At 69.2% G+C, this 57,352-nt stretch carries 49 protein-coding genes and 1 tRNA gene (1 of these 50 cut by a window edge); 35 read left to right on the forward strand and 15 right to left on the reverse strand.

The features are described from left to right. From J5V96_RS01530 to hisS, 4 genes are all read left to right on the forward strand, one after another. Window positions 1-26, forward strand: the end of a protein-coding gene (locus J5V96_RS01530; protein ID WP_208499864.1) for an Ig-like domain-containing protein. Its footprint begins 6,136 nt before the window's first position; only the last 26 of its 6,162 coding nucleotides appear in the window; its start codon lies off the left edge, out of view; its stop codon occupies window positions 24-26. 128 nt (window positions 27-154) lie between these two features. After that, window positions 155-1,315 (forward strand): Na+/H+ antiporter NhaA, encoded by a 1,161-nt coding sequence (gene nhaA / locus J5V96_RS01535; protein WP_208499866.1) that lies wholly within the window; start codon window positions 155-157, stop codon window positions 1,313-1,315. A 14-nt stretch (window positions 1,316-1,329) separates the two neighbouring features. Then, a complete protein-coding gene (locus J5V96_RS01540; RefSeq protein WP_208499868.1) occupies window positions 1,330-1,986 on the forward strand; it encodes a nucleoside triphosphate pyrophosphohydrolase in 657 nt (218 codons plus the stop codon). A 42-nt stretch (window positions 1,987-2,028) separates the two neighbouring features. Beyond that, window positions 2,029-3,309 (forward strand): histidine--tRNA ligase, encoded by a 1,281-nt coding sequence (hisS, locus tag J5V96_RS01545; RefSeq protein WP_208499870.1) that lies wholly within the window; start codon window positions 2,029-2,031, stop codon window positions 3,307-3,309. 12 nt (window positions 3,310-3,321) lie between these two features. On the opposite strand, the gene J5V96_RS01550 is transcribed toward hisS, so the two are convergent. Then, window positions 3,322-4,590, reverse strand: a complete 1,269-nt coding sequence (locus J5V96_RS01550) for an APC family permease (protein WP_208499873.1) — start codon at window positions 4,588-4,590, stop codon at window positions 3,322-3,324. Between the two features lie 143 nt (window positions 4,591-4,733). Between J5V96_RS01550 and J5V96_RS01555 the strand changes: the two genes are divergently transcribed. The 7 genes from J5V96_RS01555 (at window position 4,734) to J5V96_RS01585 (ending at window position 11,020) form a co-directional block, all read left to right on the forward strand. Then, window positions 4,734-5,705, forward strand: a complete 972-nt coding sequence (locus J5V96_RS01555; RefSeq protein WP_208499876.1) for a CPBP family intramembrane glutamic endopeptidase — start codon at window positions 4,734-4,736, stop codon at window positions 5,703-5,705. 55 nt (window positions 5,706-5,760) lie between these two features. Continuing rightward, a complete protein-coding gene (eno, locus tag J5V96_RS01560) occupies window positions 5,761-7,041 on the forward strand; it encodes a phosphopyruvate hydratase (RefSeq protein ID WP_208499878.1) in 1,281 nt (426 codons plus the stop codon). A gap of 29 nt (window positions 7,042-7,070) precedes the next feature. Next, window positions 7,071-7,631, forward strand: coding sequence for an FtsB family cell division protein (locus J5V96_RS01565; protein WP_307793176.1), 561 nt, complete (start codon window positions 7,071-7,073; stop codon window positions 7,629-7,631). A gap of 34 nt (window positions 7,632-7,665) precedes the next feature. Beyond that, entirely contained in the window at window positions 7,666-8,184 is a 519-nt protein-coding gene (locus J5V96_RS01570) for a DUF501 domain-containing protein (RefSeq protein WP_208499879.1), read from the forward strand. Continuing rightward, a complete protein-coding gene (locus J5V96_RS01575) occupies window positions 8,181-9,437 on the forward strand; it encodes a S8 family serine peptidase (protein WP_208499881.1) in 1,257 nt (418 codons plus the stop codon). The genes J5V96_RS01570 and J5V96_RS01575 overlap by 4 nt, the downstream gene beginning before the upstream one ends. Window positions 9,438-9,470: 33 nt before the next feature. Continuing rightward, window positions 9,471-10,868, forward strand: a complete 1,398-nt coding sequence (locus J5V96_RS01580) for an NAD(P)/FAD-dependent oxidoreductase (protein WP_208499883.1) — start codon at window positions 9,471-9,473, stop codon at window positions 10,866-10,868. Between the two features lie 78 nt (window positions 10,869-10,946). Further along, a tRNA-Leu gene (locus J5V96_RS01585) sits at window positions 10,947-11,020 on the forward strand. 173 nt (window positions 11,021-11,193) lie between these two features. Here J5V96_RS01585 and J5V96_RS01590 read toward each other — a convergent pair. The 4 genes from J5V96_RS01590 to J5V96_RS01605 all read right to left on the reverse strand — a co-directional run bounded on the left by J5V96_RS01590 (window position 11,194) and on the right by J5V96_RS01605 (window position 21,111). Further along, on the reverse strand, window positions 11,194-11,883 hold the full coding sequence (locus J5V96_RS01590) for a hypothetical protein (protein WP_208499885.1): 690 nt from the start codon (window positions 11,881-11,883) through the stop codon (window positions 11,194-11,196). Window positions 11,884-12,336: 453 nt separating this feature from the next. Beyond that, window positions 12,337-12,576, reverse strand: coding sequence for a hypothetical protein (locus J5V96_RS01595; RefSeq protein ID WP_208499887.1), 240 nt, complete (start codon window positions 12,574-12,576; stop codon window positions 12,337-12,339). Between the two features lie 75 nt (window positions 12,577-12,651). Next, complete coding sequence (locus tag J5V96_RS01600; protein WP_208499889.1) at window positions 12,652-12,840, reverse strand: hypothetical protein; 189 nt, start codon at window positions 12,838-12,840, stop codon at window positions 12,652-12,654. Window positions 12,841-13,695: 855 nt separating this feature from the next. Beyond that, window positions 13,696-21,111, reverse strand: a complete 7,416-nt coding sequence (locus tag J5V96_RS01605) for a hypothetical protein (protein WP_208499890.1) — start codon at window positions 21,109-21,111, stop codon at window positions 13,696-13,698. Window positions 21,112-21,127: 16 nt separating this feature from the next. Here J5V96_RS01605 and J5V96_RS01610 point away from each other — a divergent pair, with 16 nt between their 5' ends. From J5V96_RS01610 to J5V96_RS01645, 8 genes are read left to right on the forward strand one after another with little or no spacing between them, the layout of a single operon-like run. After that, the gene (locus tag J5V96_RS01610; RefSeq protein WP_208499892.1) at window positions 21,128-21,298 is read left to right on the forward strand and encodes a hypothetical protein; all 171 of its coding nucleotides are present in this window, start codon (window positions 21,128-21,130) and stop codon (window positions 21,296-21,298) included. Window positions 21,299-21,331: 33 nt separating this feature from the next. After that, on the forward strand, window positions 21,332-22,600 hold the full coding sequence (locus J5V96_RS01615) for a hypothetical protein (RefSeq protein WP_208499894.1): 1,269 nt from the start codon (window positions 21,332-21,334) through the stop codon (window positions 22,598-22,600). Then, the gene (gene asp1, locus J5V96_RS01620; RefSeq protein ID WP_208499896.1) at window positions 22,597-24,162 is read left to right on the forward strand and encodes an accessory Sec system protein Asp1; all 1,566 of its coding nucleotides are present in this window, start codon (window positions 22,597-22,599) and stop codon (window positions 24,160-24,162) included. The genes J5V96_RS01615 and asp1 overlap by 4 nt, the downstream gene beginning before the upstream one ends. Next, on the forward strand, window positions 24,137-25,663 hold the full coding sequence (gene asp2 / locus J5V96_RS01625) for an accessory Sec system protein Asp2 (protein WP_208499898.1): 1,527 nt from the start codon (window positions 24,137-24,139) through the stop codon (window positions 25,661-25,663). The genes asp1 and asp2 overlap by 26 nt, the downstream gene beginning before the upstream one ends. Beyond that, complete coding sequence (gene asp3 / locus J5V96_RS01630) at window positions 25,653-26,102, forward strand: accessory Sec system protein Asp3 (protein WP_208499901.1); 450 nt, start codon at window positions 25,653-25,655, stop codon at window positions 26,100-26,102. The genes asp2 and asp3 overlap by 11 nt, the downstream gene beginning before the upstream one ends. After that, window positions 26,092-28,419 (forward strand): accessory Sec system translocase SecA2, encoded by a 2,328-nt coding sequence (gene secA2, locus J5V96_RS01635; RefSeq protein WP_208499903.1) that lies wholly within the window; start codon window positions 26,092-26,094, stop codon window positions 28,417-28,419. Before asp3 ends, secA2 begins: the two co-directional genes overlap by 11 nt. A 14-nt stretch (window positions 28,420-28,433) precedes the next feature. Beyond that, entirely contained in the window at window positions 28,434-29,981 is a 1,548-nt protein-coding gene (locus tag J5V96_RS01640; RefSeq protein ID WP_208499905.1) for a glycosyltransferase, read from the forward strand. Further along, window positions 29,975-31,282 (forward strand): glycosyltransferase family protein, encoded by a 1,308-nt coding sequence (locus tag J5V96_RS01645; RefSeq protein ID WP_208499907.1) that lies wholly within the window; start codon window positions 29,975-29,977, stop codon window positions 31,280-31,282. The genes J5V96_RS01640 and J5V96_RS01645 overlap by 7 nt, the downstream gene beginning before the upstream one ends. On the opposite strand, the gene J5V96_RS01650 is transcribed toward J5V96_RS01645, so the two are convergent. After that, complete coding sequence (locus tag J5V96_RS01650; RefSeq protein ID WP_208499909.1) at window positions 31,255-31,881, reverse strand: hypothetical protein; 627 nt, start codon at window positions 31,879-31,881, stop codon at window positions 31,255-31,257. The two genes, J5V96_RS01645 and J5V96_RS01650, sit on opposite strands and share 28 nt — an antisense overlap. 71 nt (window positions 31,882-31,952) lie before the next feature. Then, the gene (locus J5V96_RS01655) at window positions 31,953-32,417 is read right to left on the reverse strand and encodes a MarR family winged helix-turn-helix transcriptional regulator (protein WP_208499912.1); all 465 of its coding nucleotides are present in this window, start codon (window positions 32,415-32,417) and stop codon (window positions 31,953-31,955) included. A 115-nt stretch (window positions 32,418-32,532) separates the two neighbouring features. Here J5V96_RS01655 and J5V96_RS01660 point away from each other — a divergent pair, with 115 nt between their 5' ends. Both J5V96_RS01660 and J5V96_RS01665 read left to right on the forward strand, forming a co-directional pair. Then, entirely contained in the window at window positions 32,533-33,099 is a 567-nt protein-coding gene (locus tag J5V96_RS01660; RefSeq protein WP_208499914.1) for a LemA family protein, read from the forward strand. Window positions 33,100-33,241: 142 nt separating this feature from the next. Then, complete coding sequence (locus tag J5V96_RS01665) at window positions 33,242-33,952, forward strand: AAA family ATPase (RefSeq protein ID WP_208499915.1); 711 nt, start codon at window positions 33,242-33,244, stop codon at window positions 33,950-33,952. 1 nt (window position 33,953) lies between these two features. Here the strand turns inward: J5V96_RS01665 and J5V96_RS01670 are convergent, their stop codons facing one another. Beyond that, the gene (locus tag J5V96_RS01670; RefSeq protein WP_208499916.1) at window positions 33,954-34,928 is read right to left on the reverse strand and encodes an NAD-dependent epimerase/dehydratase family protein; all 975 of its coding nucleotides are present in this window, start codon (window positions 34,926-34,928) and stop codon (window positions 33,954-33,956) included. Window positions 34,929-35,031: 103 nt separating this feature from the next. Here J5V96_RS01670 and J5V96_RS01675 point away from each other — a divergent pair, with 103 nt between their 5' ends. Next, entirely contained in the window at window positions 35,032-36,270 is a 1,239-nt protein-coding gene (locus J5V96_RS01675) for an FAD-dependent oxidoreductase (RefSeq protein ID WP_208499917.1), read from the forward strand. Here the strand turns inward: J5V96_RS01675 and J5V96_RS01680 are convergent. Continuing rightward, on the reverse strand, window positions 36,267-37,544 hold the full coding sequence (locus J5V96_RS01680; protein WP_307793189.1) for a winged helix-turn-helix domain-containing protein: 1,278 nt from the start codon (window positions 37,542-37,544) through the stop codon (window positions 36,267-36,269). The genes J5V96_RS01675 and J5V96_RS01680 overlap by 4 nt on opposite strands. Before the next feature lie 98 nt (window positions 37,545-37,642). Between J5V96_RS01680 and J5V96_RS01685 the strand changes: the two genes are divergently transcribed. Both J5V96_RS01685 and ilvA read left to right on the forward strand, forming a co-directional pair. Continuing rightward, window positions 37,643-38,947 carry an AI-2E family transporter gene (locus J5V96_RS01685; RefSeq protein ID WP_372439921.1) on the forward strand — a complete coding sequence of 435 codons (1,305 nt, stop codon included), beginning with the start codon at window positions 37,643-37,645 and terminating at the stop codon, window positions 38,945-38,947. Beyond that, on the forward strand, window positions 38,944-40,221 hold the full coding sequence (gene ilvA, locus J5V96_RS01690; RefSeq protein WP_208499919.1) for a threonine ammonia-lyase: 1,278 nt from the start codon (window positions 38,944-38,946) through the stop codon (window positions 40,219-40,221). Before J5V96_RS01685 ends, ilvA begins: the two co-directional genes overlap by 4 nt. Window positions 40,222-40,283: 62 nt before the next feature. Here ilvA and greA read toward each other — a convergent pair whose 3' ends face one another. Next, window positions 40,284-40,772, reverse strand: coding sequence for a transcription elongation factor GreA (gene greA / locus J5V96_RS01695; protein WP_208499920.1), 489 nt, complete (start codon window positions 40,770-40,772; stop codon window positions 40,284-40,286). Between the two features lie 81 nt (window positions 40,773-40,853). Further along, the gene (locus J5V96_RS01700; protein ID WP_208499921.1) at window positions 40,854-41,249 is read right to left on the reverse strand and encodes a DUF4307 domain-containing protein; all 396 of its coding nucleotides are present in this window, start codon (window positions 41,247-41,249) and stop codon (window positions 40,854-40,856) included. 70 nt (window positions 41,250-41,319) lie between these two features. Between J5V96_RS01700 and J5V96_RS01705 the strand changes: the two genes are divergently transcribed. Genes J5V96_RS01705 through J5V96_RS01715 form a run of 3 tightly spaced genes read left to right on the forward strand, consistent with a single transcriptional unit; the run spans window position 41,320 to window position 43,319 of the window. Then, window positions 41,320-41,619 carry a hypothetical protein gene (locus J5V96_RS01705; RefSeq protein ID WP_208499922.1) on the forward strand — a complete coding sequence of 100 codons (300 nt, stop codon included), beginning with the start codon at window positions 41,320-41,322 and terminating at the stop codon, window positions 41,617-41,619. 54 nt (window positions 41,620-41,673) lie between these two features. Then, window positions 41,674-43,119 carry a glycosyltransferase family 2 protein gene (locus J5V96_RS01710; RefSeq protein ID WP_208499923.1) on the forward strand — a complete coding sequence of 482 codons (1,446 nt, stop codon included), beginning with the start codon at window positions 41,674-41,676 and terminating at the stop codon, window positions 43,117-43,119. Beyond that, window positions 43,116-43,319: a hypothetical protein gene (locus J5V96_RS01715; RefSeq protein ID WP_236014357.1), complete on the forward strand. Its 204-nt coding sequence runs from the start codon at window positions 43,116-43,118 to the stop codon at window positions 43,317-43,319. Before J5V96_RS01710 ends, J5V96_RS01715 begins: the two co-directional genes overlap by 4 nt. A gap of 19 nt (window positions 43,320-43,338) precedes the next feature. On the opposite strand, the gene J5V96_RS01720 is transcribed toward J5V96_RS01715, so the two are convergent. Continuing rightward, window positions 43,339-44,013: an EAL domain-containing protein gene (locus J5V96_RS01720; protein ID WP_208499924.1), complete on the reverse strand. Its 675-nt coding sequence runs from the start codon at window positions 44,011-44,013 to the stop codon at window positions 43,339-43,341. Between the two features lie 160 nt (window positions 44,014-44,173). Between J5V96_RS01720 and J5V96_RS01725 the strand changes: the two genes are divergently transcribed. Next, window positions 44,174-46,180: a GGDEF domain-containing protein gene (locus J5V96_RS01725; RefSeq protein WP_208499925.1), complete on the forward strand. Its 2,007-nt coding sequence runs from the start codon at window positions 44,174-44,176 to the stop codon at window positions 46,178-46,180. A 10-nt stretch (window positions 46,181-46,190) separates the two neighbouring features. On the opposite strand, the gene trhA is transcribed toward J5V96_RS01725, so the two are convergent. Next, a complete protein-coding gene (trhA, locus tag J5V96_RS01730) occupies window positions 46,191-46,934 on the reverse strand; it encodes a PAQR family membrane homeostasis protein TrhA (RefSeq protein ID WP_208499926.1) in 744 nt (247 codons plus the stop codon). Window positions 46,935-47,010: 76 nt separating this feature from the next. Between trhA and J5V96_RS01735 the strand changes: the two genes are divergently transcribed. The 5 genes from J5V96_RS01735 to J5V96_RS01755 all read left to right on the forward strand — a co-directional run bounded on the left by J5V96_RS01735 (window position 47,011) and on the right by J5V96_RS01755 (window position 53,148). Then, the gene (locus tag J5V96_RS01735; RefSeq protein WP_208500537.1) at window positions 47,011-47,787 is read left to right on the forward strand and encodes an isoprenyl transferase; all 777 of its coding nucleotides are present in this window, start codon (window positions 47,011-47,013) and stop codon (window positions 47,785-47,787) included. A 48-nt stretch (window positions 47,788-47,835) separates the two neighbouring features. Continuing rightward, window positions 47,836-48,951: an aminotransferase class V-fold PLP-dependent enzyme gene (locus J5V96_RS01740; protein ID WP_307793199.1), complete on the forward strand. Its 1,116-nt coding sequence runs from the start codon at window positions 47,836-47,838 to the stop codon at window positions 48,949-48,951. A 191-nt stretch (window positions 48,952-49,142) separates the two neighbouring features. Next, on the forward strand, window positions 49,143-50,519 hold the full coding sequence (phoH2, locus tag J5V96_RS01745; protein ID WP_236014358.1) for an RNA 5'-3' helicase PhoH2: 1,377 nt from the start codon (window positions 49,143-49,145) through the stop codon (window positions 50,517-50,519). Between the two features lie 162 nt (window positions 50,520-50,681). Beyond that, window positions 50,682-52,928: a carbon starvation CstA family protein gene (locus J5V96_RS01750; RefSeq protein WP_208499927.1), complete on the forward strand. Its 2,247-nt coding sequence runs from the start codon at window positions 50,682-50,684 to the stop codon at window positions 52,926-52,928. Then, window positions 52,918-53,148 (forward strand): YbdD/YjiX family protein, encoded by a 231-nt coding sequence (locus J5V96_RS01755; RefSeq protein ID WP_208499928.1) that lies wholly within the window; start codon window positions 52,918-52,920, stop codon window positions 53,146-53,148. The genes J5V96_RS01750 and J5V96_RS01755 overlap by 11 nt, the downstream gene beginning before the upstream one ends. Before the next feature lie 52 nt (window positions 53,149-53,200). On the opposite strand, the gene J5V96_RS01760 is transcribed toward J5V96_RS01755, so the two are convergent. Then, window positions 53,201-53,995 carry an NAD-dependent epimerase/dehydratase family protein gene (locus J5V96_RS01760; protein ID WP_208499929.1) on the reverse strand — a complete coding sequence of 265 codons (795 nt, stop codon included), beginning with the start codon at window positions 53,993-53,995 and terminating at the stop codon, window positions 53,201-53,203. 68 nt (window positions 53,996-54,063) lie between these two features. Here J5V96_RS01760 and J5V96_RS01765 point away from each other — a divergent pair, with 68 nt between their 5' ends. Both J5V96_RS01765 and J5V96_RS01770 read left to right on the forward strand, forming a co-directional pair. Beyond that, window positions 54,064-55,290, forward strand: a complete 1,227-nt coding sequence (locus tag J5V96_RS01765; protein WP_208499930.1) for an enolase C-terminal domain-like protein — start codon at window positions 54,064-54,066, stop codon at window positions 55,288-55,290. After that, window positions 55,290-56,309 carry a hypothetical protein gene (locus tag J5V96_RS01770; protein WP_208499931.1) on the forward strand — a complete coding sequence of 340 codons (1,020 nt, stop codon included), beginning with the start codon at window positions 55,290-55,292 and terminating at the stop codon, window positions 56,307-56,309. Before J5V96_RS01765 ends, J5V96_RS01770 begins: the two co-directional genes overlap by 1 nt. Before the next feature lie 2 nt (window positions 56,310-56,311). Here J5V96_RS01770 and J5V96_RS01775 read toward each other — a convergent pair whose 3' ends face one another. Then, complete coding sequence (locus tag J5V96_RS01775) at window positions 56,312-57,334, reverse strand: LacI family DNA-binding transcriptional regulator (protein WP_208499932.1); 1,023 nt, start codon at window positions 57,332-57,334, stop codon at window positions 56,312-56,314. Between the last annotated feature and the right edge of the window lie 18 nt (window positions 57,335-57,352).

Raw genomic sequence — 57,352 nt, forward strand, 5'->3', positions numbered from 1 at the left:
CGTACCCCTGCGGCTGCTCGTTCTGACCACCGGGGTGCGACGCCCGTCTGCGTCGCACCCGGTGCGCACCGTAGGCTGGACTCAGGTGTGCCGGGAAGTCTGGTCGGCCGCGGGTGTCGCCCGCGTCGTGTCCCGGCGATCTCGAAAGGCCTCCATGCCGATCCTCCGTTCCGACCGCTTCCCCGCGGTTCTCCTGCTGGCCGCTGCCGCCGCGGGACTCCTCGTCGCGAACCTGCCCATCGGGGCGGGCGTGATCGAGGCGAGCCACCTCCATCTCGCGATCCCCGGCACGCCGATCGACCTCTCGATCGCGCACTGGATCTCCGACGGCCTGCTCGCGATCTTCTTCTTCGGCGTCGCGGTCGAGCTGCAGTACGAGCTGACCACCGGTGAGCTCTCGAGCGTGCGCAAGGCCATCCAGCCCGCGATCGCCGCCGCCGGGGGCGTCATCGTGCCGGTCCTGATCTTCCTCGCGATCGCCGGCGGCGATCCGGCGACCCGTGACGGCTGGCCCATCCCCACCGCGACCGACATCGCGTTCGCGCTCGGCGTGCTCGCCGTGTTCGGACGCGGACTGCCCTCGACGGTGCGCGTCTTCCTCCTGGCCCTCGCGATCATCGACGACATCGTGGGCATCGTCTTCATCGCGGTCCTGTTCGCGAACGACATCGACCTCGGGCTGTTCGCCATCGCGCTGGTGCTGGTGGTCGTGTTCGGCGCCCTGAGCAGGATCGACACCGAGGCCCGCGCGGCCCGGGTGGCGGTGGTCGTGCTCATGACGATCGTCGCGGTCGTCGCCTGGGCGCTCGTGCTCGAATCGGGGGTGCACGCGACGATCGCCGGTGTGCTGCTCGGTCTGGCGGTGCGACAGAACGCCGGAATGCGCACGCGCCACGTGCTCGAGCCCTGGATCAACGGCGCCATCCTGCCGCTGTTCGCGTTCGCGGCGGCCCTCGTCGCGATCCCGCAGGTGTCTCTGGCCGAGCTGTCGCCGGCGCTGTGGGCGATCGTGATTGCACTGCCGGTCGGAAAGGTGATCGGCATCGCCCTGTTCGGGTGGCTGGGTATGCGCATCCGGCCCCGCGGCAGTGCCCCGCACGTCCACTTCCTCGACCTGCTGGCGGCCGGCACGCTCGGCGGCGTGGGCTTCACGGTCTCGCTGCTGCTGGCGAACCTCGCCTACGCGAGCGATGCGGCCATCCGTGACGAGGCGATCCTCGGAGTGCTCGGCGGCTCGCTGATCGCGCTCGTGCTGTCGGCGCTGTTCGTCTCGCTGCGGGCGCGTCACTACCGGGTCGTCGCCGCCGCGTCATAGGGCATGCTCGATTCATGACCTCGGATGCTCTCGCCCGCGCCGTCGACACCATGCGGCAGGTCCGCGACCGGTGCGTCTGGACGCAGGCCATCGATCACCGTGCCCTCGTGCCGTACCTCATCGAGGAGAGCCACGAGCTGGTCGACGCCATCGAGGGCGGATCGCGTGCCGACCTGCGGGAGGAGCTCGGCGACCTGCTCTGGCAGGTGCTGTTCCACACGGAGATCGCCTCGCGCGACGGCGAGGATCCGTTCACGATCGACGACGTCGCCCGCGCGCTCGTCGAGAAGATGGAGCGCCGTCACCCGCACGTGTTCGCGGGCGAGACCGCCGAGACGCCCGAGCGTGTGCTCGAGCTGTGGAACGCGGCGAAGGCGGCCGAGAAGCGTCAGCGTGCGTCGGTGCTCGACGGTGTGGCCCGCTCGATGCCGTCGCTCGCGCTGGCGCAGAAGCTGCTCGGCAAGGCCGGTCAGGTGGGGGTCGGCGCCGAGATCGCCCTCGCGGTGCACGATGCGGAGGAGGTCGGCGCCGTGCCGGAGTCGGAGGAGGAGCTGGGCGACCTGCTGCTCACCCTCACCGCGGCCGCGCGGGAGAAGGGCTGGGACGCCGAGCGCGCGCTGCGCGAGCGGCTCCGCGAGCTCGAATCGGACATCCGCGACGCCGAGTCCTGAGCCTCAGGGGAGGGCCTGCGGATCTGGGAGAATGGATCCGCTATGGCTTCCGTGAACGCTCCGCGCGGCATGCGCGACTTCCTCCCCGCTGACAAGGCTCGTCGCGAGCGTGTGCTCGCCGTCATCCGCGAGCGCTACCGCGCTCATGGCTTCGACGAGATCGAGACTCCCGTCGTCGAGGAGTACGCGCGCCTTCACGCCGGCATCGGAGGCGACAACGAGAAGCTCGCGTTCAACATCCTGCGCCGCGGCCTCGACGCCGAAGCGGTGCGCGCGGCGGCGGACGACCAGTCGGCCCTCACCGACCTCGGGCTGCGCTACGACCTGACCGTTCCTCTGGCGCGCTTCTACGCGACCAACCGCGGGGAGCTGCCCGGCGTCTTCCGCTCGATCCAGATCGCGCCCGTGTGGCGCGCGGAGCGTCCTCAGAAGGGCCGCTACCGCCAGTTCATGCAGTGCGACATCGACATCATCGGCGACGCCTCGGCGCGCGCCGAGGCCGAGCTGATCACCGCATCGCTCGACACGCTCGCGGCGCTCTCGCTCGAGGGCGCGACCGTGCGCATCAACGACCGTCGCGCGCTCGACGGCATGCTCGACGTCTTCGGCTTCGCCCCGCAGGAGCGCCCGGGCGTGCTCATCACGATCGACAAGCTCGACAAGATCGGCCCTTCGGGCGTCACGGCGGAGCTGCGCGAGCGCGGGGCGACGCCGGACGCCGTCGACGCGTTCGAGCAGTTCCTGAATCGTCCGCAGACGCTCGAGGCCCTGCCGTACGGGGAGGCGCAGATCCGCAAGGCCCTGCCCGAGGGCGTGTCCCACGAGGTCGTCACGCACCTCGTCGGCATCGGCGATTCGGTCGCAGCCGCGCGCGGGGGAGAGGTGCCGCTGCTGTTCGATCCCTTCCTCGTGCGCGGGATGGGCTACTACACGGGCACGATCTTCGAGCTCGCGCACCCCTCCGTCTCGTACTCGCTCGGCGGCGGCGGCCGCTACGACGGCATGATCGGCCGCTTCCTCGGCCAGGAGGTGCCTGCGGTCGGCTTCTCGATCGGGTTCGAGCGCATCGTCGACCTCGTCGCGCTCGACGACGCGGGTGCCGCGCCGTCGGTCGTGCTGGTGCACGACAAGGACGTGCCGGTCGCCGAGCTGCTCTCGCTCAAGGCGCAGCTCATCGCCGAGGGCTCGCGCGTGCGTCTCGAGCAGCGTCCGAAGAACATGAAGGCGCTGCTCGAACGGGCAGAGGCCGACGGGTACACGGCGTTCGCGTCGGTGCGTGCCGGCACCACGCGGGACGCCCTGGAGCTCAAGCCGCTCGGCTGATCCCGGCCGCTCTCACTCCCCGGATCGCGCCCGTTCCCGGCGCAGACGCAGGACGCGACCCGCCATGCCGACCGCGAGCACGGCAGCGCCCGCGACGACGCTCTGCCACGGAAGCGTGAACGCGAGCAGCAGGCAGCCGGCCACGCCGAGGGCCTGCATCCCGCGCGGATAGCGACGCACCTCACGGCGCTGGCGCCAGGCCGAGAGGTTCGCGATCAGGTAGTACAGCAGCACGCCGAACGAGGAGAAGCCGATCGCGCCGCGCAGATCGGCGACCGCGACAACCCCGATCACGACGACCCCGACGGCGAGCTCCATGCGGTGCGGCACGCGGAAGCGCGGGTGCACGGCCGACAGGAACGGCGGCAGGTCGTGCTCGCGCGCCATGGCGAGCCCGGTGCGGCCGATTCCCGCGATGAGCGCGAGCAGGGCGCCGAGCGAGGCGGCGGCGGCGCCGATCCGCACGACGGGCGCGGCCCATCCCCATCCGGCTGCGCTGACCGCGTCGGCGAGCGGGGCGTTCGACGAGGCGACCCCGGATGCGCCCAGCGCCCACAGCAGCGATGAGCCGACGGCGGCGTAGACCACGAGTGCGATGACGAACGCGATGGTGATCGCATGCGGGATGGTGCGCGCCGGATCCTTCACCTCCTCGCCCATCGTCGCGATGCGGGCGTACCCGGCGAAGGCGAAGAAGAGCAGGCCCGCCGCCTGCAGGAGGCCGAGCGATCCGAGGGGGAGCTCACCCGCGAACGCAGCGCCCCCGGCGGCCGGTGCGGTGAAGCCCCCGGCCACGGCGATGGCGAGCGCGAGCAGCGCGACCGAGACGATGATCTTCGTCGCCAGCGCCGTGCGCGTGACACCCAGGAGATTCACGCCGACGAGGGCCGCCACGGCGAGGAGGGCGACCGGCCGCTCCCAGCCCGCGGGCGCGGCGTATGCGGCGAAGGTCATGGCCATCGCCGCGCAGCTGGCCAGCTTGCCGATCAGGAAGCACCATCCCGCGGCAAAGCCCCACCAGGCACCGAGCTCCGCCCGGCCGTAGGCGTAGGTGCCGCCGGCGGCGGTGTGCACGGCGGCCAGCTGTGCGGACGAGGTGGCGTTGCAGTATGCGACGACGGCGGCGATCGCGAGGCTCGCGAGCAGCCAGGGTCCCGCGGCCTGCGCCGCCGGGCCGAACGCCGCGAAGACCCCGGCGCCGATCATGGCTCCGAGCCCGATGGCGACCGCGTCGACCAGGCCGAGGCGGCGGGCGAGGGCGGGAGTGGGGCTCGTGGGCATGCGCGGGAGTATATGCGGCACGGGTGTCCTCGCCGCGGCATCGCGGTGGCCGGTCGAGGGAGTCCGCTCGTCGCCGCGGGCATCGGGCATGCTGGGCGGGAGGGATCCCGCGCTGCGGCGCGGCCTGATCGAAGGGACCGCGCATGAGCGCCGCCACTGATACGGCACGGGAGACCGTGCGCTGGAAGGCCGTCGGAGTGTTCGTCGCGACGGCGATCGGCCTCGCCTGGATCGTCGCGTCGCCGCTCTGGCTCGGCGATGGCGTCGCGTCGCCCCTGCTCACGCCGATCGCCTCCGCGATGATGTTCACGCCGGCGCTGGCGGTGCTCGTGGTGGTGCTGCTGATGCGCGTGCCGCGTGCCGATCGCCTGCGGCACCTGGGGATCTGGCCGCTGCGTCCGGCGAAGCGCACCGTCGGAGTCGTGGTGGCGCTCCTGTTCGGCGCACCAGTGGTGGTCTTCGCCGTCGTGCTGGTCAGTGCGGCCCTGGGATTCGTCCGGCTCGACCTCGTCGGCTTCTCCGGGCTCGCCGAGGCGCTCGCGCCCGCCCTGGAAGCCGCGGGCGTCGATCCGGGGACGGTGCCGATCCAGGCGATCGCGATCAGCCAGATCGCCGCGATCCCGCTCGGCGCGCTCATCAACTCGCTCTTCGCGTTCGGCGAGGAGATCGGGTGGCGGGGATGGCTGCTGCCTGCCCTGCGCCCGCTCGGCGTGTGGCCGGCCCTGCTCCTCTCGGGAGTGATCTGGGGGCTGTGGCACGCCCCGGTGATCCTGCTCGGGTACAACTTCGGTCGGACGGATGCGGTCGGCCTCCTCCTGATGGTCGGCGGATGCGTCGCGTGGGGAGTGCTGTTCGGATGGTCCCGGCTGCGCACCGGATCGGTGTGGCCCGCGGTGGTCGGGCACGGCGCCCTGAACGCCGCGGGAGGTCTGGTGGCGGTGCTGGCAGCCGCAGGCGAAACCCCGGACATGGCGCTGGTCGGACCGCTCGGGGTGGTGTCCTGGGTGGTGCTCGCGGCCGTCGTCGCCATCCTGGCGGCCTGCGGACAGTTCCGTCGTGACGTGCTCGGATCCGCGCTGACGCCGCGTCCTGAGAGGACCCTGAGCACGCCCTAGACTGGCCTGCGGGGCTGAGCAGGCCTCACATCGTCCACTGAGAGGAAGTCGTCCCGTGGCACTGATTGAAGCTGTAGGAGCTCGCGAGATCCTGGACTCGCGCGGAAACCCGACCGTCGAGGTGGAGGTGCTCCTCGAAGACGGCACCGTCCAGCGCGCCGCCGTTCCGTCGGGTGCGTCCACCGGCGCCTTCGAGGCGTACGAGCTGCGTGACGGCGACAAGGCCCGTTACGGCGGCAAGGGCGTGCAGAAGGCCGTCGACGCCGTCATCGACGAGCTCGGCCCGGCCATCGAGGGCCTCGAGGCCTCCGAGCAGCGCCTCGTCGACGCCGCCCTCATCGAGGCCGACGGCACCGCCAACAAGTCGCGCACCGGCGCCAACGCCATCCTGGGCGTCTCGCTCGCCGTGGCCAAGGCCGCGGCCGACTCGGCCGACCTGCCTCTGTTCCGCTACCTCGGCGGCCCGAACGCGCACGTCCTGCCCGTCCCGGCGCTCAACGTCATCAACGGCGGCGCGCACGCCGACACCGGCGTCGACATGCAGGAGTTCTTCCTCGTGCCGCACGGCGCCGAGACCTTCGCCGAGGCGCTCCGCTGGGGCACCGAGACGTACCACGTGCTCAAGGCCGAGCTGAAGGCCGGCGGCTACGCCACGGGTCTCGGCGACGAGGGCGGCTTCGCCCCCGACCTGCCCAGCAACCGCGAGGCGCTCGACTTCCTGCTCAAGGCCATCGAGAAGGCCGGCTACACGCCCGGCACCGACATCGCCGTGGGGCTCGATGTCGCCGCCACCGAGTTCTTCTCGGATGGCAAGTACCGCTTCGAGGGCAAGGACTGGTCGGCCGACGAGCTCACCTCGTACTACGAGGAGCTTCTCGCCAACTTCCCGCTCGTCACCATCGAGGACGCCCTCGCCGAGGACGACTGGGACGGCTGGAAGAACCTGACCGACCGCATCGGCTCGAAGGTGCAGCTGGTCGGCGACGACCTGTTCGTCACCAACCCGCAGCGCCTGGCCGACGGCATCCAGCGCGGTGTCGCCAACTCGCTCCTGTGCAAGGTGAACCAGATCGGCTCGCTCACCGAGACGCTCGACGCCGTGTCGCTGGCCCACAACTCGGGCTACACGGTCATGATGTCGCACCGCTCCGGTGAGACCGAGGACACCACGATCGCCGACCTCGCCGTCGCGCTCAACGTGGGTCAGATCAAGTCGGGCGCGCCCGCTCGTTCCGACCGCGTCGCGAAGTACAATCAGCTTCTGCGCATCGAGGAGGAGCTGGGCTCCGCCGCGAAGTTCGCCGGACGCAGCGCCTACCCGCGCTTCCAGGCGTAATCCGCAAGAGTGACGTGAAAGGGGGAGTCGTGACCAGAAGGCCGGCTCCCTCTTCCGCATCCGGGCGTGGGCCCGCCCGTCAGAGCCGCTCCGCGACCGGATCCGTCGCCACCGTGGCGGACGCACGCGAGTGGCTCGGAGGGATCCGGTTCTCCGCCTTCACGGCGATCATGCTGGGGCTCGTCGTGCTGGCGGTGCTGGTGCTCACCCCCACTGTTGCGACGTATGTGGAGCAACGGCAGAAGATCGCCGCGCTCACCGAGTCCGTGCAGGTCACGGAGGGGGAGATCGCCGACCTCGAGCGCGAGCGTGAGCGCTGGAAGGATCCGGCCTACATCACGACGCAGGCGCGGGAGCGGCTCTACTACGTCAAGCCCGGCGAGGTGCGGTTCCTGGTGATCGACGACCTCGACGATGCGACGGTTCCGAACGATCCCGAGCCGGTCAGTGCGGAGGTCGAGGAGCGCGAATCCGACTGGATCGGCGGCCTGATGCGCTCGCTCGCCGGTGCCGCGACCGCGCAGAACGCGGTCGAGATCACGATCGGGCAGCCCGACGAGCCGCAGCCGGCGCAGACACCGGCGCCCTGACGGTCTCTCAGGGGCGCTTCGGTAGCCTGGAGGAGTGACGACGCCTCCCTTCGCCCCTGTCCGCGACATCGACATCGAGGTCGTCTCGGCCCAGCTCGGACGCGAGGCACGAGGCGTCGTCGGCATCGCCGCCCGGTGCGTGTGCGGCAACCCGACGGTCGTGGCCACGTCGCCGCGCCTTCCCGACGGCACGCCGTTTCCCACGTTCTACTACCTGACGCATCCTGCCGCGACGGCGGAGATGTCGCGTCTCGAGGTCGGCCAGGTCATGGTCGAGCTCAACCGCCGCCTCGCCGATGAGCCCGAGTTCGCGGCGCAGTATCGCCGAGCCCACGAGGCCTTCGTTGCCGACCGTGCGCAGTTCGGTGACGTGCCCGAGATCGCCGGCGTCTCGGCGGGAGGGATGCCCACGCGCGTCAAGTGCCTGCATGCCCTCGCCGGCCACGCTCTCGCGGCCGGCCCGGGCGTCAACCCGGCGGGCGATGTCGCCCTGGCGCTGTCGGCATGGTCGCCGGAGCGCTGCGAGTGCGCCGACCCGGGCAAGGCGGGATGAGGCGGCTCGCTCGCCTCGCGGCGCTCGCTCTCGCGCTCGTTGTGCTCACGGGCGCGACGCCCACTCCCACGCCGACGGAGACTCCGACGGTGCGCGAGCGCGAGTACTGGATCGCCGATCTCGGCATCGACAAGGCGTGGGCCGCCACCAAGGGCAAGGGTGTCACGATCGCCGTGCTCGACAAGGGGATCGTCGAGGGGCCGCCCGCCTTCGCCGGAGTGGTCGGCGGAGCCGACATGTCCGGCGTCGGCGCCCCGAACGGGCGCAAGCCGGTCGATGTGAAGGAGCGGGATCACGGCAGCTGGGTCGCCTCGATGGCCGCCGCCCGCGATACGGGCGACCAGGGGGAGATGATCGGCGTCGCACCTGAGGCCTCGCTGCTGTCCGTGTCGCTCGGCTTCGGCGATCTGGCCGCGGTGCCGTTCGACGAGCAGGTCGCGAAGGGCATCGTGTGGGCGGTCGACCACGGCGCCGACATCATCAACCTGTCGTTCACGACCGGGCGGCAGAGCTGGCCGGAGTCGTGGGACGACGCCTTTCTCTATGCGATGACGCACGACGTGCTCATCGTGGTCGCGGCCGGCAACCGCGGCAGCGGCACCACCTCGGTCGGTGCTCCGGCCACGATCCCGGGTGTGCTCACGGTCGGCGGCGTCGACCCGAAGGGCAAGGCCAGTGTGGAGGCCTCCACGCAGGGCATCACGATCGGCGTGGCCGCTCCGAGCGAAGAGCTGCTCGGCATCGGCGCCGACGGCACCCTCAGTGTCTGGCCCGGCACGAGCGGTGCGGCCCCCATCGTCGCCGGTGTCGCCGCCCTCGTCGAAGCAGCCCATCCGGGCATCTCCGCGATCGATGTGATGAACCGGATCATCAAGACGGCTAAGAAGCCGGCGGACGTCTCGAAGGTGCCGGATCCGCTCTACGGCTACGGCGTGATCGATGCTCACGCAGCGGTCACCGCCGACGTTCCCTCGGTCACGAAGAACCCCATGGGCGATCTGGCGGCTTGGGTCAAGGTCAACCGCCGTCAGGAGGCCGGTCCGCTGCCCACGCAGACCGCGGCACCGGTCGAGGTGCCGCCGCTTCCGCCCGTGGAGACGCAGCCCGAGGCCGGATCATCCTTCCTTCCTTCGGCCGAGGAGTTGCGCACGGGCACCCTGCCGCTCTTCGCCCTCTGCGGCGCTGGTATTCTCGTGGTGCTGGGTGTCATCGCGGCTGTGCGACGAGCCCGTTCGGCCCGTGTGCGGCGGTAGCCGGCAATCCCCGATTCAAGGAGTTCTCCCCTCGTGCCCAAGATCCTCATCGTCGGCGGCGGCTACGCGGGCTTCTACACCGCGTGGAAGCTCGAGAAGCACCTGCGTCGCGGGGAGGCGGAGGTCGTCATGGTCGACCCGCTTCCGTACATGACGTACCTGCCCTTCCTGCCCGAGGTCGCGGCCGGATCGATCGAGCCGCGTCACACGGTGGTCTCGCACCGCCGTCACCTGAAGCGCACTCAGCTCATCACCGCGAAGGTGACCGGCATCGACCACGCCAACAAGACGGCCACGATCACGCCCGAGGGCGGCGCGCCGTACGAGCTCGCATACGACCACGTCGTCGTGACCGCCGGATCGGTCTCGCGCACCTTCCCGATCCCGGGCATCGCGGAGAACGCGGTCGGCCTCAAGTCGGTCGAAGAGGCCATCTACGTCCGTGACACGCTGATCTCGAACTTCGAGAAGGCTGCCGCACTGCCCCAGGGCGACCCGCTGCGTCAGCGCCTGCTGACGACGATCGTCGTCGGCGGCGGCTTCGCCGGCATCGAGACCTTCGCCGAGCTGCGCTCGCTGGTGTCGTCGCTGCTGAAGGACTACCCGGGCGTCACCTTCGACGAGACCCAGTTCCACCTCATCGAGGCGATGGGCCGCATCATGCCCGAGGTGTCGCTGCCGACCAGCGAGTGGGTGCTCAAGTCCCTCGCGGAGCGTGGTGCGAACGTGCACCTCGATACTCAGGTCACCTCGGCTGTCGACGGCATCGTCGAGACCTCGACGGGCGAGTCGTACCCCGCCGGCCTCATCGTCTGGACGGCCGGCGTGATGGCCAACCCCCAGGTCACGCGCGGCGGCGACCTGCCGCTCGAGCCCCGTGGTCGCATCACGACGCAGGCCGACCTCCGCGTGATCGACGCCGACAAGAACATCGTCGAGGGCGCGTGGGCCGCCGGTGACGTGGCGGCCGTGCCGGACAAGACCGGCGGACTGCCCGACGGCACCTGCGTCCCCAACGCCCAGCACGCCGTCCGCCAGGCCAAGCGCCTCGCGAAGAACCTCGTCGCGGTCATCCGCGGCGAGGAGCCGGTCGACTACTTCCACAAGAACCTCGGCGCGGTTGCGGGCCTGGGTCTCTACAACGGCGTCTTCCAGTCCGGCAAGACCGCCATCAAGGGCTTCTTCGCCTGGGTCGCCCACCGTGGCTACCACGGTCTCGCGATGCCGACGTGGGAGCGCAAGTGGCGCGTGATCTGGGGCTGGGTGCACAACTTCTTCCTCGGCCGCGACAACGTGCAGCTCGCCGCCGCGCAGCAGCCGCGTGCGTTCTTCGAGGCCTTCGCCTCGCGTCCCAAGCCCCCGATCGAGCAGCCGGTCGAGCCGGTTGCCGCGCCGGCTGAGGCGGTTGCCGCGCCGGCTGAGGTCAAGTAACAGCGCGACAGCGACCGAGAGCCGTCGCCCCTTTGGGGGTGGCGGCTCTCGCCGTATCCCACCGGTAGCGTGGAGAAGCCCCCCGTAGCCCAACCGGCAGAGGCAGGCGACTTAAAATCGCCGCAGTCTGGGTTCGAATCCCAGCGGGGGGACGGCATCCGTCCCTTCCGAGACTCAGTCCCGCTGATCGGAGACGGTGGATCCCCGCGGCCGGTATCTCGATAGGATCGGCGGACCGTGGATCGCATCCGCGCCGTCGCCGCCGTCGTGCGGCCCGAACCGTCGGCAGACGACCATGAGACGAAGGGGGGCGCGTCGCATGGTTTCATCCAGGTTCGACGATGCCGTCGAAGCCGGCCTCGGCGCGGAAGCGGGGCCGATCGCCGATGACTGATGGCACACCGGTCTCCTTCGACATCACCGCCGCCAATCTGAAGGCGCTCGCGACCGAGGGCAGTGCTGTGCTCACGCCTGGCAGCGGATCCAGCACCAGCGAGTCGGTCTCGGACTCGTCGGCCGCCGTGAGCCAGTCGGCGACGGCGACGGTGACGGCGACCAGCCAGACGCCCGCACCGGCGCCCGCGCCCGTGAGTGCGCCGGCGAGCGAGTCTGCCGCGCCGGCGAGCCAGTCTGCCGCGCCTGCGAGCCAGTCTGCCGCGCCTGCGGTGGCGCCCGTGAGCCAGTCGACGTCCGCGACTCCCGTCTCGGGCAGCCTGTCGGCATCGAGCAGCCTGTCGACCTCGTCCTCCGCGTCGCAGAGCGGATCCGCGTCGGGATCCGCGTCCGTGTCCACGTCGGTCTCCGGCTCCGCGTCTTCCTCTGCGTCCGCCAGCGACTCGAGCAGCGTGTCTGCTTCCGCCTCGGACTCCACCGCGCGTGCTGCCTCGACAAGCGCGTCGTCTTCGCTCGCGGTCTCGCAGAGCACTTCCGCCAGCGTGTCGACGTCGGGCTCTGCGGCCGCGTCGCAGAGTGCCTCGGTGAGCGCCTCGTCCTCCGGCTCGACGTCGCAGAGCACCTCGGCCAGTCAGTCCGAGTCGGCGACGAGAGCGGCGTTGCTGGTCAAGACCGCTGCTGCGGCGGCGCCCGCGATACCGAGCTACTCGGACCAGGGGCTGACGAACGCGGGAATCTCCTTCGGAGCGGGTGCCGATCCGCGACTCTCCAGCACCTCTGCCGGCCGGGCCTGGTACTCGTTCACCGGTGTCGGCAGGTACAACGCGAGCACCGTCTCTTACCGCACGGCCATCACGACGTCCGACGGCAACATCACCTCGGCTAACTACGCCTCGGTGATCTCCGCCACGGACATCTCCATCAACGGCGTCCAGGCGCGCTTCGTCACGAACCCGATGTACATCGGCGACACGCTGTTCGCGGGCTACCTGACGACCGGCAGCGGTCTGCTGATCGCCGTCGAGGCGCTGCCCACGGGGGGTATGTCGGTCTACGACATCAGCTCACTGTTCTACTACTTCAGCGGCACGAGCACGCCTGGGAACACACCCAGCCTGATCGTCTCCAACAGCCAGTCCGCAAGCCTCTCGACGATCCAGTCGGCGACCACGAGCGCGAGCGGATCGACGTCTGCGAGCAAGTCGGCGGTGGCCGCGGTCAGCCAGTCCGCCTCGGCGAGCGGATCGTCCTCCGCAAGCGCGTCGGCGCTCGCCTCGGCCAGCCAGTCGGCATCGGCCAGCACCTCAGGCTCCACGTCGGCAAGCGCCTCCGGGTCAGCGTCCGCCAGCCAATCGACATCGGCCAGCGCCTCCGGGTTCGTCTCGGCGAGTCAGTCCGCCTCGGCCAGCAAATCGGCGTCCCTGTCCGTCAGCCAGTCGACGTCGGCGAGTGCGTCGGGGTCCGCGTCGACCAGCGGGTCGCTCTCCTCGAGCCAGTCGGTGTCGGCGAGCAAGTCGAGCTCGGCCTCGGCAAGCGGATCCCTCTCTTCGAGCCAGTCGGGCTCGGTGTCTGCAAGCAAGTCGGGCTCGGTGTCGGCGAGTCAGTCCGGATCTGTGTCGAGTAGCCAGTCGGTGTCTGCGAGCGGGTCGCTTTCTTCGAGTCAGTCGGTGTCTGCAAGCAAGTCGGGCTCGGTGTCGGCGAGTCAGTCCGGATCTGTGTCGAGTAGCCAGTCGGTGTCTGCGAGCGGGTCGCTTTCTTCGAGTCAGTCGGTGTCTGCGAGCAAGTCGGGCTCGCTCTCTTCGAGTCAGTCCGGATCTGTCTCGGCTAGCCAGTCGGTGTCTGCGAGCGGGTCGCTTTCCGCGAGTGGCAGTGCGTCTGCTTCGGCGAGTGGGTCGCTGTCTTCGAGTCAGTCGGGCTCGGTGTCGGCGAGTCAGTCCGGATCTGTCTCGGCTAGCCAGTCGGTGTCTGCGAGCGGGTCGCTTTCCGCGAGTGGCAGTGCGTCTGCTTCGACGAGTGGGTCGCTGTCTTCGAGTCAGTCGGGCTCGGTGTCGGCGAGTCAGTCCGGATCTGTGTCGAGTAGCCAGTCGGTGTCTGCGAGCGGGTCTCTTTCCGCGAGTGGCAGTGCGTCTGCTTCGACGAGTGGGTCGCTGTCTTCGAGTCAGTCGGGCTCGGTGTCGGCGAGTCAGGCCGGATCTGTCTCGGCTAGCCAGTCGGTGTCTGCGAGCGGGTCTCTTTCCGCGAGTGGCAGTGCGTCTGCTTCGACGAGTGGGTCGCTGTCTTCGAGTCAGTCGGGCTCGGTGTCGGCGAGTCAGGCCGGATCTGTCTCGGCTAGCCAGTCGGTGTCTGCGAGCGGGTCTCTTTCCGCGAGTGGCAGTGCGTCTGCTTCGACGAGTGGGTCGCTGTCTTCGAGTCAGTCGGGCTCGGTGTCGGCGAGTCAGGCCGGATCTGTGTCGAGTAGCCAGTCGGTGTCTGCGAGCGGGTCGCTTTCGAGCAGTGAGTCGGGATCTGCGTCGGCCTCAGCCAGCGCTTCGGCCTCAGCGAGCGGCTCGGACTCCGCCAGTGCGTCGACAAGTGGTTCCCTGTCAACAAGTGGTTCCGCCTCAGCGAGCGGTTCGGCGTCGGTCTCGACGAGCGGCTCGCTGTCGGTGAGTGGGTCGGCGTCGGCGTCGACGAGTGGGTCGCTGTCGGTGAGTGGTTCGGAGTCTGTCTCAACGAGTGGCTCGCTCTCGACGAGTGGTTCGGAGTCGGCTTCCACAAGCGACTCGCTCTCGGTCAGCGTTTCGGAGTCGACCTCGACGAGTGGCTCGCTCTCGACGAGTGGTTCGGAGTCGGTTTCGACGAGTGGCTCGCTCTCGACGAGTGGTTCGGAGTCGGCCTCGACGAGCGGGTCGCTGTCGACGAGTGGGTCGCTGTCGGTCTCGACGAGTGGGTCGTTGTCGACGAGTGGTTCGGAGTCGGTCTCGACGAGCGACTCGCGCTCGGTCAGCGGTTCTGAGTCGGCTTCCACGAGCGACTCGCTCTCGGCCAGCAGCTCGGATTCGACCTCGACGAGTGGGTCGCTGTCGACGAGTGGGTCGCTGTCGACGAGCGGGTCGCTGTCGACGAGCGGTTCAGAGTCGGCTTCCACGAGCGACTCGCTCTCGGCCAGCAGCTCGGAGTCGGTCTCGACGAGTGGCTCGGTCTCGACGAGTGGTTCGGAGTCGGTCTCGACGAGTAGTTCGCTCTCGACGAGTGGTTCGGAGTCGGTCTCGACGAGTGGCTCCCTCTCCACGAGCGGTTCGGAGTCGGTCTCGACGAGTGGTTCGCTCTCGACGAGTGGTTCGGAGTCGGTCTCGACGAGTGGCTCGCTCTCGGTCAGCGGTTCGGAGTCCGTCTCGACGAGTGGCTCCCTCTCCACGAGTGGTTCGGAGTCGACCTCGACGAGTGCTTCGCTCTCGATGAGCGGCTCGGAGTCGGCCTCGACGAGCGGGTCGCTGTCGGCAAGCAGCTCGGAGTCGGTCTCGACGAGTGGGTCGCTGTCGACGAGTGGTTCGTTGTCGACGAGCGGTTCGGAGTCGGCTTCCACGAGCGGCTCGCTTTCGGCCAGCAGCTCGGAGTCGACCTCCACGAGTGGCTCGCTCTCCACGAGTGGTTCGGAGTCGGCTTCGACGAGTGCCTCGCTCTCCACGAGTGGTTCGGAGTCGGCTTCGACGAGTGCCTCGCTGTCGGCCAGCAGCTCGGAGTCGGCCTCGATGAGTGGCTCGCTGTCGACGAGTGGGTCGCTGTCGACGAGCGGTTCGGAGTCGGCTTCCACGAGCGACTCGCTCTCGACGAGTGGTTCGGAGTCGGTTTCGACGAGTGGTTCGTTGTCGACGAGTGGTTCGGAGTCGGTTTCGACGAGTGGTTCGTTGTCGACGAGTGGTTCGGAGTCGACCTCGACGAGTGGCTCGCTTTCCACGAGTGGTTCGGAGTCGACCTCGACGAGTGCTTCGCTTTCCACGAGTGGTTCGGAGTCGACCTCGACGAGCGGGTCGCTGTCGGCCAGCAGCTCGGAGTCAGTCTCGACGAGTGGTTCGTTGTCGACGAGTGGCTCCCTCTCGACGAGCGGTTCGGAGTCGGTCTCGACGAGTGGCTCGCTTTCCACGAGTGGTTCGGAGTCGGTCTCGACGAGCGACTCGCTCTCGGTCAGCGGTTCGGAGTCCGTCTCGACGAGTGGCTCTCTCTCCACGAGTGGTTCGGAGTCGGTCTCGACGAGTGGTTCGCTGTCGACGAGCGGTTCGGAGTCGGTCTCGACGAGTGGCTCGCTGTCGACGAGTGGTTCGGAGTCGGTCTCGACGAGAGACTCGCTCTCGGCCAGCAGCTCGGAGTCGACCTCGACGAGCGGGTCGCTGTCGACGAGCGGGTCGCTGTCGACCTCGACGAGTGGCTCGCTTTCCACGAGTGGTTCGGAGTCGGTCTCGACGAGTGGTTCGTTGTCGACGAGCGGTTCGGAGTCGGCTTCCACGAGCGGCTCGCTTTCGGCCAGCAGCTCGGAGTCGATCTCCACGAGTGGCTCGCTCTCCACGAGTGGTTCGGAGTCGGCTTCGACGAGTGCCTCGCTGTCGGCCAGCAGCTCGGAGTCGACCTCGACGAGCGGGTCGCTGTCGACCTCGACGAGTGGCTCGCTGTCGACCTCGACGAGTGGCTCGCTTTCCGCGAGCGGTTCGGAGTCGGCCTCCACGAGTGGGTCGCTGTCGACGAGCGGTTCGGAGTCGGCTTCCACAAGTGACTCGCTCTCGGCCAGCAGCTCGGAGTCCGTCTCGACGAGTGGCTCGCTGTCGACGAGTGGTTCGGAGTCAGCTTCCACGAGCGACTCGCTCTCGGCCAGCAGCTCGGAGTCGGCCTCGACGAGCGGCTCGCTCTCGGTGAGTAGCTCGGAGTCGACCTCGACGAGCGGTTCCGAGTCGGTGTCGACGAGTGGTTCATTGTCGACGAGTGGTTCGGAGTCGGCTTCCACGAGCGACTCGCTCTCGGCCAGCAGCTCGGAGTCCGTCTCGACGAGTGGCTCGCTGTCGACGAGCGGGTCGCAGTCGGCCTCGACGAGCGGTTCGGAGTCGGTCTCACTGTCCACGAGCGGTTCGGAGTCGGTCTCGACGAGTGATTCGTTGTCGACGAGCGGCTCGGAGTCGGCTTCCACGAGCGAGTCGCTGTCGGCCAGCAGCTCGGAGTCGGCTTCCACGAGCGACTCGCTCTCGGTCAGTGGTTCTGACTCGACATCGACGAGTGGCTCGCTTTCCATGAGCGTTTCGGAGTCGGCTTCCACAAGCGACTCGCTCTCGACGAGTGGTTCGGAGTCGGTCTCGACGAGTGGGTCGTTGTCGGCCAGTGGTTCGGAATCGACCTCGACGAGTGCCTCGCTTTCCACCAGTGATTCGGAGTCGGTCTCGACGAGTGGTTCGCTCTCGACGAGCGTTTCGGAGTCGACTTCCACGAGCGACTCGCTCTCGACGAGCGGTTCTGAGTCGGTCTCGACGAGTGAGTCGCTGTCGACGAGTGGTTCGGAGTCGGTCTCGACGAGTGGCTCGCTGTCGACGAGTAGCTCGCTGTCCATGAGTGGGTCGGAATCGGAGTCGGTGTCGACGCGCGGTTCGTTGTCGGCCAGCGGCTCGGAGTCGACCTCGACGAGTAGCTCGCTGTCGGTTAGCGGTTCGGAGTCGACCTCGACGAGTGGCTCGCTCTCGGTGAGTAGCTCGGAGTCGACCTCGACGAGCGGGTCGCTCTCGGTGAGTAGCTCGGAGTCGACCTCGACGAGCGGGTCGCTATCGACGAGTGGGTCGCTGTCGGTGAGCGGTTCCGAGTCGGTCTCGACCAGTAGCTCGTTGTCGGTGAGCGGTTCGGAGTCGGTCTCGACGAGTGGTTCGCTGTCGACCAGCGGGTCGCAGTCGGTGTCGACGAGTGGTTTGCTGTCGGCCAGCAGCTCGGAGTCGGTCTCGACGAGTGCTTCGCACTCCGCGAGCGGTTCCGAATCGGTCTCGACGAGTGCTTCGCTCTCCACGAGCGGTTCCGAATCGATCTCGACGAGTGGTTCGCTGTCGACCAGCGGTTCCGAGTCAGCGTCGACGAGCGGTTCGCTCTCCACGAGCGGCTCGGTGTCGGCCAGCAGCTCGGAGTCGGCGTCGACCAGCAGCTCGCTCTCCACGAGTGGTTCCGAGTCAGTCTCGACGAGCGGTTCGCTGTCGGTGAGCGGTTCGGAGTCGACGAGCGGTTCGGAGTCGGTTTCGACCAGCGGCTCACTGTCGACAAGCAGCTCGGAGTCGGTCTCGACCAGCGGCTCGCTGTCGACAAGCAGCTCGGAATCGACCTCGACGAGTGGCTCGCTTTCGGCGAGTGGTTCGGAGTCGGCCTCGACGAGCGGGTCGCTGTCGGCCAGCAGTTCGGAGTCGGCCTCGATGAGTGGATCGCTGTCGACGAGCGGTTCGGAGTCCGTGTCGACGAGTGGTTCGGAGTCGGTGTCCACGAGTGGGTCGCTGTCGACGAGTGGTTCGGAGTCGGTTTCGACGAGTGGCTCGTTGTCGACGAGTGGCTCGTTGTCGACGAGTGGGTCGTTGTCGACGAGTGGTTCGGAGTCGGCTTCCACGAGCGACTCCCTCTGGGTCAGCGGCTCGGAGTCTGTTTCGACGAGTGGCTCGCTTTCCACGAGTGGTTCGGAGTCGGTCTCGACGAGTGGCTCGCTCTCGGTGAGCGGCTCGGAGTCGACCTCGACGAGTGGTTCGCTTTCGATGAGCGGCTCGGAGTCGACCTCGACGAGTGGTTCGCTTTCGGCCAGCGGTTCGGAGTCGGTGTCGACGAGTGATTCGTTGTCGACGAGCGGTTCGGAAGCGGCTTCCACGAGCGACTCGCTCTCGGCCAGCAGTTCGGAGTCGACCTCGACGAGTGGTTCGGAGTCGGCTTCCACGAGCGGTTCACTCTCGGCCAGCAGTTCGGAGTCGGTCTCGATGAGTGGTTCGGAGTCGACCTCGATGAGTGCCTCGCTTTCCACGAGTGGTTCGGAGTCGGTTTCGACGAGTGGTTCGCTTTCGGCCAGCGGTTCCGAGTCGGTCTCGACCAGCGGCTCGCTCTCCACGAGTGATTCGGAGTCGGTTTCGACGAGCGGTTCGGAATCGGCTTCCGCGAGCGACTCGCTCTCGGTCAGCGGTTCTGTGTCGACCTCGACGAGTGGGTCGCTGTCGACGAGTGGTTCGGAGTCGGTTTCGACGAGCGGTTCGTTGTCTGTGAGTGGTTCGGAGTCGGCCTCGACGAGTGGTTCGCTTTCGACCAGCGGTTCGGAGTCGGTGTCGACGAGTGGTTCGCTGTCGACCAGCGGGTCGGGGTCGACCTCGGCCAGCGGTTCGCTGTCGGCCAGCAGCTCGGAGTCGGCCTCGGCGAGTGCTTCGCTCTCCACGAGCGGTTCCGAATCGGTCTCGACGAGTGCTTCGATCTCGACGAGCGGCTCGCTCTCCACGAGCGATTCCGAATCAGTCTCGTCGAGTGGTTCGCTGTCGATCAGCGGTTCCGAGTCAGCGTCGACGAGTGGCTCGCTCTCGACGAGCGGTTCGGCGTCGGTGAGTGGCTCCGAGTCGGTTTCGACGAGCGGTTCGTTGTCTGTGAGTGGTTCGGAGTCGGTCTCGACCAGCGGTTCGCTCTCGGCCAGCAGCTCGGAGTCGGTGTCGACGAGTGATTCGTTGTCGACGAGCGGTTCGGAGTCGGCTTCGACGAGTGGGTCGCTGTCGGCCAGCAGCTCGGAGTCGGCTTCCTCGAGCGACTCGCTCTCGGTCAGCGGTTCGGAGTCGACCTCTACGAGTGGCTCGCTTTCCACGAGCGGTTCGGAGTCGGTTTCGACGAGTGGTTCGCTTTCGATGAGCGGTTCGGAGTCGACCTCGACGAGTGGTTCACTTTCGGCCAGCGGCTCGGAGTCGGTCTCGACGAGGGGTTCCTTGTCGACGAGTGGTTCGCAGTCGGCCTCGAGAAGCGGCTCGCTATCGACGAGTGGTTCGCTGTCGGCGAGTGGTTCGGAGTCGATCTCCACGAGTGGTTCGCTTTCGGCGAGCAGTTCTGAGTCCGCCTCGACGAGCGGTTCGCTGTCGGTGAGCGGTTCGGAGTCGGTCTCGACGAGTGCTTCGCTTTCCACGAGCGGTTTGGACTCGGCGTCGACAAGCGGTTCGCTGTCGGTGAGCGCTTCGGAATCGATGTCCACGAGTGGATCGCTATCGGTGAGCAGTTCGGAGTCCGCCTCGACGAGTGGTGCGCTGTCGGTGAGCGGTTCGGAGTCGGCCTCGACGAGTGGTTCGCTGTCGACCAGCGCTTCGCTGTCGACCAGCAGCTCGGAGTCGGTTTCGACGAGTGGTTCGCTGTCGGTGAGCGGTTCGGAGTCGGCGTTGACCAGCGCCTCGGTGTCGGCGAGTGGTTCGCTCTCGGCTAGCGGTTCCGAGTCGATCTCGACGAGCGCTTCGCTCTCCACGAGTGGCTCTGAGTCGGCTTCGGCGAGTGGTTCGGACTCGGTGTCGGCGAGTGGTTCTCTCTCGACGGGTGGTTCTGAGTCGACATGGACGAGTGGTTCGGTGTCGGCCAGTGGGTCGGCGTCGGTGTCCACGAGTGGTTCTCTGTCGACGAGTGGTTCTGAGTCGACGTCGACAAGTGGTTCGGCGTCGGCCAGCGGTTCCGAGTCGGTTTCGACGAGCGCTTCGCTTTCCACGAGTGGTTCCGAGTCGGTTTCGACGGGCGGTTCGCTGTCGGCCAGCGATTCGGAATCGGCCTCGACGAGCGGCTCGCTGTCGGTGAGCGGTTCGGAGTCGGCCTCGGTGAGTGGTTCGCTGTCGACCAGCGGTTCGGAGTCGATCTCGACGAGCGAGTCCCTGTCGACCAGCGGCTCGCTGTCGGTGAGCGGTTCGGAGTCCGTCTCGACCAGCGGGTCTCTGTCGGCCGGCGGTTCTGAGCCGGCCTCGATGAGCGGTTCGCTGTCGACGAGCGGCTCGCTCTCCGCGAGCACCTCCGAGTCGGTCTCCGCGAGCGCTTCGGAGTCGGTCTCGACGAGTGGTTCTCCTTCGCAGAGCGGTTCGGCTTCGCTGTCGGCCAGCAGCTCGGGTTCGGTCTCGGCGAGCGGTTCGCAGTCGGCCAGTGCTTCCGAGTCCACGTCGACGAGCGATTCGCTCTCGGCGAGCGGATCATTGTCAGCCAGCGCGTCGCAATCCGCCTCGGCGAGCGATTCGCTGCCCAGCAGCGATTCCGGCTCGCTCTCGACGAGCGGCTCGGATTCGCTCTCGACGAGTGGTTCGCAGTCGGCCAGTGCTTCCGAGTCCCCTTCGACGAGCGGCTCGCTCTCCACGAGCGGCTCGCTCTCCACGAGCGGCTCGCTCTCCACGAGCACCTCCGAGTCGGTCTCCGCGAGCGCTTCGGAGTCGGTCTCGACGAGCGATTCGCCGCCGAGCAGCGACTCCGGCTCGGTCAGCGACTCCGTCTCGACGAGCGACTCGCTTCCGGCCAGCGACTCGGCCTCGACGAGCGGCTCGCTCTCGACGAGCGGCTCGCTCTCGACGAGCGATTCCGTCTCAACGAGCGACTCGCTTCCGGCCAGCGACTCCGCGTCGACGAGCGACTCGCTCCCCGCGAGCGAATCCGCCTCGGCAAGCGGCTCACAGCCCGCGAGCGATTTGGGCTCGGCGGCACCGGGCACAGCTCCGTTCGCCAGTGAGTCGGCATCGGGAGCGACCCCGCTGGCGGACGGTTCGACGTCCGTCAGCGCGGCTCCTGCGGAAGCGGCTCCCTCCGCGAGCGCGGATTCGACGTCAGCATCCAGCTCGGAGGACTCGGGGATCGCCGCCAGCTCGTCGGCCTCTGCCAGCGAGTCGCAGCGCAACGAGATCTACGAGTCGGTGAGCGGCACGCTCTCGGCGAGCGACTCGGAGTCGTCTGTCGCCGATTCGGTGATCCAGAGCATGTCGCAGGTCGAGCGACAGCTGACCAGCGAATCCGCGGCTCCGAGCCCGACATCGCGGATCGGATCCCTGCTCGCATCCCTGAACATCTTCGGAAACCGGAAGTAGTGGCGCGGCGAGTGAAGCGGGGGAGGATCGACGGTGTCGCACATTCCTGAGGGCAGATTCGCGAGCCTGAAGACGAAGCTGCTGTGGACGGCGCTGTTCTTCGTGTGCTTCATGATCGGGCGGTACATCCCGATCCCGCTGATGCACGGCACGGCGACGGGAACGGGCGTCGAGCTCCTCAGCGCCGCGAACATCGCCACGGGCGGAGACTTCTTCTTCCCCTCCCTGTTCTCACTCGGATTGGGCCCGTGGATGGGGGCGGCGATCCTCTGGCGGTTCCTGTTCATCGGCCGGATCGCCCGCAACCGGAACATCCCGGAGGCCAGCGTCGACCGCGCCCGCAACACGCTCGTGGTGATCCTCGCCGTCATCCAGGCCATCAGCCTCATGGCGACCTACGACGTGGAGGAACTGCCCGTGGGGCCCTTCGCGCCCGTGGTCAACGCGCAGATCCTCATCGTCGTCGCTCTCACGGGCGGTGCCCTGATCGTCGCCTGGCTGGCGAAGCGGAACGAGGAGTTCGGCCTCGGCGGCATCACGATGTTCATCCTGTATCAGCTGATCATCACGGCGCTGCGAAACCTCGAGGTGCTGCCGGCGTCCACGCGCGAGGCGCGCGACGCGGGGGTGCTCTGGGTCGTCGTCGTCGCCTGCGTTGCGGTGGTGGTGATCGGCATCATCGCCGGAAACGCCGAGCTTCGGCTGCACGTGAACAAGGTCGCGATCGACAACGGCTACATCGGGGTCTCGTATCTGCCGATCAAGCTGAACCCGGCCGGCGTCTCGCCCATCATGTACGGGCTGGCGCTGATGACGATCCCGCAGAGCATCGCGGGCGCGGCCGGCGCGGTGATTCCCGGCGCGGATGCCGGAGCGGAGCGCTTCCTGTCCGTCTGGACGCTGAGCAGCCCGGTCGGGTTCACCGCGTACCTCCTCCTCCTGTTCGCGCTCGCCATCTTCTTCGGGCTGTTCACCGTCGATCCGCGGGCGACGGCGAAGCGGATGAGGGACGGCGGCGAGTACTTCGATCACGTCGCTCCCGGACCGCCCACCCGCGCATACCTGCGCCGCCGGGTGATCGCGCTCTCCGCCGCCAGCGGGGTCTTCCTGGTGGTCTTCACCGGCCTGCCGCTCGCGTTTATGGGCGAGTTCCCGAACCTGCAGTTCCTGCTGATGGCGCCGGGCACGCTCATGATCCTGCTCGGCCTGCTCTGGATGCTTCAGGAGGAGATCGCGGACACCAGGATCGGGACGAGGTACGGCTTCGCGTTCCGGGCTCGCGACCGGAGGGTGACCGCATGATCCATTTCATCCCTTCCTGGTACAACCCGGCGCGCCGCTGGTATGCCACCGACAACGCGTGGTTCCACGGCGGCGTCGACGGCGAGGCCGATGACACCGCGACCCGGGTGCGGATCTTCCGACAGGGCGCCGAGGAGACGCGGCTCGTTGTGCTCAACTACGCCCCGAGCCTGCGGCGGTTCCTCCACAGCCACAACATCTTCGACGTGCCCTATTGGTCCTTCTTCGATGAGCTCCAGGGGCTCGAGGACGACTACACGCGGCCCATCGACTTCCTCCAACTCGAGTGGCCCGACGACGTCAGCTTCTTCTACAACCCGTTCATCGTGACGGTCATGCGAGGCGCCGAGGTCTATGCGCGTGTGCACCTGGCGCGTGCCGGGACGCTGCAGTCGATCCGCTACTACGGCGACGACATGCCGACGGTCGAGCGCATCTACGACGACCGGGGATTCCTCTCCAGCGTGCTGATGCACGACGAAGCCGGCCGTCCGATGACTCAGTACTACTTGTCGCGCGGCGGCGACGTGATCCTGAGCGAGGATGTGCCCTCGGGGCGGATCGACATCGTCCAGGCAGAGGATGAGCGGCTCCGTCAGCAGTCGTACGACAGCTGGGAAGCGCTGATGTCGGAGTTCCTCGGCGGGTACATGCAGCAGCACAGCGGAGTCGGCGACACCGTGGTGCTCGCCGTCTCCGAGCAGCACAACGACCTCGTCGCATCCTGCCTCGGCGACCAGATGCTCGTGCTCTCACGGTCTGCCGCGCGCGCCGCGCCGGCATCGAGCGACGTCCTCGTGCGGGCGGCGGCAGTGTTCTCCGACTTCGACGAGCCGCAGGGCGGCGGACGCCGCGCCGCGGCGTGGGAGCGGCTGCCTACGTTGTCGATCTACCCGCTGGAGAGGCGGGCGACCTTCGGCGCGAGCACCAACGAATCGACCGTCTGCATCTCGCTGTTCGCCGACGACATCACCCCCGAGCAGCTCGACTTCGCCATCGCGATGATGGCCCCTCAGCTCGTCGAGGGCGACACGCGCCTGCTCGTGTGCACGTTCCGCCGCCATGACGTCGAGCACCTGCGAGCCGTCCGCAGCGTCATCGCGGGCTACCAGCACCTGGATCTGTCGTTCCTGGAGAGCGACGAGACCACTCGTCTGAGCGTGGACGTCGGCATCGCCGAAGGCCCGGAGGAGAAGATCCAGCTGACGTTTGTCGACGGGGATGCCGATCTGATCCGCACGATGGCGCGCACCCGGGTGCTCGTCGACCTCGGTGCGCGACCCGACATCCGGCTTGCCGCAGCGGCGGTCGACGCCGGCGTTCCGCAGATCAACCGCACCGCTCAGGCGCTGGTCACACATGAGATCAACGGCTACGTGATCGGCGACGACGCGGAGCTCGGTGCAGCGCTCGCGTACTTCCTCTCCGGGCTCGAGCACTGGAACCGATCGCTTGTGCAGTGCCGCGTGCTCGAAGACCTGTTCAGCGCCCCCGAGGTGCTCACCCGGTGGGAGCTCATCAAGGAGGTGGCGACGTATGCGCGTCCTGCAGATCGGCCGTGACGACTGGTCCGCGGCGGCACGGATTCCGTCGGGCGTCTCGTGGGAGTTCGTCGACGCCGGCAGCGAGGCGGGCTTCGATCCGGCGCTCATCGGCCGCGTCGACGTGACGATCCTGGATGCGCCGTGCGAGCCGCGCCACCTGCAGGCGGTCGCCAAGGTCATCACGCCCCACACGCTGCTCGTCGAGCGCAACGTGGCGTCGGGGTCGGATGAGGTCTTGGCGCGTCTCCTCTCGCAGAAGGCGGCCGTCGTACAGGACATGGATGATCGTCAGGCGCTCATCGACCTGCTGCCGAATCGCTACTTCGCGAAGCCCTTCGGGCAGAAGCTCGAGATCCGCCGCACCAAGGTGTCGCCGCTGCACCCCTCGCCCGCCTGGTACGAAGGCAACGCCTACCTGGTGACGGACGTCGATCACGAGGGTGACTTCCGGCAGCTGATGATGTGGAAGGAGAACATCCTCTACGAGAACCATCGGGCCCTCGAGCTCTGGCCCGAGTACGTGAAGGACGGGGAGTGCGAGGTGCAGCTGGTGGTGCAGCTGATCCAGAGCGGGACGTCGGACGTCATCGCGTTCCACCGCACATACTCCGAGGAGGAGCTCGCGGAGCCGATCATCATCTCCGATCCGTCCAGCGGCTATCTGTCCTGCTCGATCTTCGCGAAGGGCCGTGGCCGGGTGAAGGTGGGACCGATCCACTACCGTCACTCGCGAGACGGAGCGGGGCACTTCCTCCCGGGGGGACGGCGGATCGTCGACAGTCGTCGCGAGGAGCTGTTCACCTACTTCCATCCCGGCGACCTCACTCCGCCGCTGAACATCTACTTCTCCGGATATCGCCCCGCGGAGGGCTTCGAGGGGTATTTCATGATGGCCGGCCTCGGCCACCCCTTCCTGCTCATCACGGACCCTCGGCTCGAGGGCGGTCGGTTCTATCTCGCCAGCGACGAGCTCGAGGGGCGCCTGCATGACGTCATCCGCGAGCACATCGACGCCCTGGGCTTCGAGGAGGAGGACGTGATCTTCTCGGGCCTGTCGATGGGATCCTTCGGGGCGCTCTACTACGGATCGCAGTTCCGGGCGCACGCGATCATCGCGGGCAAACCCATCATCGACCTCGGGTACCTCGCCGAGCGCGGCCGCCTCGTGCGCCCCCAGGAGTTCCTCACGATCCTCGACATCGTGAACTTCTGGAACAAGACGAATGCTCAGGGAGAGCCATCGACCGCTGACGAGTTCACGGGTGCGCTCCTGGACCGCTGGCGCGGGGATCCCGGGTTCGGCGAGACGAAGATCCTGATGTCCTATATGAAACAGGACGACTACGACGACGCCGCCTACTTCACGCTTCTGGATTCGCAGTCGGGCAAGGCGACCGAGGTCATCGCGCGCGGATACCAGGGGCGCCACAACGATGACAGCCCCTCGATCGTCTCCTGGTTCGCGGGCCAGTTCCGGCGTGTCATCGATGAGTACACGGAGGCGCGCAATGGCGGATGAGCTGATCGCGACCGTGCGCTGGGGCAGTCTGAACAGCCGGGCGGCACTGTACGGATCGGTGCTGAGCGTCGATCCCTCGGGCGAGGTGCACCTGGCGAACCGCCTGATGCCCAGTGGCACCACCCTGCAGGAGTGGTATTCGTTCACGGACTACCAGGCGGTGCGCGAGGCTCCGACCCTGCCGCTGCTGCGAGGCGGGGCGAGCTACCGGCTGGAGCCCGAGCTGCGTACGGCGCCGGCCGACAGCGTGGTGTTCGACGTCCGCTACTTCGACCGCTTCGATGAGCTGCTGCGCGTGGATGTGCTTCACGCGCCGCGGTACGAGTTCTCCAGCCCTCCGGAGTGCCATCACTACACGATCCGGCTCGCGAACGCCGGATGTGACGAGCTGTGGTTCACCTCCTTCGCGCTCCGAGAGGGGGACGCGGATGCGGAATGACGACGCACGCAATCGGCGGCTCCTTCAGCGCGTGAACGCCCACCAGGACACGATGCGCGCGCTCTCGGATGCCGCTCTGCAGGACAAGACCCGCGAGTTCCGAGCGCGTATCGATGAGGGCGCGACGCTCGACCAGCTGCTGCCCGAGGTGTTCGCCGCGATCCGCGAGGCCGACCTGCGCGTCGTCGGGAAGTTCCCCTACGACAACCAGGTGCTCGCTGCCATCGTGATGCATCAGGGCAACATCGCCGCGATGAAGACGGGGGAGGGGAAGAGCCTCACGGCCACGCTTCCGCTGTATCTGAACGCGCTGGGCGGGGCCGGCGCGATCCTCGCGACGGTCAACGGCTACCTCGCGCGACGCGACGCCGAGGAGTTCGGCGCGGTGTTCGAGTTCATGGGGCTGAGCCTCGCGATCGGCGTGCCGGAGTCGGCTGCGGAGGACTTCACGCCGCAGCAGAAGAAGGAGATCTACGGCGCGGACATCGTCTACACAACGAGCGACAAGCTGGGCTTCGACTACCTTCTCGAGAACCTCGCCGGCACGAGCGAGGAGAAGTACCTGCGCCCGTTCAACTACGTGCTGATCGACGAGGCGGACGCCGTTCTGCTCGACCTCGCGCAGATGCCCCTGGTGATCTCGGGATCGCCCCGCGTGCAGTCGAACCTCTATCCGCTGGCAGACGAGTTCGTCGCGACGCTGCGCGAGGACATCGAGTACGAACACGACGAAGGCACCGGCGTCACGCGTCTCACCGAGCAGGGGATCGCGGCCGGCAACCGGTTCTTCCACGTCGAGAACCTCTACGCCCCCGAGCTGTTCCGGCTCAACCGCCACGTCAACCTCGCGCTGCGCGCGCGAACGCGATTCGAACCGCTCCGCGACTACATGGTGCTCAACGGACGCCTTGTGCTGCTGAGCGCCGTGACGGGCCGGCTTCTCGACGGAAACAAGCTCCAGGGAGGCCTGCACCAGGCGATCGAGGCGCGCGAGGGACTGGAGATCACCACCGAGAACCGCGCAATGGCCTCCGTGACCTACCAGAACCTGTTTCTGATGTTCGAGAAGATGGGCGGCATGACCGGCACCGCGAGGGGATCCGAGAAGGAGCTCCTCAAGATGTACCGCACCGAGGTCGTGGAGATCCCCACCTATCGGCCGATCATCCGGGTGGACGAGCCCGATGTCGTGGTGCGCACGCTCGCCGAGAAGGACCGCCTGGTGATGGATCACCTCGAGGAGATGCGGAAGACGGGCAGGCCGATCCTGGTCACGACCGGATCCGTCCGCAGCTCCATCGCCTTCTCCCAACGGCTCCTCGAGCGCGGCATCGAGCACAATCTGCTCAACGCGCTGAGCGAGGCGAAAGAGGCGGAGATGGTGCGCGAGGCCGGGCGCGCGGGCGCGCTCACGGTCGCCACGCTGATCGCGGGGCGCGGCACGGATATCAAGCTGACGCCCGAGGCGCGCGAGCTCGGCGGGCTGGTGATCATCGGCACCGAGAAGATGCCCAACCGGCGCGTGGACGGTCAGGTGCGTGGGCGCAGCGGACGCCAGGGGGAACCAGGCAGCAGCCGCTTCTACTCGTCGATGGAGGACGAGGTCTTCGTTCGCTTCGGATCGGTGAGCCAGGAGAAGGTGCGGAGGAAGCGGTGGAGCCCGCGGTCCATGCGGCGCCTGCTGGATCGCGCGCAGAGCGCAAGCGAGGAGCGCGCCGCGGGGGCGCGCAAGCTCTCGAAGGACTTCGACATCGCCATGGCTCGGCAGCGCGACCTGGTGTACGACATGCGTGCGCAGATCGTCGCAGGCGGGGGGATGGAGGCGGGGGACCTCGAGCAGATCGCGGCCCGTGTCTTCGCGGAAGCGGCGCGCGCCGGCACGTGGAAGGACGTCGGCAGCCTGAAGCGGTACATCTTCGACAACGTCGGCTACCGGATCCCGGCGGACTTCGCAGAGGTCGAGGTCGACGATCCCACGGCGGTGCAGCGCTTCCTCGTCGGCACGTTCGCGCGCGCGATCGGGGACAAGCTCGACGTGCTCGCGGATGCGGAGGTCTTCGAGAAGTTCCGGGACATCGTCCTGCTCAAGGCGATCGATGTCGCCTGGATCGAGCAGGTGGACTTCCTCGAGCAGCTGAAGACCGTTGTGCAGGACCGGGATCTCGCTCAGCACAAGGTGGAGTACGAGTACCGGCGGGAGGCCTACTTCGCGTTCGAGGAGATGAAGAAGCGCATCGACCGCGACGTCGTGCGACTGCTGTGTCTGAGCCGGATCGAGCGGGGCGCCGACGGCGGCCTCATCATCCAGTTCGCCTGAGGGGTCGGCAGCACATGCGCGTCTTCAACGTCAACAAGGCCGTCGGCCTCGCATCGAGCGGGGTCGAGTATGCCCAGCTGTATCGACGGGAGCTCTTCGCCGAGATCCCGTGGGTGGAGGACTATTACGTCTTCACCGACTACATGGGCACTCACATCAGCTACTTCTCCGACCGGATCGGCATCCCGCGTCACCAGGTGCTCTGGATCTACAACCTGGTGAGCGGGCGCCCCACGCTGCCCTCCACGGTGCTCCTGGCCGACTACATCGCCACGATCGCTCAGCCGCTCATCGATCGTCAGACGTTCCGCCATCACACCGACATCGTGCTCGCGGATCCGGCCGTGCGCCTGCGGATCCGAACCCTGAGCGGCGGGATCGTCGATCGCGTCGAGACGCTCGTGGGGGAGCAGCTGGTGCGTATGGAGCATTACGACGAGACGCTCCACAACGTGGAGCACTTCGAGGGCGGAGCCCTGGCCCGTCGGGTCTTCTACACTCCGGACGGTCGGATCGCGGCGGAGCAGTTCTACCGGGACGGCGAGATCTCCCGTACGGTGATCACTCCGGCTTCGCCCCTGTACCGCACCCCGACCCGTCCGGGGCGGTCCCGCCCGAGCTCGTTCACCGGTGACGTGATCCTCGAGGGGCGCTCAGCGTTCTTCCGCTTCGTCTTCGAGGGCCTGTTCGATCGCGAGGACGACATCGTCATCGTCGATCGCGCGCTGGACGTCATCGACAGCATCTATCCGATGATCGGCCCGCGGCGGCTGTTCTCGATCGTGCATGCGGAGCACTTCGACCTCAAGCAGATCGAGGACGGCGTGCTGCTGTGGAACAACCACTACGAGAACGTCTTCAGCCACCCTGACCTCGTCGATGTCTTCGTGGTCTCGACACACCGCCAGGAGGAGGTCCTTCGGCAGCAGCTCGCCTCACGACTGCCCGCCGACGGGTTCCGCGTCGCGCGCATCCCGGTCGGATTCGTGGATGTCCGGGAGACGCCGCCGACGTACGATCCGGTCGCCCTTGTCACGGCCAGCCGCCTGGCCGACGAGAAGCACCTCGATCTGCTCATCCGCGCGGTGGCAGAAGCTCGCAGTCGCGTGCCCGGCCTGCGGCTCGACATCTACGGCGAGGGTGATCGCGAACCGCTGCTGGCCGCGATCGAGGAGACGGGGACGCGGGACTGCGTGCGTCTGATGGGGCATCAGAAGCTCGAGGGAGTGCTGGGCACGTACGCCCTGTACCTGTCGGCCTCCACCTCCGAGGGGTTCGGCCTCTCCCTCCTCGAGGCGATCGCCGAGTGCCTTCCGATCGTCGGCTTCGACGTCGACTACGGCAATCGCGAGATGGTCGAGCCGGGGGTGAACGGCCTGCTCGTTCCTCACACCTCCGAGGAGGCCGACGTGCGCGCGCTTGCCGATGCGGTGGTCGAGGTGCTGACATCCGGCTCCCTCGACGCCCTGCGGGAGCGGAGCCTGCGCAGAGCGCAGGCGTACACGTCGGCGCACGTCAGAGAGCTGTGGGAGCAGCTGCTCGGAGAGGATGAGCGGTGCTAGCGCTGTTCGATGCGTTCGACGACGCCACGCGAGAACTGATGCGGTCGCTCGAGGCGGCGGAGATCGCGTTCACGCCGGTCATCATCCACTACGACGGCGAGCTGCCGGATGGAGCGCTGAGTCCCTTCACCGCATACACGGGCATCGAGCGCGAGGGCGACCCGCTGTTCTTCAACGAGGTGCCGGTGCCGGCGTGGTGCGAGATCCGGCAGGGGCCGGAGGTCTACGCAGAGGTCCTCCGTGAAGGGATCACGATCGGACGGATCCACTACGAGCCGAACTCGTTCCGTCAGGTCGAGCGGGTCGACTGGCTTTCGCCGGATGGGCAGGCCACCCACACCCACCACTACGACCGCTACGGCAACCGATACGCGACGACCTACCACAGCGGCGGGATGGCCTATCAGACCGTCTACCGGGGGCCGGGGGAGTGGCAGATCGAGGTGCACCACTCGTCGAAGGCGGTGACGATGCAGTCCGCCCGGGAACGTCGCGTCTTCGGCTCGCTCACCGACTTCGTCTCGTTCTTCCTCGATGACCACGGCCTCGCCGACGATTCCGTGCTCATCAATTCGCTCTCGTACCCCCTGTTCGTCATGCGCCAGCGCGCGCACGCCCCGAACACGACCCTGTTCTGGCAGGAGCCGGTCGCGGGCGCGCTGCCCGGCAACATGCTGCTCGAACTCGACGAACCGCGTGCCCTGCGGCGCATCGTCTTCTTCGACGAGAGCCTGCAGCGCGACGTGGCCCTGCAGCATCCGGACACCGGGGTCGAGGTCGCCTACCTGTCCCACCTCGGTCAGTTCGCCGACAAGCGCGGATACGACCCGCGACGGGCGTTCACCCTCACGAGCAGCGACGACATCCCCGTCCTCGCCGACCTGCTCGAGGAGTTCCCGGATGTGACGTTCTCGGTCGCGGCGCTCACGCTCATGAGCGATCGGCTGATGGATCTCCGGCGCACGCACGATAACCTGGTGCTGATCCCCACCATCACCCACCGTGGGATCCGCGCCGAGCTCGACAGCGCGTCCGTCTACCTCGACATCAACGCCGGCGCCCACGTGCTCGATGTGGTGAAGGCGGCCTATCACCTCGACCTGGTTGTGCTCGCGCTCGACCGGTGCGCCAAGGCGCCCCGTCACTCACGCGTGCTGGCGACGGGAGACGAGCTGAAGGCGCTCCTGGCCCGGGTGCTCACAAGCGCGGAGGAGAGGGGGCGGGTGCTCGACGAGCTCCACCGTCAGCAGGGGCCCCGCTCCACGCCGGATGACTATCGGAGGCTTCTCGGCGGACGATAGCGGGCGGACGATAGCGGGCGTTCAGATGTGACGCGCGACTTCGCGGAGGAACCCCCTCGGGTCGTCGGTCCACAGCCGCACGCGCTCGACCGGGTGCGCCCCGCCCTTCGGGCCGATTCCGGGCAGCGTGACCGGCGTGGGTCCCTCGAGGGTGATGAGGATGTTCGTCTCGTCCGCGATCCGCACGGCGAGGGCGGGAACCCCGTCGTCCTCGGTGATCCTCGGCGCTTCTGCTCGTCGACGCGCCGCGCGAGCTCCACCGAGGCGATGTCGTCCCACGAGAGGGGGATGTCGAGCTCCAGGCCCTCGCGCACCCGGATGCCTTCGGGGCCGACCGTGTGCGGGCGCATGAGCATGGCGCACAGGAGGCCGATCATCCAGGTCAGTCCCCAGATCCCGAGCACCAGCATCGAGATCCGCACGACAGGCCACCGGTGGACGATCAGGTCGAGGATCGGGATCTCCACGGCCGAGAGGACGATGAAGATGATGAGGACGGTCAGGATCGGCGCGTGGTACGCGAACCCGGCGCCGTCGCGCGGCACGGCGGGGCGGCGAGCGATCGCGCGTCCGATGCTGGCGTAGATGCGCAGCTCCACCCGCAGGGCTCGCTTCGCGAGGGAGGCGCCCTTCTGCCAGACGGTGGGCCCGACGGTCTCGGTGACGGCGGTCATCGCGCCGTCTCCGCGGATTCCCCCGCGGGCTGCGCGGCCTCGACGAGTTCGGCCAGGCGGCCGGCGATGGCGGCCACCCCGCGTTCGAGAGCCGCGCGGTCAGAGGGGGCGACGGCATCGAGCAGTGTGGCGGCGAGCTCGCTGTGCTCGCGCTGCATCGTGGCCATCTGCGCCGCTGCCGTGTCCGTGAGCTCGATGACCGTCGCACGCCGATCGCGGGGATGGGGCGTGCGGACGACGTAGCCATCGGCCTCGAGCACGTCGATGATGCCGGAGATGTGGCGCGCGGAGATCGACATCGCGCTCGCCAGTTCGCGCTGGGTGGCGGGGCCGCCGTGCTGCAGCACCCAGAGCGCCTGCACCCGCGTGGGAGTGAGACGCGTGCCCTCGAAAGCCCGGGCCATGTCGCGCTGGAAGAGCTCGCTCACGTGGAGGAGGTGATCGAGGACGGTCGGTTCCATATATTTACTGTACTTCATATTTACCGTTGGGAACTATTTGCCCGTCCCCTGTATGGACGACGCGGGCGCTCACGGGCGCCGTCTAGGATGGGGCCAATCACAAGGGGGTTCCTTCATGGAATGGCTGATTCCAGTCGTCATCGTCCTCGCTGTTCTCGTCATCGCGGGCGTCTATCTGTGGGCGACGTACAACTCGCTCGTGCAGCTGAACGTGCGTGTCGATGAGGCGTGGAGCGACATCACGGTGCAGCTCAAGCGCCGCGCCGACCTCATCCCGAACCTCATCGAATCGGTCAAGGGCTACGCCGCACACGAGAAGGCGGTGTTCGAGAACGTCACGCGCGCTCGCGCCGAGACGCTTGCCGCCGGCGGCCCCGCCGAGGCGGGCGTCGCGGAGGGGCACCTGCAGCAGGCGCTGAAGAGCCTGTTCGCGGTCGCTGAGGCCTACCCGCAGCTCCAGGCCAGCCAGAACTATCTCCAGTTGCAGCATGCCCTGATCGACACCGAGGACAAGATCCAGGCGTCGCGCCGCTTCTACAACGGCGGAGTCCGCGAGCTGAACACCAAGATCAAGGTGTTCCCGAACAATCTGTTCGCCCGCAACCTCGGATTCTCGGAGCGCGAGTTCTTCGAGGTCGTCGATGGCGCGGCCATCGCCGAGCCGCCGCGCGTGCAGTTCTGACGCGCCACCGTGTCGGACGGCCGCTCACCCCTCGGGGTGGGCGGCCGTTCCGTCTGCCGGCGGCGAATCGGACCGGAGATCCGAACCGCGGGTGAGCGATGTCGGCGGCCGGTCCTAGAGTCGCGGTGTGAAGAAGGGGCGGATGCGGCGCGGAGCGCTGCCGGTGGAGCGGGTCGAGGAGTCGCCGTACGCGCGTGCCGAGCGCGGACGGTGGCCGATGAGTCTCGCTCCCGTGCGGCAGCTGCTCGACGAGGGCCTCGACCTGGGCCCGGTCACGGTGCTCACGGGCGAGAACGGTGCGGGCAAGTCGACGATCGTGGAGGCGCTCGCCGCCGCGTACGGGATGAACCCCGAGGGCGGTTCGACCGGAGCGATGCACTCGACCCGTGCGACCGAGTCCGCGCTGGCCGAGCACCTCGCTCTGCGCCGCGGGCCGGGCTCCGCGCGCCGCGGATTCTTCCTGCGGGCCGAGACCATGCACGGCTTCTACACATACCTCGAGGAGGTGGGTGTCGGTGCGCCGCTCCACGAGCGCAGCCACGGCGAGTCGTTCCTGGAACTCGTGGAGGAGCGACACTTCCTCCAGGGACTGTGGGTGCTCGACGAGCCCGAGTCGGCACTGTCGATGTCCGGCTGCCTCGCGCTCATCGCCCTGCTGCGCCAGCAGATCGCCCAGGGCTCCCAGGTCGTCCTCTCGACGCATTCCCCGGTTCTCGCGGCCTTTCCCGGCGCGGATCTCTACGAGCTGGGCGACTGGGGCATCCGAAGCGTCGCGTACGACGACCTTGATCTCGTACGCGCGTGGCGCGTGTTCCTCGACGATCCGGGGCGGTTCCTGCGCCACCTCGACTAGCTCAGCGGAGGGTCGCGAGCACGTCTGCTTCCTCGTCGGCGGTGAGGCCGGTCAGCACCGCCCCGGGCGTCGCCTGCAGCCAGGCGAGCGTGTCGCGTGCGGTCTCGGCGATCGGGCGCGCGACGAGGCCGGCCTCGACGGCCGGGCCGGCGCGATGCGTCATCATGCCGTCGTAATCGGGCCTCGGCAGCCACAGGGGCAGCGATCGCGGCCCCATCCAGGGCTGCACGCCGGCGGACTCGAGCTGCGCGTGGGACGCCCAGTGCCACCGCGGGCGCACTCCTGCGCCCGCGGCCGTCTCACGGAGGAACGCTCCGATGGGGGACGGCGCGGCGATCGCATCGAAGACGCCGGATGCGCGGCGCTCGGCCAGCAGCACGATCCAATCGGCGAGGTCGCGCACGTCGATCACCTGCACCGGATCATCCGGATCTCCCGGTGCGAGCACCGGCTCGCCCTCGGCGGCGCGGCGCAGCCGATCGACCCAATAGGAGAAGCGGCCTGAGCGGTCGCCGGGGCCCACAACGAGCCCGGGACGCACGATGGTGTGGGACGGCGCGGCCTCGGCGACCAGGCGCTCGCAGGCGATCTTCATCGGCCCGTACGCCTCCGGGTCGTCGCTGTCGTCGAACAGCGGCTCATGCAGCGGCAAGGTGGCGGGTCCGCCGTCACGGGTCGCCTCATCCGCGTACGCGCTGATCGAGGAGACGAAGATCCAGTGCGACGCGCGCAGCTGCGCGAGCGCCGAGCGCACCTGGGAGGGGCGCCGCGAGACGTCGACGACCACGTCGAACGCGGGCCCGGTCAGCGCAGCGGGGAGGGGAGCGTCGCGGTCGGTCGTCACGTGATCCACGCCCGCGGGCGGCGCGCCCGTCACCCCGCGGCTCGCGGTGGTGACGTGGTGACCGCGGGACATCGCCGCCTCCGCCACCGCACGGGACAGGAACACGGTGCCGCCCAGCACAAGGAGTCGCATGCTCGCAGTCTGCCCATGCCGGGCCGTGCCCGGCAGGGGTGTTCGCGCCAGGCGGATCCGCTGGCCCCTTCCCGTGGGCGCGTCGGCGGGCCAGGCTGTCGGCATGAGCGAGAGAACCGGGTGCATCGTCGTCGGAGGGGGACCGGCAGGGATGGTCGCGGGGCTCCTGCTGGCGCGGGCGGGCGTCGCCGTGACGGTGCTCGAGAAGCATGCCGACTTCCTCCGTGACTTCCGCGGCGACACCATCCACCCGTCCACGCAGCTGCTCCTCGACGAACTGGGGCTGATCGAGCGGTTCCAGCGCATCCCGTACTCCCGTCTCGAGGCGGTGCAGGTGCCGGATGCGAACGGCGAGCGGGTGACGGTCGGAGACTTCCGCCGGCTGTGGCATCCGTATCCCTTCATCGCGATCGCACCGCAATGGGACTTCCTCGATCTGCTGGCCGAGGCCGGGCGGGACGAGCCGCACTTCCGGCTGCGCATGCGGACAGAGGTCACCGGGCTCCTTCACCGCAACGGGCGGATCACGGGGGTGCGCTTCATCGACAACGCGACGGGGGAGCGCGGCGAGCTCGAGGCATCGCTCACGATCGCCGCCGACGGACGCGACTCCGTCGTGCGACGGCTGGCTCGCATCCCGATGCGCAGATACCCCGTGCCCTTCGACGTGCTGTGGTTCCGCATCGCGGCGCGCGGTGACGACGGCACCCCGATCGACGTGGGGCGCAATCTCATCCCTCGCGGCGCCGGTGGAAGGCTGTTTGTGCTCATCCCTCGTGGCGACTACGTGCAGGCGGCGATGCTGATCCCGAAGGGGACCGAAGCCGCGCTGCGCAGCCGCGGCATCGATGTGTTCCGCGCCGAGGTCGCCGCCGCGGTGCCGGAGCTCGCGGAGCCCGCGCAGCGGATCCGGTTCTCCGATGTGCACGCGCTTGATGTGAAGCTCGATCGCGCGCGCCGTTGGTGGTCCCGCGGTGTGCTGTGCATCGGCGACGCTGCGCACGCGATGTCACCGGCAGGCGGGGTGGGGGTGAACCTCGCGGTCCAGGACGGCGTCGCCGCCGCGACGCTGCTGGCAGACCCGCTGCGGGAAGCGCGGATGAGCGATGCGGCCGTGGCCGCTGTGCAGCGACGGCGCAGGATGCCGACGGCCGTGACCCAGGCAGCGCAGCGCGTGATCCACGCCGGCATGCGACGGGCCTTCGCCGCGGGATGGACCCCGTCGATTCCGGCGTCCCTGGCGCGGGTGCTGCGCGTGGCGCCCTGGCTCACCGTGATCCCGGCGCTGTTCGTGGGGATCGGCGCCCGGCCCGAGCATGCGCCGGACTTCGCGCGGCGCTAGGCCGCCTCGGGCTCCGGATCGGCCGGGGCATCGAGCACGCGCTCGTGGCGAGCTGCGTCTGCCATGACGAAGGCGAGATCGTCGGTCGCGTCGCCCCACGAGGAGATGGAGATGCGCTCCAGCCCCTGCCACGCGGCGGCCTCGCGGAGCGCACGGGCGACGCGCTCTGCCGCGGACGGCGCCACATCGGCCTCCCACCACGCCGATTGCACACGCAGCGTGGACGCGGCGCGATCGGCCTTGAGGTCGACGCGCCCGACGATGCGATCGTCGACCAGCACGGGAAGCGAATAGTAGCCGAAGCGCCGCTTGGCGGCCGGGGTGTAGATCTCGATGCGGTAGTCGAAGTCGAACAGCCGTTCCGCTCGCTCACGGAACCAGACCACCGGATCGAAGGGCGTCAGGATCGTCGCCGCGTCGACCCGTCGCGGAAGAGCGGCATCGCGGTGCACCCAGGCGGGCTTCGCCCAGCCCGCGACGGTGACGGGAGCCAGCTCGCCGGAGTCGACGAGATCGCTGATGGACGAGAGCACGGCGTTCCGGTCTCGCAGACGGTAGTAGTCGGCGAGGTCGGACGCCGTCGCCACCCCCGAGGCACGAGCCGCCCGCCGCACGAGCTCGCGGATCGAGTCCTCGCGGGAGAGCGTCTGGTCGAGCACGGACGACGGCACCACCTGCTCGGCGAGCGCGTAGCGGCGCTCGAAGCCGCGCCGGCCCGCGATGGCGACCTCGCCGAAACGCCACATCATCTCGAGCGCGCGCTTGACCACATCCCAGTCCCACCAGGGCCCGCGTGCCCCGCGATGGGCGTCGGACTCGATCTCGGCGGGACGCAGCGGGCCGCGTGCGGCGAGCTCGGCCCGCACCCACTCGACCGTCGCCGCGTTCTCGGCATACCACCCGCCGGGCGCACCGTATTTGGCCCGCATCGCGTCCATCCGGAACCGCCAGAGCGGCCAGTCAGCCACGGGCAGGAACGTGGCCTCGTGGGCGAGGTACTCGATGTATGCGCCCGTCGAGCGGGGCTTGCCTCCGGCGCCGTGCCGCAGCACGAGCCGATCGAGATCGGCGGTCTCGTACGCGCCCAGGCGCGAGAACAGCGGCACGTAGTGCGAGCGCGAGAACACATTGACCGAGTCGATCTGCAGCACGCCCATGCGCGCGATCGCGCCGTTGAGCTGGCGTGCCCCCACCGAGGCCGGCTGCGGCCGGGTGAACCCCTGCGCCGCGAGGGCGATGCGGCGGGCTTCGGGGAGCGACAGATGCTGCTTCACCCGGCTCACGCTACCCAGGGCCACCGACATCGCGGTGGACCGTCCGCCAGACGCGACATATTCCGGCGGCGCATATGGCCCGGTTCTAGACTGATCGCGTGAGCGAAGACAAGCCGCGCGCCGGATTCTGGGACGTCTTCCGCCCCCGAGCCGCAGGGACGCACGCCGCCCGCACGCCCGACGTGCCGGCCAGCGCGCCGGCCGGCACCCCGGTGCCTGCCGGCCTGCGCATCGCGACCGCGTACGCGTGGCGCATGCTCGTCATCGCGGGCGCCATCGCGGTGCTCATCTGGCTGGTCATCCAGTTCAAGCTGCTCGTCATCCCTCTGCTGATCGCGATCCTCCTGACGGCGCTGGTCTATCCGGCCATGTCCTGGCTGCTGCGCCATCGCGTGCCCAGATGGGCGGCGATCGCCGTCACGCTCATCGCAACGCTGGCCATCGTGGCGGGACTCGTCTGGCTCGTGGCGTGGCAGATCTCCCGGCAGTTCCCGGATGTCCGTGCCCGCACCGGCGAGGCGATCGACGAGCTGCGAGCCTTCCTCCTCACGCTCGGTGTCTCCGAGAGCGAGATCAACACGTACATCGATCAGGGGCTCGCGCTGCTGCAGGAGCAGTCCGCGGCGCTCTGGAGCGGCGCGCTCGCCCTGGGCTCGACCGTCGGGCACGTGGCGGCCGGGGCCCTGCTGGCCCTCTTCGCCCTCATCTGCATCCTCGCCGACGGCGGCGGCATCTGGAGATGGGCGGTGCACCTCTTCCCGACCTCGGCACGCCGCGCCGTGGATATCGCCGGTCGCAACGGCTGGCAGACGGTCGTCAACTACGCGCGCACCCAGATGCTGGTCGCCACCATCGACGCCGTCGGCATCGGCCTCGGAGCGTTCCTGCTGCAGGTGCCGCTGGCGATCCCGATCGCCGTGCTCGTCTTCCTCGGCTCGTTTGTGCCTCTCGTGGGCGCGATCCTCACCGGCACGGTGGCCGTCTTCATCGCGCTCGTCTACAACGGGCCCTGGATCGCCCTCGCGATGCTCGCGGTCGTGCTCGCCGTGCAGCAGATCGAGGGTCATGTCCTGCAGCCGCTGCTGATGGGATCCGCGGTCAAGGTGCACCCGCTGGCCGTCGTGATGGTGGTGGCGGGCGGATCGATGATCGCCGGCATCCCCGGCGCGCTGTTCGCGGTGCCCCTGGCCGCATTCGTGAACGTGGTGGCTGTGACGCTGTCGTCCGGCTCCTGGCGCACGGGTGGACGGCCGCACGGCGATCTCATCTGGGACACGGTCCCCAAGACCATCGGCCCGCGAGCCCCGGGGCCGGCGCGATCCCGAACCGGGACGATGCTGTCCGAGAGCGACACCGAACCGAACACCGAGCCGAACACCGAGACGAAGGGGAGCGCCGAATGACCACGGTCGATCCTGTCCAGCCCGCAGCCTCCGCCACGGACGCGCTCCCCACGATTCCCGCCCTGTCCGAGATCGAGGAGGCCGCGCGCAGCCTCGAGGGTGTCATCAACCACACGCCTCTGGAGTACTCGCTGCACCTCAGCGAGGTGCTCGGCGCCCCGGTGAGCCTGAAGCTCGAGAATCTGCAGCGCACGGGCTCCTTCAAGGTGCGCGGTGCCACCTACCGACTCTCGCGCCTCACGGCCGAGGAACGCGCACGCGGGGTGGTGGCCGCCTCGGCCGGCAACCACGCGCAGGGCGTCGCGCTCGCCGCGCAGCAGCTGGGCATCCCGGCCACGATCTACATGCCGCTCGGTGTGCCCGTGCCCAAGCTGCTCGCGACGCGCGGCTACGGCGCCGAGGTCGTGCTGGAGGGCCCCACGGTCGCCGTCGGCCTCGAGCGTGCGCTCGAGCACTCCGAGCGCACGGGGGCGATCATGATCCACCCCTACGACCACCGTGATGTCGTCATCGGCCAGGGCACGCTCGGGCTCGAGATCATGGACGACGCGCCGGATGTCGAGACCATCGTGCTCGGCATCGGCGGCGGCGGACTCATCGCCGGCGTCGCGGCGGCGGCCAAGGCCCGCGCCGCGGCGGAGGGCCGCACCGTGCGCGTGATCGGCGTGCAGGCCGAGAACGCGGCGCCGTACCCGCAGTCGCTGACCGAGGGGCGCCCGGTGCAGGTCGACACGAAGCCCACGATCGCCGACGGCATCCTGGTCGGGCGCCCGGGGGACGTGCCCTTCGCCATCATCAAGGAGCTGGTGGACGAGGTCGTCACGGTTTCGGACGACGACATCGCGCGCGCTCTGCTGGTGCTCCTCGAGCGCGCCAAGGTCGTCGTCGAGCCCGCCGGCGCGGTGGGAGTGGCCGCGATCCTCGCCGGGAAGGTGCACTCGGCGGGCCGCACCGTGGCTGTGCTCTCCGGCGGCAACATCGACCCTCTGCTGCTGCAGCGCGTGGTCGCACACGGTCTCGCCGCCTCGGGACGCTACATGACGATCCGGATCCCGCTTCCGGACCGCCCGGGTCAGCTCTCTCGTGTGTCCGAGCTGCTCGCCGAGGCCGGCGCGAACGTGATCGAGGTGCTGCACACGCGGCACGGACAGGGGCTGCAGATCAGCGAGGTCGTGCTGCAGATCTCCGTGGAGACCCGGGGCCAGGATCACCGCGAGCTCACGCTCCAGATCCTGCGCGACGCGGGCTTCCGGCCCGAGGTGCTGCCGGACTGACCCGGAATCGCCGAAGGCCCCGTTCCGCCGTGGAACGGGGCCTTCGCCGTGTGACGACGTGATCAGCCGGTGAAGGTCTCGACCTTGACGATCTCGACCGCGATCGACTTGCCGCTGGGAGCCGTGTAGGTGGTCTTCTCGCCTTCGCGGAGTCCCAGGATGGCGGCGCCCAGCGGGGACTGCTCGCTGTAGACGTCGAGGTCGGTGCCGCCCGCGATCTCGCGGCTGCCGAGCAGGAAACGCTCCTCGTCGCCGAGAACGATCGCGGTCACCACCGTGCCCGACTGCACCGTGCCGTCGGACTCGGGGGCTTCGCCCACCTCGGCGCCCTTCAGCAGCGCCTGCAGGTCGCGGATGCGCATCTCGATCTTGCCCTGCTCGTCCTTGGCCGCGTGATAGCCGCCGTTCTCCTTGAGATCACCCTCTTCGCGGGCGATCTCGATGCGCTTCGCGATCTCCTCGCGGCCCGTGGTGGAGAGCTGCTCGAGCTCGGCGGCGAGGCGGTCGTACGCCTCCTGAGTGAGGAAGTTCGACACGATGGCCCCCTTCATGTCTGCGGAGATGATCCGTCGGAGATAGTGCAAGACGCCCCGGCGTCGTGCCGGGGCGTCAAGGGTTTCTTGGGCGTCAGACTACGTGACCCAGCACGATTCGACCAAACCCGTCGTGGCCTCGGCGACCGTGGGCACCGTCTCGACGTGACGCTGGTGACGGCTGTCGGCGGCCTCGTACTGCACGATCTTCCAGCCCACCACGCCGAAGTCCTCGCTGAGGGCCTGCACCGCGCACGCCACCGAGCGTCCGGCCGGCGCCGTGAACTGGAAGCTCACCTCCACGGAGCGCTCGTCGACCACCGTGAAGCCGTGGCCGTCCACGCCGACGGCGTCCATCTCGGTCGCCACCGTGTTCCACCCGAACCATCCGACGAGCAGCGCGGCGGCCGCGATCACGGCGACCCAGGCGATCCGGCGCCTGCGCGGGTCGCGGGTGCGGCCGTAGCGATCGTCGAGCTGGGCCTGCGTGGTCATGGATCTCCGGAAAGTCAGGCCCGGCGGCGAAAGCTAGGCTGGTACCTCCAGGCTAGAACAGGAGCCCTGTATGCACGCTCTCGCGGCGACCCCCACCCCCCTTCCGACCGAGGGCCCGGATCCCTCGATCGTCACTCCGGGGTTCGAGGGATTCGCGGTCATCGCGATCCTCGTCGTGATCGTGGCGCTCCTGGTGATGGACATGCTGCGCCGCGTGCGCAACACGCGCTATCGCGCCGAGGCCAACGAGGCCCTGGACGCCGAGGAGGCCGAGGCCCGGGAGTCCGCCCAGGAGACGGAAGGCCCGAAGAGCGCGAATCCGGGCGGCGACGAGCCGCATCGCGGGACCGGCGAGACGCGCGGGCAGTAGCATGCAGAGGTCCGTCGGGTGCGCCTCCAGCCCGCGGGCAGGGGGAGGAAGCCGATGGCACGTTCGAAGGAAGCGGGCAAGCTCGAGCGATTCGCCGGGCTCGCGATCCTCGGCCTGACGATCGCGGCGGCGGCGGCCCTGTGGGGTCTTCTCGCCGCAACTAACGTGCGGCCGTTCTGGGATCCCGACTCGCTGCCGCTCTGGGGGCTCACGGTCCGCTACGACCTGCATGCGCCTGCCGTCCTGATCATCGTGGGCGCGCTCGTCCTCGCCGTGATCGCCGGGGTCGGCATCGCGCTCTTCGAGGACACCGTGGTGAAGGCCTTCCGCCGCACCGACCCCGGCGTCGAGAAGCGGCCGCTCGCGCCGCGTCGCGTGATGGCGGAGACGCGGGGCGTGTTCCTCGGCGATGTGACGATCACGGTCGTGATCCCCGCACACAACGAGGAGAACGCGATCGGCGAGACGATCGCGTCGCTGCGCTCGCAGACCACCCCGCCCGAGCGGATCATCGTGGTGGCCGACAACTGCACGGATCGCACGGTCGAGATCGCACGCTCGGCGGGCGTCGAGGTGTTCGAGACCGTCGCCAACGCGCACAAGAAGGCGGGCGGCCTCAACCAGGTGCTCACGGTGATCCTGCCGGATGCGGGGCGCAACGACGCGATCATGGTGATGGATGCCGACACTCAGCTCGCGAACCACGTCTTCCTCGAGACCGCACGGCGGTACCTCACGAACGACCGCGCGCTGATGGCGGTCGGCGGCCTGTTCCTCGGCGAGCCGGGCCATGGGCTTCTCGGTCTGATGCAGCGCAACGAGTACACGCGCTACTCGCTCGAGATCGAGCGTCGCCGCGGGCGGGTGTTCGTGCTGAGCGGCACCGCGACCGTGTTCCGTCCGGAGGCCCTTCGCACGGTCGCGGAGTCGCGAGGAACGCTGCTTCCCGGGGTTCCGGGCGATGTCTACGACACGATCGCCCTCACCGAGGACAACGAGCTCACCCTGGCGATCAAGACCCTCGGCGGGCTCACGCTCTCGCCGCGCGAGTGCACCGTGGTCACGGAGCTGATGCCCACCTGGCGCGCGCTGTGGCGTCAGCGCCTGCGCTGGCAGCGTGGCGCGATCGAGAACCTCGCGGCGTACGGCGTGACACCCGTGAGCGTGCGCTACTGGGCACAGCAGATCGGCATCGGCTACTCGGTCATCGCGCTGTCGTCGTACTTCGTGCTGCTGATCCTGATGATCGTGTCGATGGACACCTGGGTGTGGTTCCCGTTCTGGATCGCCCTGGGGTGCGTCTTCTCGCTCGAACGTCTGGTCACGGTCTGGCGGGGAGGGTGGCGCGCCCGGGTGCTCGCGGTGCTCGTGCTGCCTGAGGCGATCTTCGACCTCTTCCTCGACGTCGTCTTCGTCAAGGGGATCATCGACATGACCTTCCGCCGCGAGGCGAAGTGGACCCACGGCACCGCCGTGACGCGAGACGGGGCGAGCGCATGATCGTGGACGCGGGGCTGCTGCTGCCCGAGAGCTTTCTCACCAGCGACTGGTTCGCCGTTCTCGCGGCCTTCGTCGCGGTGAACACGCTGATGTACGTCGCGCTGGCGACGGTCAAGATCCTTCCGAAGGTGCGGCTCCCGTGGAGCGGGCGGTCGCGTCGCAGCGAGACCCGCTCGATTCACCCGGACGCGCCGATCTGATCCGGCCCTCCGCGGTGCGTCAGGCGGCGTAGGGGGCGGGGCGCCCGAAGTGCCACCCCTGCGCGTAGTCGATGCCTGCGGTGCGCGCGAGCTGCACGTGCTCCTCGGTCTCCACACCCTCGGCGACGGTTGTGGCGCCGATCGCGCGAGCCGTCTCGAGGAAGAGATCGAGTTCACGGTGTGCAGCCGCGTCGTAGCACGCGGTCTGGATGAGCCGTCGATCCATCTTGACGATGTCGGGGTGCAGCACGTTCACCCACTCGGTGGTGGCGTTGGCGCTACCGGCGTCGTCGATGAGCAGCAGCACACCCAGATCGTGGGTGCGGCGGCGCAGGCGGTCGTCGGACTCGGGGCGCGACGTCTCGGCGAGCTCGATGCCCCACAGGCGCCCCGTCGGCAGCAGCGTCTCGAGAACGGGGGAGTCGATGGTCTCGGCCGACGCGTTGAGGGTCACCGCGTACTCGGGGGGAATGGCCTCGGCCGCGATCACCGCGCTGCGCAGCAGCGCCAGCTCCAGCTCCACGAGCTGATCTGCATGGACCGCCTCGGTGAGGTGGTCCTGGGGCGAGCGGCCATCGGCGAAGCGGGCGAGCGCCTCGTAGCCGATGATCGTCTCCGACTCGAGATGGACCATGCACTGGAAGTGGATCTCGTGCGGCGGAATCACGCGGCGCGCGATCGCTGCATCTTGCATGGGGTCACTTCCCTAGAGGGCCAGCCGGAATATCGAGCGTATCCTACCCGCGAGCCGGGGACGAGATGGGTGCCGTAGTACTCTATGGGCAGATCTCCCCCGATCTGATGACCCAAGACGAGAAACTCCCGGCCCGCTCTCACCGGCACCGGAGACCCGAATGACGCGTGTACCCGACCGCGCGACCCGCCCCACGACCGCTGCCCGAGCGAGCGTCGGAGCGCAGATCGTCGCGCTCGATGTGATGTCATCCAGCGCGTGGCTGTGCCTGCTCGCCGCCGCGACGAGCGCCACCGGCCTGGCGGCGGGCGTCGCGTCCGCGAGCGAGTTCGGCGTGGTGCTCGCCATGATCTGCATGCTCGCGCCGCTGTCGGTCGCGCTGGGCTGGACGGTGCCGCCCATCGCGGCGCGAATCGCCAGCCTGACCGTGCTCTTGGGCGTGCTCTCCCTGGCCGCGGCGAAGGGCGGGTTCGCGGACGCGCGTGCGCTCTGGGCGATCGGCACGGTGCTCGCGGTGAGCCTGTTCGGCGTGGAGGTGTCGCTGCAGGTGCGTCGTCGCCTGCGTGCGGCCCTGCGGACGGATCCGCTCACTGGCCTGCTGAACCGCCGCGCGCTGCGCCTGGCCGTGCCGGCACTTTTGGACGAGGGGGCGCGTGAGCAGACGTCGCACTGGGTGATCGCGATCGATCTCGACGGGCTGAAGCCGATCAACGACCGGTACGGCCATGGCGCGGGCGACCGCCTGCTGCGCGAATGCGCGTCGGCGTGGACGCAGGCGCTCGGCCGGATGGGAGTGGTCGGTCGGTGGGGCGGAGACGAGTTCGTCGTCATCGTCGAGGCGGTCGACCGCGGTGCGGCGCGCCGTATGCTGCGCCGTCTGCGCGCCGTCACCCCACACGCCTTCAGCGCGGGACTGGCGCCGCTGACTGCGAGGCGCGGTCTCGACGTCGCGGTGCGCGAGGCGGACGTGCAGCTCTATCGCGACAAGCGAGGCGAGGGATCGACGCGACGTCAGGGGCAGGGGGTCGCGGCGGCCCGCGCGGAGCGTGTGCTGCACTCCTCGCGAGCGGTGCAGTCGGTGGCGAACGACGACTGGTCGGCGGCGCTCGTGCGCGCGGCCGTCGGCGCCGCCGCGATCGTGGCGGTGGCGGCGATTCCCGACCTGGTGCAGGGAGCGGTGGCGCTGCGCGTCGCAGCCGCGGCGGATCTGGCCGCCGGGGGCCTTGTGCTCGTCGCCGCGCTGAAGAGCGGCGCGGCTCTGCGCCGGGCGCTGGTGGGTCTGTGGGTGCTCATCACGGCCTTCACCGTCTTCGCCCGGATCGTCGCCGCGACCGACATGTCATCGATCGCGGTCTCCGTGACCGGGGTCCAGATCCTCGCGATCCTCCTGGCCGCGTACTGGCACACGGCCACGGCCCGCGGCCTCTTCGTCGCGCCCGCGCTCGCCGCCGTGGCGGGCATCGTGGTGCACGCCCTTCCGGGGGCCCCGGGCACGACGATCTCTCCGACCGGCGCCATGGGCTTCGGGATCGCCGTGATCGTCGCCTGGGCGCTGCTCGAGGTGGTCTCGGCCGTGCGGGGTCGGCTGCTCGCTTTCGTGCACCTCGACGAGCTCACGGGCGCGCTGGACCGCTGGGGCTCGGAGGACCGCATCGGGCAGCTGGTGCAGCGATCGCGTCGCACGGGGCGGCCGCTGACCGTCGTCGCGATCGACTTCGACCGCTTCAAGCAGCTCAACGACACGCACGGGCACGAGCGCGGCGACGATGCGCTCCGCCGGGCCGTCGCCGACTGGCGTGCGCAGCTGCGGCCCGAGGATGTGATCGGCCGGATCGGCGGCGACGAGTTCGTGATCGCGCTGCCCGACTGCGATGCCGTGGAAGCCGCGCACATTGTGCAGCGCCTGCGGCGTTCGGCTGCCGATCCGTGGACGAGCGGCACCGCGACGGTGCGCGGACGCGAGACCGCGGGCTCGCTGATGCGCCGTGCCGACGCGGTGCTCGGTGCGACCAAGCGCCTGTACCGCGACGCGGCGACGCGAGCCGAGGCGACGCGAGCTCAGGTGACGCGAGCCGAGGCGACGCGAGCTCAGGTGACGCGAGCCGAGGCGACGCGGGCGGACGACCCGGAAGACGGCCCCGCCGCCCCTCTGCGTCGTACCGCCTGAGCGGCGCGCTTCAGCCGCCGAGCGACCCCGGGTACGGGGAGAGGGCGATGAGCAGCGCCGCCGTCCAGTGGCACAGGAAGGCGAGCACGGTGCACGCGTGGAAGATCTCGTGGAAGCCGAAGTGGCCCGGCCAGGGGTTGGGACGCTTCATCGCGTAGATCACGGCGCCGGCGGTGTAGAGCAGGCCGCCGACGATGACGAGCACCATCATGGCGAAGTTGGCCTGCGTGAGATCGACGATGTACATCACGGCCGCCCAGCCGAGGGCGAGGTACAGGGCCACGTAGATCCAGCGCGGGGCGCCGAGCCAGAGCACACGGAACAGGATGCCGAGGATCGCGCCGGTCCAGACGACCGTCAGCAGCAGGGCGCCCTTGCCCGGCGGCAGCGCCAGGACGCCGAGCGGCGTGTACGTGCCGGCGATCAGAAGAAGGATGTTCGCGTGATCGATGCGCCGGAGGACCGCGTGCACGGTGGGGCCCCAGTTGAAGCGGTGGTAGACGGCCGAGTTGCCGAACAGCAGCAGCGAGGACGTCATGAACACGGCGGCAGCCCACTTGGCGGCCGCACCTTCTGCGAGCACGATCAGCACGATCCCAGCCGCCAGCGCGATCGGGAAGGTGGCGGCATGCAGCCATCCCCGCCACGTCGGCTTGGCCTCGGGGACGGCGTCGTTCGCGACGGCGTCGTCGAGCAGCGGAAGCTGGGGGACGCCATCCACGGAGGTGGGGTCGTCCTGCGGCGTCTGCGTCATGCTCCGAGGGTACGTCGGCACGCATGCCCTGCGCGGCACACAGGGACGTGCGGAGTAGCGTAAGGGGGTGCGAACGATGCGTCAGGGCGAGGGCCGCGGACCGCTGTACCGGTTGTACAGCTCGCGCCTGCGGCGCCAGATCACGGCGGGGTCGGTGCCCGAGCATGTGGCGATGGTGATCGATGGCAATCGCCGGTGGGCCCGCCAGCTCGGATACGACTCCGTCGCGCACGGCTACCGTGCGGGAGCCGCCAAGATCATCGAGTTCCTCGGCTGGTGCGACGCCCTCGGTGTGAAGCACGTGACGCTCTACCTGCTCTCGAACGACAACCTCCGCAAGCGCGACTCGGCCGAGCTCGCCGAGCTGATCGACATCATCGCCCAGCTGGCGCGTGACCTCGCCGACAGCCCCGATTGGCGTGTGCAGCACGCGGGGCGCACCGAGCTGCTGACCGAGGACCTCGCCGACGCGCTCGGTGACGCCGAGCGCCGCACCACGGGGCATGGCGGGCTGCACGTGAACCTCGCCGTCGGCTACGGCGGACGCCACGAGATCGTGGATGCCGTGCGACGCATCATCGCCGCGCACAGCGAGCGCGGCGGCACGCTCGAGGAGCTGGCCGAGAACCTCACGCCGGAATCGATCGGCGAGCATCTCTACACGGGCGGGCAGCCGGATCCGGATCTCGTCATCCGCACGAGCGGTGAGCAGCGGCTCTCCGACTTCCTCGTCTGGCAGAGCGCGCACAGCGAGTTCTACTTCGTCGAGGCGCTCGGCCCCGACCTGCGCGAAGTGGACTTCCTGCGAGCGATCCGCGATTACGCCAAGCGCGATCGGCGTTTCGGCAGCTGACGCGACCGTTTCCGGGTGATCGACAGCTGATCCTGCCAGAATGTCGGTGTGATCAGCACCATCGAGGAGTACCGCGCGACGTTCGACGGGGAACCCGGCTACCTCAACTGGGCGGCCTTCGGACCGTTGTCCTCCACGGTGCGCGACGAGGTCGTGGCCGACCTGGGCATGCTCGGCACCGGGCGATCCAGCAGCATCGCGCACGTGGAGGAGCGTGAGGTCGAGGCGAGGACCGCGATCGCCGGTCTCCTGGGCCTGCCGATCGAGGCCGTGACGCTGCAGCCGTCGACGGCATACGGCCTGATGCACGCCGTGTACGGCCTCGGCGGGGGAGTGCTGGCGTCGCCGGCGGAGTTCCCCGCCATCCCCACGGTGATCACCCGCGCCGCGGACGCGCTCGGCCGGATCCGCCCGCAGTGGCTGCAGACGACGGACGGCTTCGTCACTCCGGAGGCGGTGGCCGACCAGCTCGAGGAGGACACGACCGCACTCGTGGTGAGCCTCGTCGACTTCCGCACCGGCTATCGCGCCGACCTCACTGGCCTGCGCGAAGCGCTGGGCCCGGATCGCCTGCTGATCGTCGACGCGATCCAGGGCTTCGGCGTCGTCGACGCCGACTGGGGCGCCGCCGATGTGATCGCCGGCCATGGCTACAAGTGGCTGCGCGCCGGCCGCGGCTCCGGCTTCGCCACCTTCAACGCGCACGCTCGCGAGCGCATCGCGCCGGTCCTGTCGGGCCACCACGGCGTCGAGGGCGGCCTGACCGTCGATGAGGTGCCGGCTCCGGCGGCGGATGCGAACGCCTACACGGTCGCCCGCGGCGACGCGCTCGCCGCGGCGCGCCTCGCGATCGCGCTGTCCGAGATCGCGGAGGTGTCCGTCCCCGTGATCGAGGAAGCCCTGACCGAGCGCACCGAGCGGGTCATCGAGATCGCACAGCGACACGACATCCGCGTCGCCAGTCCGCTCGACCCCGAGCGCCGCGCGGGCATCGTGGCGCTCGCGCCTGACAACGTCGCGGCACTGGGCGCCGAGCTGGCCAATCGCGGTGTGACCGTCACGGCGCGGTCGGGCATCGTGCGTGTCGCGCCGCACGTCGGCACCGACGACGAGACGCTGGGCCTCCTGGACGAGGCCTGCGCGGCCTACGCGCAGCAGCGCTGAGTCGCGGTTCGGATCGTCGCGTGACGTTCTTGTGAACGCGCAAATCACACTCTTGTAATTCGCGCTCCCGAGGGTGAGACTTTCCGCATCGGGCAAGGCGCCCGGTCGAGTCGGCCATCTGGGACTGCGACTCGTGGCCCCAGGTCGACTCGTCGAAGCCGGGAGTATCCCGGGTCGGGAGTGGCGTGACCATGAGCACTTCAACGCAGGCCGGCCGTCGCAGCAGCACCGATCGCGAGACCGGAGCACACGAGGTCTCCACCCAGAGCGACGCGCAGGCGCTTCGCACCTACGTGCTCGACACGTCGGTGCTCCTCAGCGACCCGCGAGCGTTCTTCCGCTTCGCCGAGCACTCGGTCGTGATCCCGGTCGTGGTGATCACCGAGCTGGAGGGCAAGCGGCACGACCCGGAGCTCGGCTACTTCGCCCGGCAGGCGCTGCGCCACCTCGACGAGCTGCGTATCGAGCACGGCCGCCTCGACTTCCCTGTGCCCGTGGGGGAGGGCGGCACGCTGCGCGTCGAGCTCAACAACACCGACGCGACCGTGCTGCCGAGCGGCATCCGCCTCGGAGACAACGACACCCGGATCCTGGCCGTCGCGATGCACCTCGCTCAGGATGGGCAGGAGGTGACGGTGATCTCCAAGGACCTCCCGATGCGCGTGAAGGCCGCATCCCTCGGTCTCTCCGCCGAGGAGTACCTCGCCGAGCAGGCGGTCGACTCGGGATGGACGGGCGTTGCGAACCTGCACCTCTCGGGCGACGAGATGGCCGACCTGTACGAGAGCGAGGTGGCTTCGCACGCGGACGTGATCGGCATCCCCGTGAACACGGGACTCGTGATCCACTCGGAGCGCGGATCGGCTCTGGGCCGAGTGACGGGCGACGGCGAGCTGCGCCTCGTGCGCGGCGACCGCGACGTCTTCGGTCTGCACGGCCGGTCGGCCGAGCAGCGCATCGCCATCGACCTGCTGCTCGACCCCGAGGTGGGGATCGTCTCGCTCGGAGGACGAGCCGGCACCGGCAAGTCGGCCCTGGCGCTCTGCGCCGGCCTGGAGGCCGTGCTGGAGCGGCAGCAGCAGAAGAAGATCATCGTCTTCCGTCCGCTGTTCGCCGTCGGCGGTCAGGAGCTCGGCTACCTTCCCGGTGACCAGGCCGAGAAGATGAATCCCTGGGGCCAGGCGGTCTACGACACCCTCGGATCCGTCGTCTCCGGGAACGTGCTCGACGAGGTCATCGCGCGAGGGCTGCTCGAGGTGCTGCCGCTCACCCACATCCGGGGGCGCTCGCTGCACGACGCGTTTGTGATCGTGGACGAGGCCCAGTCGCTCGAGCGCAATGTGCTCCTCACCGTGCTCAGCCGGGTCGGCCAGAACTCGCGTGTTGTGCTCACCCACGATGTCGCCCAGCGCGACAACCTGCGCGTCGGACGCCACGACGGCATCGCCTCGGTCATCGAGACGCTGAAGGGGCACGGGCTCTTCGGGCACGTGACGCTGACGCGGTCGGAGCGCTCGGCCATCGCAGCCCTCGTCACCGACCTGCTGGAGATCGGCGAGCTGGCCTGATCCGCTGTGGTTCAGGACGACCCGGGGCCTGCGCCTCGGGTCGTTCTGCTTTCCCCGAACCCGGCCGGATTCCGGGCGGCCGCCGCGCAGGGTAATATTCTGGCGGGCGGCCATCTCAAGGGCCGCTTTTTCCGTGTGCACTGACAAAGGAGCCACAAGCACATGTCTGACACCCGTTCCCGCGCTCGAGAGCGGTCTCTGCCGCCCGTGGCGGTCGACGAGAAGCCCCGGTGGACGCCGCTCAAGGTGGTCGTCTGGGTGGTCGTCGCCCTTCTCGGAGGCACCGGATGGACGATGCTCGCCATCGTCCGCGGCGAGACCGTCAACGCGATCTGGTTCGTGTTCGCCGCCGTCGCGACCTACCTGATCTTCTACCGCTTCTACTCGAAGTACATCGAGCGGCTCATCGTCCGCCCGGATGACCGCCGAGCCACCCCGGCCGAGTACAAGGCGGACGGCAAGGACTACGTGCCGACCGACCGGCGTGTGCTCTTCGGTCATCACTTCGCCGCCATCGCGGGCGCTGGCCCGCTCACCGGACCGGTGCTGGCCGCGCAGATGGGCTACCTGCCCGGCACCATCTGGATCATCGTCGGCGTCGTCCTGGCCGGTGCGGTCCAGGACTACCTCGTGATGTTCTTCTCGATGCGCCGCGGGGGCCGCTCGCTCGGCCAGATGGCGAAGGATGAGCTGGGCCGCTTCGGCGGCGCCGCCGCGATCCTCGCCACCCTGCTGATCATGATCATCATCACGGCGATCCTGGCCCTCGTGGTGGTCAACGCCCTCGGCGACAGCCCGTGGGGCGTGTTCTCGGTGTCGATGACGATCCCGATCGCCCTGTTCATGGGCGCGTACCTGCGCTGGATCCGTCCCGGCAAGATCGGCGAGGTGTCGCTCATCGGCTTCGTGCTGCTGATGGCCGCGATCGTCGGCGGTCAGTACGTGGGCGCGAGTGACTGGGGCCAGGCGATCTTCGGCCTCGACCGCACCGCCATCGCGTGGGGCATCATCATCTACGGCTTCATCGCCGCTGTGCTGCCCGTCTGGATGCTGCTCGCCCCGCGCGACTATCTGTCGACCTTCATGAAGATCGGCGTCATCGTGCTGCTCGCGGTGGGCGTCATCATCGTCAACCCCGTCGTTCAGGTGCCCGCCTTCAGCATCTTCGCCGCGGGCGAGACCGGCCCGGTGTGGGCGGGGGCGCTGTTCCCGTTCCTCTTCGTCACGATCGCCTGTGGCGCCCTCTCGGGCTTCCACGCGCTGATCTCCTCGGGCACCACGCCGAAGATGGTCGAGAAGGAGAAGCAGACCCGCTTCCTCGGCTACGGCGGCATGCTCATGGAATCGTTCGTCGCGATCATGGCGCTCGTCGCCGCGATCTCGATCGATCAGGGCCTGTACTACACGATGAACTCGTCGGCCGCTGCCACGGGCGGCACCGTCGAGGGCGCCGTGGCGTTCGTCAACGGCCTCGGCCTCACCGGCGTCAACGTCACGCCCGAGATGGTCAGCGGCGCGGCCGCCAACGTCGGCGAGGAGTCGATCGTGTCCCGCACCGGCGGCGCACCCACGCTCGCCTTCGGTCTTGCGAACATCCTGCACCAGTGGCTGGGTGGCACCGCGTGGATGGGCTTCTGGTACCACTTCGCCATCATGTTCGAGGCGCTGTTCATCCTGACCGCCGTGGATGCCGGCACCCGTGTCGCGCGCTTTATGCTGCAGGACTCGATCGGCAACCTCATCCCGAAGTTCAAGGACACCTCGTGGCGTCCGGGTGCCTGGATCTGCACGGCCGTGATGGTCGCCGGATGGGGCGCGGTGCTGATCATGGGAGTCACCGATCCGCTCGGCGGCATCAACACGCTGTTCCCGCTGTTCGGCATCGCGAACCAGCTGCTGGCGGCGATCGCGCTCGCGGTGGTGCTGGTGATCATCGCGCGCCGGCGCACCTTCAAGGGGCTGTGGGTCGTCGCCCTGCCGCTTGTGTTCGTCACGGTCGTGACGTTCACCGCGTCGTGGCAGAAGATCTTCTCGTCGACGCCGGCCGTCGGCTACTGGGCCAACCACATGAAGTTCCGCAACGGCCTGGCCGACGGCACCTACGTCGACTTCGCGCCGGGCGCCGATGAGGCCGCGAAGCTCGCCGCCACCGAGGCGACGATCCGCAACACGGCCATCCAGGGCACGCTGTCGATCATCTTCCTCGCGCTGACCGCGATCGTCATCACGATCGCGATCATCCAGGTGGTCAAGGCGTTCCGCGCGACGGAGATCGTCGACCGCGAGGACGCGGCGGTGCCGTCGCGTCGCTTCGCTCCGGCCGGCCTGTTCCCCTCGGCCGAGGAGCGCGCGGTGGAGAAGGAGTGGGCGGCCCTTCCCGCGGAGCAGCAGCCGACCCGTGGTCACTGACACGGCAGGTCGCGCTCGGCCGGGCTTCCTCACGACGCTCGGCCGGGCCGGTCGTGCGCTCTGGTGGTTCTGGAAGGGCGTGACCGGCGAATCCAAGTACGACGCCTACGTCGCGCACGAGCGGGCGGCGCATCCTGATCGGGTGCCGATGACCGCGCGCGAGTACTGGCGCTGCGTCTACAGCGAGCAGGACGCCAATCCCGGAGCGCGGTGCTGCTGAGGCACTGACCCGGCGGGCCCGGATGATCGCTGATCCGCGCCCGCCGGTCGGGTCACCAGGCCTCGCCGACCGGGTGATCGGGCCGGGTGAAGGAGGCGCCGAGAGGCTCGGTCTCGTCGAACTCCGCCAGCGGGGCTCCGCTCTGCCGCCGCAGCGCGACCGCGTCGTCCTTCGGCAGGTAGCCGATCGCCGCGCCCGCGTCGAGCGAGAACCAGGACGGGGCGTTGGCGGAGACGCCCCACACGATGTGGTGGCAGCCGTCGCGCAGGGCGATCGCCGCGTCGGCGAGCCGCGCCGCGTCGTCTGGGGAAAGCCATTGAGCGGCCGCCCGGCCGTCGCCGGGGCTCTCCTGGAAGGTGCAGATGCGCGCCGAGACGACGGAGAGACCGAAGCGATCGGCGTAGAGACTGCCGAGCGCCTCCATCGCGGCCTTGCTCACGCCGTAGTAGGTGTCGGGTCGCGGGCCGATCGGCATCGGCGACCCCGCCTCGCCGACCGGTGCGAAGCCCACGGCATGGATCGAGCTCGCCAGCAGGACGCTGCGCACCCCCGCGCGGCGGGCGGCCTCGAGCACGTTGCGTGTGCCGTCGACGTTCACGCGCAGGATGTCGGCCCAAGACGCCTCGGACGAGAGGCCGCCCAGGTGCACGACCGCGTGGGCGCCGGTGAACAGCTCGGTCAGCGCGTCGAGGTCGCCGAGGTCGCAGGCGAGGAAACCGGCCACAGGGGGCGACGGTGCGACGAGGTCGCTGAGACGGAGTTCTCGCCCCGGACGTGCGAGCCGCGGGGCGATCGAGCGGCCGATGCGGCCAGCGGCACCGGTGAGGGCGACGACCTCGGTTGACATGTTCCGCGCCTTCCTTCTACTGTGAATCCATTCACACCGCTGTGGGCCGAGCATATCCCGGGGAGCCGATGAGCCGCATCCGCCAGGTCGAGGTCATCCCGATGGCGTTTCCCGATCCGCCGCTTCTGAACAGCTGGGGCGTGCATGAGCCTCTCGCGCTGCGGATCCTGGTGATCCTCACGCTCGAAGACGGCACCATCGGTCTCGGCGAGACCAGCGGCGAGCAGCCGATGCTGGGCCGGATCGAGCAGGCGGCGCCCCGCATCATCGGGGGGCGCGTCGACCGACCGGCAGAGCTCGAGCGCGCAGTGCTCGAGGGGCTCGACGCCCGCACCTCCCTCGTCGAGCGACGCAAGGTGTGGTCTCCCTTCGAGGTCGCGGCGCTCGATGCGCGCGGGCACCTGGAGGGGGTGTCGGTGTCCGATCTGCTCGGAGGCGCCGTACGCGACCGCGTCGACTTCGCCGGGTACCTGTTCTTCAAGTGGGCGGGGCACCCGGGGCAGGAAGACGACAGCTGGGGCGCCGCGGACGACGGCGCAGGTCTCGTCGCACAGGCGCGCCTGATGCAGGAGCACTACGGATTCGGGTCTTTCAAGCTCAAGGCGGGAGTGCATCCCCCCGAGCGCGAGATCGCCGCGATGCGGGCACTCGCGGAGGCGTTCCCGTCCGCGCCGCTGCGGATCGATCCGAACGGCGCCTGGCGCCTGGACACGGCTCTCGAGGCGGCCGGACAGCTCGCGTCTCTTGTCGAGTACCTCGAGGATCCGGTGCTCGCGATCGAGGACATGGCCGAGGTGCGCCGCGTCTCGGGGGTGCCGCTGGCGACGAACATGCTCGTCGTCTCGCCGGAGACGCTGAAGCCCGCGGTCGACGCGCATGCGGTGGATGTCGTGCTCGCCGACCATCACTACTGGGGCGGGCTGGCGGCCACCACCGCTCTCGGAGAACTCTGCGCTGCCGAGGGCATCGGGTTGTCGATGCACTCGAACTCCCACCTCGGCGTCTCGCTGGCGGCGATGGTGCATGCGGCCGCGGCGACGCCCGCGCTCACGCACACCTGCGACACCCATTACCCCTGGAACGCCGAGTACGACATCGTTGTGCCCGGCTCGCTCGGGTTCGAAGACGGGGCGGTCGGCGTGCCGACGGGGCCCGGACTCGGCGTCGAGCTGCGCCGCGACGCCGTCGACGCGCTGCATCGCGCCTACGTGTCGTCGGGGCGCGTGGTGCGCGACGACACCGCCTACGCGAGGTCGGTGGATCCGGGCTACGACCCCACCCTGCCGCGGTTCTGATGCGCGCCGTCCATCGGCTGTTCCCGTGGGACGTGGTCGACGATCCGGGTGCCGTCACAGCGCTGCGGGATGACGGCGTCGAGTCGGTTGCTCTGGCCGCCCTCTATCACGGGGTGCGCGCGGTGACGCCGCGGCATCCGTCTCGGCGGATCGTGGATCTGCCGACCTCGGTGTCGATGCTGAGCGAGCCCATGGCGCTTCCGCAGGGTGAGTTCGGATACGCGGCCGCGCGCGCCGCTCTCGAGGCCGGCGGCATCGAGGTCGAGACCTGGGCCGTCATCGGGCACCTCGATCGCGTGCTGCCGGGGCTCGCGCGGGTGCGCACCGCGTTCGGCGACCGCCTCGATCATGCGCCGTGCCTCTCCGACCGCGCCGTGCGAGACACGCTGTATGGTCTCGTCCGGGGTGCCGCGCAGGCGGCGCCGGGTGCCATGCTCCATCTCGAAGCCGTCGGCTGGCAGGGGATCGGCCACGACTCGATGCACAACAAGCTCCATGGCGGCGGACTGAGCGCGGGCGCCCTCGACGCGCTCGCCTGCTGTGTCTGCGACCGCTGCGCGGCGACGGTCGGGTGCGATCCGGATCGGCTCGCCTGGGCGATGAGGGCCCTGGTCGACGGCACCGCCGGGGCGGCCGAGCGCGACCTGCACGCCGACCTCGTCGCAGCCCGCGCGATGACGGGGCGCCGGTTCGCGGCGGACGCCGTCACGGTCGCGTTCGATGCGGGGGCCGGGCGGGTCTCGATGCTCTCCGGAGAGGGCGAGGAACTCCGGGAGTCGGACCGCGTGGACCTGCTCGTGGACTGCTGGGGAGCGCCCGACAGGGGAATAGCGATGCTGGCCGGAGCAGGTGGCGGCATCGCCTATGTCGATGTGCTGTCGGGCGACCCACGCGGGTTCGAGGCGCACTGGCGCGCGCTCGCCGAGGCGGGCGCGCGTGAGGTGCACGTCTATCACGCCGGTCTGGCGTCGACCGAGCGGCGTCGCGCCGCGTCGAGGGCCGCCCGGCTGATCGCGTGAGATCAGCCCGCAGGACTCCGCAGAGAGGATCGGCGGACGACGAGCCGGGGCGCGAAGGCGTCCGCCACGTCGTCTTCGGTCGCGAGATCCAGCAGCAGGCGCACGGCGGCGGCGCCGAGCGCGGCCGACGGATGCCGGACGGTCGTGAGGGGGACGATCGCGAAGTCGGCGAAGTCGATGTCGTCGTAGCCGACCAGCGACAGGTCGCCGGGGATCTCGACGCCGCCGCTGATGAGACCGTGCAGCAGTCCGAGCGCGAGCAGATCGTTGCCGCAGAACACGCCATCCGGCCGCTCTGCGGCGGGTCGCGTCAGGAGGGCGCGAGCGACGTTCTCGCCGATCTCGGCGTTCTGGGCCGGTGTGCGCAGCACCTCGAGCTGCGCATCGGAGGCGGACTCGGCGATCGCCCGGCGGGCACCGGCAAGGCGGGCGTCGACATGCGGATGAGGGCCGCCGACGAACAGCAGGCGTCGTCGTCCCTGGGCGAGCAGATGCTCGCCGGCGAGGAACCCGCCCTGTTCGTCGTCACCCGACACTGCCGGGTAGTCGTGCCGTCCCTCGGCGAGGCCGACGAGGACGAACGGCGTGCCGCGTTCCCGCAGCTCGATCAGCTCGGGCGGCACCCCGCCCACGGGTGTCGCGATGATGCCGCTCACCTGCTGCGACTCGAAGAAGCTCACATAGGCTCGCTCGCGGTCGGGATCATCGCCGCTGTTCGCCGTGATGATGAAGCGGCCGTGCGCTGCCGCCTCGCGCTCGGCGCCCGCCGCGACTTCCGCATACACGGGGTTGCCCGAATTCGAGATGAGCAGCCCGATGGCGAGGCTATGGCCGAGGCGGAGGCGCCGCGCCGCGTCGTTGCCGACATAGCCGAGCGCATCTGCGGCCGCCAGCACCTTCGCGCGCAGCGGCTCGGACACACGGCCGGGCTGCGTGAACGTGTACGAGGCCGTCGCCCGAGACACCCCCGCGCGCGCGGCGACGTCCTTGATGGTCACCGGGGCCGCACGTCTGTCGGTCGTCATGGGCGTCCCTCCGTCTTC

Source organism: Microbacterium stercoris (genome assembly GCF_017592545.1).
Lineage (GTDB): Bacteria > Actinomycetota > Actinomycetes > Actinomycetales > Microbacteriaceae > Microbacterium > Microbacterium stercoris.

Coding starts and splice junctions, on each gene's coding strand:
- nhaA (WP_208499866.1), top strand. CDS start 155: ATGCCGATCCTCCGTTCCGACCGCTTCCCCGCGGTTCTCCTGCTGGCC.
- J5V96_RS01540 (WP_208499868.1), top strand. CDS start 1,330: ATGACCTCGGATGCTCTCGCCCGCGCCGTCGACACCATGCGGCAGGTC.
- hisS (WP_208499870.1), top strand. CDS start 2,029: ATGGCTTCCGTGAACGCTCCGCGCGGCATGCGCGACTTCCTCCCCGCT.
- J5V96_RS01550 (WP_208499873.1), bottom strand. CDS start 4,590: ATGCCCACGAGCCCCACTCCCGCCCTCGCCCGCCGCCTCGGCCTGGTC.
- J5V96_RS01555 (WP_208499876.1), top strand. CDS start 4,734: ATGAGCGCCGCCACTGATACGGCACGGGAGACCGTGCGCTGGAAGGCC.
- J5V96_RS01575 (WP_208499881.1), top strand. CDS start 8,181: ATGAGGCGGCTCGCTCGCCTCGCGGCGCTCGCTCTCGCGCTCGTTGTG.
- asp1 (WP_208499896.1), top strand. CDS start 22,597: ATGATCCATTTCATCCCTTCCTGGTACAACCCGGCGCGCCGCTGGTAT.
- asp2 (WP_208499898.1), top strand. CDS start 24,137: ATGCGCGTCCTGCAGATCGGCCGTGACGACTGGTCCGCGGCGGCACGG.
- asp3 (WP_208499901.1), top strand. CDS start 25,653: ATGGCGGATGAGCTGATCGCGACCGTGCGCTGGGGCAGTCTGAACAGC.
- secA2 (WP_208499903.1), top strand. CDS start 26,092: ATGCGGAATGACGACGCACGCAATCGGCGGCTCCTTCAGCGCGTGAAC.
- J5V96_RS01640 (WP_208499905.1), top strand. CDS start 28,434: ATGCGCGTCTTCAACGTCAACAAGGCCGTCGGCCTCGCATCGAGCGGG.
- J5V96_RS01655 (WP_208499912.1), bottom strand. CDS start 32,417: ATGGAACCGACCGTCCTCGATCACCTCCTCCACGTGAGCGAGCTCTTC.
- J5V96_RS01660 (WP_208499914.1), top strand. CDS start 32,533: ATGGAATGGCTGATTCCAGTCGTCATCGTCCTCGCTGTTCTCGTCATC.
- J5V96_RS01665 (WP_208499915.1), top strand. CDS start 33,242: ATGCGGCGCGGAGCGCTGCCGGTGGAGCGGGTCGAGGAGTCGCCGTAC.
- J5V96_RS01670 (WP_208499916.1), bottom strand. CDS start 34,928: ATGCGACTCCTTGTGCTGGGCGGCACCGTGTTCCTGTCCCGTGCGGTG.
- J5V96_RS01675 (WP_208499917.1), top strand. CDS start 35,032: ATGAGCGAGAGAACCGGGTGCATCGTCGTCGGAGGGGGACCGGCAGGG.
- ilvA (WP_208499919.1), top strand. CDS start 38,944: ATGACCACGGTCGATCCTGTCCAGCCCGCAGCCTCCGCCACGGACGCG.
- greA (WP_208499920.1), bottom strand. CDS start 40,772: ATGAAGGGGGCCATCGTGTCGAACTTCCTCACTCAGGAGGCGTACGAC.
- J5V96_RS01700 (WP_208499921.1), bottom strand. CDS start 41,249: ATGACCACGCAGGCCCAGCTCGACGATCGCTACGGCCGCACCCGCGAC.
- J5V96_RS01705 (WP_208499922.1), top strand. CDS start 41,320: ATGCACGCTCTCGCGGCGACCCCCACCCCCCTTCCGACCGAGGGCCCG.
- J5V96_RS01710 (WP_208499923.1), top strand. CDS start 41,674: ATGGCACGTTCGAAGGAAGCGGGCAAGCTCGAGCGATTCGCCGGGCTC.
- J5V96_RS01715 (WP_236014357.1), top strand. CDS start 43,116: ATGATCGTGGACGCGGGGCTGCTGCTGCCCGAGAGCTTTCTCACCAGC.
- J5V96_RS01720 (WP_208499924.1), bottom strand. CDS start 44,013: ATGCAAGATGCAGCGATCGCGCGCCGCGTGATTCCGCCGCACGAGATC.
- J5V96_RS01725 (WP_208499925.1), top strand. CDS start 44,174: ATGACGCGTGTACCCGACCGCGCGACCCGCCCCACGACCGCTGCCCGA.
- trhA (WP_208499926.1), bottom strand. CDS start 46,934: ATGACGCAGACGCCGCAGGACGACCCCACCTCCGTGGATGGCGTCCCC.
- J5V96_RS01735 (WP_208500537.1), top strand. CDS start 47,011: ATGCGTCAGGGCGAGGGCCGCGGACCGCTGTACCGGTTGTACAGCTCG.
- phoH2 (WP_236014358.1), top strand. CDS start 49,143: ATGAGCACTTCAACGCAGGCCGGCCGTCGCAGCAGCACCGATCGCGAG.
- J5V96_RS01750 (WP_208499927.1), top strand. CDS start 50,682: ATGTCTGACACCCGTTCCCGCGCTCGAGAGCGGTCTCTGCCGCCCGTG.
- J5V96_RS01760 (WP_208499929.1), bottom strand. CDS start 53,995: ATGTCAACCGAGGTCGTCGCCCTCACCGGTGCCGCTGGCCGCATCGGC.
- J5V96_RS01765 (WP_208499930.1), top strand. CDS start 54,064: ATGAGCCGCATCCGCCAGGTCGAGGTCATCCCGATGGCGTTTCCCGAT.
- J5V96_RS01770 (WP_208499931.1), top strand. CDS start 55,290: ATGCGCGCCGTCCATCGGCTGTTCCCGTGGGACGTGGTCGACGATCCG.
- J5V96_RS01775 (WP_208499932.1), bottom strand. CDS start 57,334: ATGACGACCGACAGACGTGCGGCCCCGGTGACCATCAAGGACGTCGCC.